General features: G+C 69.3%; 58 protein-coding genes and 1 pseudogene. 30 read left to right on the forward strand and 29 right to left on the reverse strand.

Features of this window, described 5'->3' with window-relative positions; translation table 11 throughout:
• The 3 genes and pseudogenes from AB0J64_RS44380 to AB0J64_RS44390 form a co-directional block, all read right to left on the reverse strand.
• A pseudogene (locus AB0J64_RS44380) lies at nucleotides 1-248 on the reverse strand (hypothetical protein); the annotation flags it as partial.
• Entirely contained in the window at nucleotides 238-1359 is a 1122-nt protein-coding gene (locus AB0J64_RS44385) for a hypothetical protein (RefSeq protein ID WP_364041709.1), read from the reverse strand. The gene AB0J64_RS44385 and the pseudogene AB0J64_RS44380, both read right to left, overlap by 11 nt.
• Nucleotides 1360-1885: 526 nt before the next feature.
• Complete coding sequence (locus AB0J64_RS44390; protein WP_364041711.1) at nucleotides 1886-2395, reverse strand: RNA polymerase sigma factor; 510 nt, start codon at nucleotides 2393-2395, stop codon at nucleotides 1886-1888.
• 261 nt (nucleotides 2396-2656) lie between these two features.
• On the opposite strand from AB0J64_RS44390, the gene AB0J64_RS44395 reads away from it, so the two are divergent.
• The 14 genes from AB0J64_RS44395 to AB0J64_RS44460 all read left to right on the forward strand — a co-directional run bounded on the left by AB0J64_RS44395 (nucleotide 2657) and on the right by AB0J64_RS44460 (nucleotide 15454).
• Complete coding sequence (locus AB0J64_RS44395; RefSeq protein ID WP_364041713.1) at nucleotides 2657-2845, forward strand: hypothetical protein; 189 nt, start codon at nucleotides 2657-2659, stop codon at nucleotides 2843-2845.
• A 64-nt stretch (nucleotides 2846-2909) separates the two neighbouring features.
• Entirely contained in the window at nucleotides 2910-4175 is a 1266-nt protein-coding gene (locus AB0J64_RS44400) for a hypothetical protein (RefSeq protein ID WP_364041715.1), read from the forward strand.
• The gene (locus AB0J64_RS44405) at nucleotides 4159-5001 is read left to right on the forward strand and encodes a sugar phosphate isomerase/epimerase (RefSeq protein WP_364041717.1); all 843 of its coding nucleotides are present in this window, start codon (nucleotides 4159-4161) and stop codon (nucleotides 4999-5001) included. Before AB0J64_RS44400 ends, AB0J64_RS44405 begins: the two co-directional genes overlap by 17 nt.
• A 77-nt stretch (nucleotides 5002-5078) precedes the next feature.
• On the forward strand, nucleotides 5079-5750 hold the full coding sequence (locus AB0J64_RS44410) for a class I SAM-dependent methyltransferase (RefSeq protein WP_364041719.1): 672 nt from the start codon (nucleotides 5079-5081) through the stop codon (nucleotides 5748-5750).
• Nucleotides 5751-6269: 519 nt separating this feature from the next.
• Complete coding sequence (locus AB0J64_RS44415; RefSeq protein WP_364041721.1) at nucleotides 6270-6830, forward strand: GNAT family N-acetyltransferase; 561 nt, start codon at nucleotides 6270-6272, stop codon at nucleotides 6828-6830.
• Nucleotides 6831-6845: 15 nt separating this feature from the next.
• Complete coding sequence (locus tag AB0J64_RS44420) at nucleotides 6846-7688, forward strand: nucleoside-diphosphate kinase (RefSeq protein ID WP_364041723.1); 843 nt, start codon at nucleotides 6846-6848, stop codon at nucleotides 7686-7688.
• Nucleotides 7689-7695: 7 nt separating this feature from the next.
• Nucleotides 7696-9024, forward strand: a complete 1329-nt coding sequence (locus AB0J64_RS44425) for a nucleotidyltransferase family protein (RefSeq protein ID WP_364041725.1) — start codon at nucleotides 7696-7698, stop codon at nucleotides 9022-9024.
• Entirely contained in the window at nucleotides 9021-10004 is a 984-nt protein-coding gene (locus tag AB0J64_RS44430; protein WP_364041727.1) for an aminotransferase class I/II-fold pyridoxal phosphate-dependent enzyme, read from the forward strand. Before AB0J64_RS44425 ends, AB0J64_RS44430 begins: the two co-directional genes overlap by 4 nt.
• The gene (locus AB0J64_RS44435) at nucleotides 10001-11527 is read left to right on the forward strand and encodes an FAD-dependent monooxygenase (protein ID WP_364041729.1); all 1527 of its coding nucleotides are present in this window, start codon (nucleotides 10001-10003) and stop codon (nucleotides 11525-11527) included. The genes AB0J64_RS44430 and AB0J64_RS44435 overlap by 4 nt, the downstream gene beginning before the upstream one ends.
• 24 nt (nucleotides 11528-11551) lie before the next feature.
• A complete protein-coding gene (locus tag AB0J64_RS44440) occupies nucleotides 11552-12352 on the forward strand; it encodes a DUF6065 family protein (RefSeq protein WP_364041731.1) in 801 nt (266 codons plus the stop codon).
• A 526-nt stretch (nucleotides 12353-12878) separates the two neighbouring features.
• Nucleotides 12879-13100, forward strand: a complete 222-nt coding sequence (locus AB0J64_RS44445) for a hypothetical protein (RefSeq protein WP_364041733.1) — start codon at nucleotides 12879-12881, stop codon at nucleotides 13098-13100.
• A 38-nt stretch (nucleotides 13101-13138) separates the two neighbouring features.
• The gene (locus AB0J64_RS44450; protein WP_364041735.1) at nucleotides 13139-13681 is read left to right on the forward strand and encodes a LuxR C-terminal-related transcriptional regulator; all 543 of its coding nucleotides are present in this window, start codon (nucleotides 13139-13141) and stop codon (nucleotides 13679-13681) included.
• Between the two features lie 154 nt (nucleotides 13682-13835).
• The gene (locus tag AB0J64_RS44455) at nucleotides 13836-14558 is read left to right on the forward strand and encodes a hypothetical protein (protein ID WP_364041737.1); all 723 of its coding nucleotides are present in this window, start codon (nucleotides 13836-13838) and stop codon (nucleotides 14556-14558) included.
• Nucleotides 14559-14572: 14 nt separating this feature from the next.
• Complete coding sequence (locus AB0J64_RS44460) at nucleotides 14573-15454, forward strand: hypothetical protein (RefSeq protein WP_364041738.1); 882 nt, start codon at nucleotides 14573-14575, stop codon at nucleotides 15452-15454.
• Nucleotides 15455-15512: 58 nt separating this feature from the next.
• Here AB0J64_RS44460 and AB0J64_RS44465 read toward each other — a convergent pair whose 3' ends face one another.
• The 10 genes from AB0J64_RS44465 to AB0J64_RS44510 form a co-directional block, all read right to left on the reverse strand.
• Complete coding sequence (locus AB0J64_RS44465; RefSeq protein WP_364041740.1) at nucleotides 15513-15710, reverse strand: hypothetical protein; 198 nt, start codon at nucleotides 15708-15710, stop codon at nucleotides 15513-15515.
• A complete protein-coding gene (locus AB0J64_RS44470) occupies nucleotides 15689-15949 on the reverse strand; it encodes a hypothetical protein (RefSeq protein ID WP_364041742.1) in 261 nt (86 codons plus the stop codon). The genes AB0J64_RS44465 and AB0J64_RS44470 overlap by 22 nt, the downstream gene beginning before the upstream one ends.
• A 69-nt stretch (nucleotides 15950-16018) precedes the next feature.
• On the reverse strand, nucleotides 16019-16534 hold the full coding sequence (locus AB0J64_RS44475; protein WP_364041744.1) for an ABC transporter substrate-binding protein: 516 nt from the start codon (nucleotides 16532-16534) through the stop codon (nucleotides 16019-16021).
• An 11-nt stretch (nucleotides 16535-16545) separates the two neighbouring features.
• Nucleotides 16546-16860 carry a hypothetical protein gene (locus AB0J64_RS44480; protein ID WP_364041746.1) on the reverse strand — a complete coding sequence of 105 codons (315 nt, stop codon included), beginning with the start codon at nucleotides 16858-16860 and terminating at the stop codon, nucleotides 16546-16548.
• Nucleotides 16861-16905: 45 nt separating this feature from the next.
• The gene (locus AB0J64_RS44485; protein WP_364041748.1) at nucleotides 16906-18213 is read right to left on the reverse strand and encodes an MFS transporter; all 1308 of its coding nucleotides are present in this window, start codon (nucleotides 18211-18213) and stop codon (nucleotides 16906-16908) included.
• A gap of 31 nt (nucleotides 18214-18244) precedes the next feature.
• Nucleotides 18245-19132 carry a fumarylacetoacetate hydrolase family protein gene (locus AB0J64_RS44490; protein ID WP_364041750.1) on the reverse strand — a complete coding sequence of 296 codons (888 nt, stop codon included), beginning with the start codon at nucleotides 19130-19132 and terminating at the stop codon, nucleotides 18245-18247.
• 2 nt (nucleotides 19133-19134) lie between these two features.
• Nucleotides 19135-20214 carry a mandelate racemase/muconate lactonizing enzyme family protein gene (locus AB0J64_RS44495; protein WP_364041752.1) on the reverse strand — a complete coding sequence of 360 codons (1080 nt, stop codon included), beginning with the start codon at nucleotides 20212-20214 and terminating at the stop codon, nucleotides 19135-19137.
• Between the two features lie 6 nt (nucleotides 20215-20220).
• Nucleotides 20221-20544 carry a Rieske 2Fe-2S domain-containing protein gene (locus AB0J64_RS44500; RefSeq protein ID WP_364041754.1) on the reverse strand — a complete coding sequence of 108 codons (324 nt, stop codon included), beginning with the start codon at nucleotides 20542-20544 and terminating at the stop codon, nucleotides 20221-20223.
• Complete coding sequence (locus tag AB0J64_RS44505) at nucleotides 20541-21269, reverse strand: dienelactone hydrolase family protein (protein WP_364041756.1); 729 nt, start codon at nucleotides 21267-21269, stop codon at nucleotides 20541-20543. Before AB0J64_RS44505 ends, AB0J64_RS44500 begins: the two co-directional genes overlap by 4 nt.
• Nucleotides 21262-21921, reverse strand: coding sequence for a cupin domain-containing protein (locus AB0J64_RS44510; protein ID WP_364041758.1), 660 nt, complete (start codon nucleotides 21919-21921; stop codon nucleotides 21262-21264). Before AB0J64_RS44510 ends, AB0J64_RS44505 begins: the two co-directional genes overlap by 8 nt.
• Nucleotides 21922-22121: 200 nt before the next feature.
• Between AB0J64_RS44510 and AB0J64_RS44515 the strand changes: the two genes are divergently transcribed.
• A complete protein-coding gene (locus AB0J64_RS44515; RefSeq protein WP_364041760.1) occupies nucleotides 22122-22658 on the forward strand; it encodes a hypothetical protein in 537 nt (178 codons plus the stop codon).
• A 15-nt stretch (nucleotides 22659-22673) separates the two neighbouring features.
• Here the strand turns inward: AB0J64_RS44515 and AB0J64_RS44520 are convergent, their stop codons facing one another.
• From AB0J64_RS44520 to AB0J64_RS44550, 7 genes are all read right to left on the reverse strand, one after another.
• On the reverse strand, nucleotides 22674-23222 hold the full coding sequence (locus tag AB0J64_RS44520; RefSeq protein ID WP_364041762.1) for a sigma factor: 549 nt from the start codon (nucleotides 23220-23222) through the stop codon (nucleotides 22674-22676).
• Nucleotides 23223-23271: 49 nt separating this feature from the next.
• Nucleotides 23272-23847: a TetR/AcrR family transcriptional regulator gene (locus AB0J64_RS44525; RefSeq protein WP_364041764.1), complete on the reverse strand. Its 576-nt coding sequence runs from the start codon at nucleotides 23845-23847 to the stop codon at nucleotides 23272-23274.
• A 58-nt stretch (nucleotides 23848-23905) separates the two neighbouring features.
• Nucleotides 23906-24265, reverse strand: coding sequence for a DoxX family protein (locus AB0J64_RS44530; protein WP_364041766.1), 360 nt, complete (start codon nucleotides 24263-24265; stop codon nucleotides 23906-23908).
• Between the two features lie 33 nt (nucleotides 24266-24298).
• Entirely contained in the window at nucleotides 24299-24610 is a 312-nt protein-coding gene (locus AB0J64_RS44535) for a hypothetical protein (RefSeq protein WP_364041768.1), read from the reverse strand.
• 28 nt (nucleotides 24611-24638) lie between these two features.
• Nucleotides 24639-25418, reverse strand: a complete 780-nt coding sequence (locus AB0J64_RS44540) for a hypothetical protein (protein ID WP_364041770.1) — start codon at nucleotides 25416-25418, stop codon at nucleotides 24639-24641.
• On the reverse strand, nucleotides 25409-25672 hold the full coding sequence (locus AB0J64_RS44545) for a hypothetical protein (RefSeq protein WP_364041772.1): 264 nt from the start codon (nucleotides 25670-25672) through the stop codon (nucleotides 25409-25411). Before AB0J64_RS44545 ends, AB0J64_RS44540 begins: the two co-directional genes overlap by 10 nt.
• 174 nt (nucleotides 25673-25846) lie before the next feature.
• A complete protein-coding gene (locus AB0J64_RS44550) occupies nucleotides 25847-26080 on the reverse strand; it encodes a hypothetical protein (RefSeq protein WP_364041774.1) in 234 nt (77 codons plus the stop codon).
• Nucleotides 26081-26140: 60 nt separating this feature from the next.
• Here AB0J64_RS44550 and AB0J64_RS44555 point away from each other — a divergent pair, with 60 nt between their 5' ends.
• Nucleotides 26141-26563, forward strand: coding sequence for a hypothetical protein (locus AB0J64_RS44555; RefSeq protein WP_364041776.1), 423 nt, complete (start codon nucleotides 26141-26143; stop codon nucleotides 26561-26563).
• A 16-nt stretch (nucleotides 26564-26579) separates the two neighbouring features.
• On the opposite strand, the gene AB0J64_RS44560 is transcribed toward AB0J64_RS44555, so the two are convergent.
• Nucleotides 26580-27539 (reverse strand): NADP-dependent oxidoreductase, encoded by a 960-nt coding sequence (locus tag AB0J64_RS44560; protein ID WP_364041778.1) that lies wholly within the window; start codon nucleotides 27537-27539, stop codon nucleotides 26580-26582.
• Nucleotides 27540-27639: 100 nt separating this feature from the next.
• Here AB0J64_RS44560 and AB0J64_RS44565 point away from each other — a divergent pair, with 100 nt between their 5' ends.
• On the forward strand, nucleotides 27640-28620 hold the full coding sequence (locus tag AB0J64_RS44565; RefSeq protein ID WP_364041780.1) for a helix-turn-helix domain-containing protein: 981 nt from the start codon (nucleotides 27640-27642) through the stop codon (nucleotides 28618-28620).
• Between the two features lie 15 nt (nucleotides 28621-28635).
• Here AB0J64_RS44565 and AB0J64_RS44570 read toward each other — a convergent pair whose 3' ends face one another.
• Together AB0J64_RS44570 and AB0J64_RS44575 are read right to left on the reverse strand one after the other, a co-directional pair.
• A complete protein-coding gene (locus tag AB0J64_RS44570) occupies nucleotides 28636-28962 on the reverse strand; it encodes a hypothetical protein (protein WP_364041782.1) in 327 nt (108 codons plus the stop codon).
• A gap of 689 nt (nucleotides 28963-29651) precedes the next feature.
• The gene (locus AB0J64_RS44575) at nucleotides 29652-30221 is read right to left on the reverse strand and encodes a TetR/AcrR family transcriptional regulator (protein ID WP_364041784.1); all 570 of its coding nucleotides are present in this window, start codon (nucleotides 30219-30221) and stop codon (nucleotides 29652-29654) included.
• An 85-nt stretch (nucleotides 30222-30306) separates the two neighbouring features.
• Here AB0J64_RS44575 and AB0J64_RS44580 point away from each other — a divergent pair, with 85 nt between their 5' ends.
• The gene (locus tag AB0J64_RS44580) at nucleotides 30307-30912 is read left to right on the forward strand and encodes a TetR family transcriptional regulator (RefSeq protein WP_364041786.1); all 606 of its coding nucleotides are present in this window, start codon (nucleotides 30307-30309) and stop codon (nucleotides 30910-30912) included.
• A 54-nt stretch (nucleotides 30913-30966) separates the two neighbouring features.
• Here AB0J64_RS44580 and AB0J64_RS44585 read toward each other — a convergent pair whose 3' ends face one another.
• Nucleotides 30967-31650 carry a hypothetical protein gene (locus AB0J64_RS44585; protein WP_364041788.1) on the reverse strand — a complete coding sequence of 228 codons (684 nt, stop codon included), beginning with the start codon at nucleotides 31648-31650 and terminating at the stop codon, nucleotides 30967-30969.
• Nucleotides 31651-31752: 102 nt separating this feature from the next.
• Here AB0J64_RS44585 and AB0J64_RS44590 point away from each other — a divergent pair, with 102 nt between their 5' ends.
• Nucleotides 31753-32361, forward strand: a complete 609-nt coding sequence (locus tag AB0J64_RS44590) for a PadR family transcriptional regulator (RefSeq protein WP_364041790.1) — start codon at nucleotides 31753-31755, stop codon at nucleotides 32359-32361.
• Here AB0J64_RS44590 and AB0J64_RS44595 read toward each other — a convergent pair whose 3' ends face one another.
• On the reverse strand, nucleotides 32362-32955 hold the full coding sequence (locus AB0J64_RS44595; RefSeq protein WP_364041792.1) for a TetR family transcriptional regulator: 594 nt from the start codon (nucleotides 32953-32955) through the stop codon (nucleotides 32362-32364).
• Between the two features lie 71 nt (nucleotides 32956-33026).
• Between AB0J64_RS44595 and AB0J64_RS44600 the strand changes: the two genes are divergently transcribed.
• The 3 genes from AB0J64_RS44600 (at nucleotide 33027) to AB0J64_RS44610 (ending at nucleotide 36089) form a co-directional block, all read left to right on the forward strand.
• Nucleotides 33027-34409 (forward strand): amidohydrolase family protein, encoded by a 1383-nt coding sequence (locus AB0J64_RS44600; RefSeq protein WP_364041794.1) that lies wholly within the window; start codon nucleotides 33027-33029, stop codon nucleotides 34407-34409.
• Nucleotides 34409-34783, forward strand: a complete 375-nt coding sequence (locus AB0J64_RS44605) for an FAD-dependent monooxygenase (RefSeq protein WP_364041796.1) — start codon at nucleotides 34409-34411, stop codon at nucleotides 34781-34783. The genes AB0J64_RS44600 and AB0J64_RS44605 overlap by 1 nt, the downstream gene beginning before the upstream one ends.
• A 100-nt stretch (nucleotides 34784-34883) precedes the next feature.
• On the forward strand, nucleotides 34884-36089 hold the full coding sequence (locus tag AB0J64_RS44610) for an FAD-dependent monooxygenase (RefSeq protein WP_364041798.1): 1206 nt from the start codon (nucleotides 34884-34886) through the stop codon (nucleotides 36087-36089).
• A gap of 5 nt (nucleotides 36090-36094) precedes the next feature.
• On the opposite strand, the gene AB0J64_RS44615 is transcribed toward AB0J64_RS44610, so the two are convergent.
• On the reverse strand, nucleotides 36095-37276 hold the full coding sequence (locus AB0J64_RS44615; protein ID WP_364041800.1) for a cytochrome P450: 1182 nt from the start codon (nucleotides 37274-37276) through the stop codon (nucleotides 36095-36097).
• A 168-nt stretch (nucleotides 37277-37444) separates the two neighbouring features.
• Between AB0J64_RS44615 and AB0J64_RS44620 the strand changes: the two genes are divergently transcribed.
• Nucleotides 37445-38476: a hypothetical protein gene (locus AB0J64_RS44620; RefSeq protein ID WP_364041802.1), complete on the forward strand. Its 1032-nt coding sequence runs from the start codon at nucleotides 37445-37447 to the stop codon at nucleotides 38474-38476.
• 82 nt (nucleotides 38477-38558) lie between these two features.
• Here the strand turns inward: AB0J64_RS44620 and AB0J64_RS44625 are convergent, their stop codons facing one another.
• The 3 genes from AB0J64_RS44625 to AB0J64_RS44635 form a co-directional block, all read right to left on the reverse strand.
• Nucleotides 38559-38834, reverse strand: coding sequence for a hypothetical protein (locus tag AB0J64_RS44625; RefSeq protein WP_364041804.1), 276 nt, complete (start codon nucleotides 38832-38834; stop codon nucleotides 38559-38561).
• The gene (locus AB0J64_RS44630) at nucleotides 38834-39211 is read right to left on the reverse strand and encodes a hypothetical protein (RefSeq protein ID WP_364041806.1); all 378 of its coding nucleotides are present in this window, start codon (nucleotides 39209-39211) and stop codon (nucleotides 38834-38836) included. The genes AB0J64_RS44625 and AB0J64_RS44630 overlap by 1 nt, the downstream gene beginning before the upstream one ends.
• 178 nt (nucleotides 39212-39389) lie before the next feature.
• Nucleotides 39390-39584, reverse strand: a complete 195-nt coding sequence (locus tag AB0J64_RS44635) for a hypothetical protein (RefSeq protein ID WP_364041808.1) — start codon at nucleotides 39582-39584, stop codon at nucleotides 39390-39392.
• Nucleotides 39585-39913: 329 nt separating this feature from the next.
• On the opposite strand from AB0J64_RS44635, the gene AB0J64_RS44640 reads away from it, so the two are divergent.
• The 7 genes from AB0J64_RS44640 to AB0J64_RS44670 all read left to right on the forward strand — a co-directional run bounded on the left by AB0J64_RS44640 (nucleotide 39914) and on the right by AB0J64_RS44670 (nucleotide 45938).
• Nucleotides 39914-41491, forward strand: coding sequence for an alpha/beta hydrolase (locus AB0J64_RS44640; protein WP_364041810.1), 1578 nt, complete (start codon nucleotides 39914-39916; stop codon nucleotides 41489-41491).
• Nucleotides 41492-41597: 106 nt separating this feature from the next.
• Nucleotides 41598-42749 carry a pyridoxal phosphate-dependent aminotransferase gene (locus tag AB0J64_RS44645; protein WP_364041811.1) on the forward strand — a complete coding sequence of 384 codons (1152 nt, stop codon included), beginning with the start codon at nucleotides 41598-41600 and terminating at the stop codon, nucleotides 42747-42749.
• 70 nt (nucleotides 42750-42819) lie between these two features.
• Nucleotides 42820-43671 (forward strand): SAM-dependent methyltransferase, encoded by an 852-nt coding sequence (locus tag AB0J64_RS44650; protein ID WP_364041812.1) that lies wholly within the window; start codon nucleotides 42820-42822, stop codon nucleotides 43669-43671.
• A gap of 62 nt (nucleotides 43672-43733) precedes the next feature.
• On the forward strand, nucleotides 43734-44774 hold the full coding sequence (locus AB0J64_RS44655) for a hypothetical protein (protein WP_364041813.1): 1041 nt from the start codon (nucleotides 43734-43736) through the stop codon (nucleotides 44772-44774).
• Nucleotides 44775-44992: 218 nt separating this feature from the next.
• Nucleotides 44993-45331 carry a hypothetical protein gene (locus tag AB0J64_RS44660; RefSeq protein ID WP_364041814.1) on the forward strand — a complete coding sequence of 113 codons (339 nt, stop codon included), beginning with the start codon at nucleotides 44993-44995 and terminating at the stop codon, nucleotides 45329-45331.
• A 6-nt stretch (nucleotides 45332-45337) separates the two neighbouring features.
• Nucleotides 45338-45640: a hypothetical protein gene (locus AB0J64_RS44665; protein ID WP_364041816.1), complete on the forward strand. Its 303-nt coding sequence runs from the start codon at nucleotides 45338-45340 to the stop codon at nucleotides 45638-45640.
• Nucleotides 45630-45938, forward strand: a complete 309-nt coding sequence (locus AB0J64_RS44670) for a hypothetical protein (RefSeq protein WP_364041818.1) — start codon at nucleotides 45630-45632, stop codon at nucleotides 45936-45938. The genes AB0J64_RS44665 and AB0J64_RS44670 overlap by 11 nt, the downstream gene beginning before the upstream one ends.
• Nucleotides 45939-46019: the final 81 nt, after the last annotated feature.

Genomic DNA, 46019 nt, shown 5'->3' on the forward strand with positions numbered 1-46019 from the left:
GTGCCGTACATGCGGATGTAGTGGCGTGCCAGGCGATTGGCCTGACGCTCCACGCTGCCGGGGAACAGCGGCGACAGCAGGGGGTCGTCGGCCACCAGCTGATGGAACGCAGTGGCAAGCCGGTAAAAGAAGTCCGCACCGCCCACCCCCTCATAAAATTCGCGAGCGACGCGTTCGGTGTCCGCAGGTGAGACGTTCTCTATGAGCAGGACCTGCCCATTCTCCGTCAGTACGTGCTTACTCAGCATGAGACTCTCCTTGTGTCGAGTGCGTGCTGCCCTCGCCGGATCTCGGGCCGGTGGGATGGCCGCAGGTGACGGCGGCGTACAGAGGTACGGCGTGGCAGCCTCGGTGCCGCTTGGCTTCCGAGGCGCCAAGACCGTAGTTGATGCGGCGGATGCGCAGTTGAGGGGCCAGGGCGGCCGGGCTGTAGAAGGCGGTCGCGAAGTATGCAAGCCGGGAGGCGCCATGTGCGTAGTCCGTCCCGGTCAGCAACGGGGTCCACACGGCTCCGTCCTGAACGAAGAGCGTGAACTGGATCGGAGATGCGGCGTGTTCGGCGACGAAGACGGTCGCGTCGTCGCCGAACAGCTCCCAGACTCGGGCGAACCAGTGCCGCTCACGCTGTTCGTCGGCGACGCTGGCGTACTTGTACATGAGCTGAGAGCGGAGGCGGACCAGCCCGGGCTCTTCTGGGGCGAGCGGTCGTGGCCGGACCCGAACTCCGGCGGCTTCCAGGGCGCGTAGCTCACGGCGCACCTCACCGCGCCTCTTGCGAGGGAGTTGTGCGAGGTACTCAGGGATGTCTGACCAGGTCACCGTCATGTTCGAGCGTGCTGCCAGGGGAAACACGTCGTAACCCTTGTCGCGCAGAACGGCCCTGAGCGCGTCTGCCTCCGGCGTCAGGTAGAGGTAGGTCACACTTCGGAAGCCTTGCCGGCGCGCCCAATCCCCTACCTGGTCAGCGAATGAGGCGAGCGCGCCGCTGTCGGCCGCCAGCGGGCCGACGGGAAAGGCGTCATAGTTGGGATACATCATCACGAGGCTCGGAAAGACCTCCTGAGCGCGCCGAGTCTGCCAGGGATGAGGTCCTGTCACGGCCAGGCCATCCTGAGTGGCCTGGCCCGATGCGATCAGATAGGGGTCGTTGAAGGGGCGTGACCCCGGCTCCTGTTGAATTAGGCCGCGCATCGCCAGGTCGGTCCCGCCGGGCGACACCAGCCGGAAGGTCAAGGACTCCGGTACCCGGCTCTGACCGAAGGACAGCCAGCGCTGGCTGGCCGTATGGGGAGCGCGCCCGATGAGTTGGGCCCAATCGTCACCGAGTTCCCTGGAGACATGCAGCACCTTGTTCTCCACATCAGGTGTACGTTCCGGCTCGGTTGAATGTGTGAGTCCGGCAAGAAGGCGACCTCGCTATCAGTCCTCACGCGCCGAGGGGCTTCCCCCAAGACCAGGTAGTTAAGGGTTTTTGAGCTGTTGGCAAGAGTGCTGTGGAGCACGGCTCGGCGGTGTAGACGCCTGGCTTGATCTTGCGGACGAGTTGGCTGGCGGGCCAGCGCGATAGTTGCCGATACATCGTGTTCAGGGTGAAATCGCCGAGGTGGCGGGCGTCAGCAGGTGCAGCAGGCGTCGGGCATAGCCCCTCTCGCCTCCGCTGGTGTGGCCGAAGACGGTCACGTCCAAGGACGTGGTGTATGAATCGATCTTCGAGTGATCCTGTTTCTGCAGGTTAAGCGGTAAGTGTCTGCGGGAGCGCGTTCGGGGCCGGTGTGTCGCTGGCGACAAGCCGGAGACGGGTCTTGGCCAGCACATCAATCACCGTTCTACTGGATCTCGTCCTCATATCCTGAGAACTCACGTACGTGACGGCACCGCGAAAGCCCTAACTATCTGCCCTCGGGGGGTATCCGAGGTTGCCCAGCAGGGCACGCAGGCGCCTCAGTCCCCGTTGCCGGTTGCGGTGCACGGTGCCGCGGTGCAGTCCCAGCATCTGTGCCGATTGATCGATCGTCTGTCCGCAGAGGTCGATCAGCACCACGGCTGCCGCCTCGGACCTGGTCAGCTCGCCAAGCGCGGCGCTGACCAGCAGGGCGTCCTCGCGATTTGCCAGGCCGCCATCCCATGCGTCCTCAGCGCCGGCAAAGAAGGCATTCGCAAGCCGCTGGCGCCGATTCGCCTTCCGCAGGTTGTCGTACATCTGGTTCAGGGCCGCGCGAATGAGATAGGCGCGGGGGTTCGGATGGAGCAGTGCGGCCTCATGTGCCGCGCTGGATCGCAACTTCAAATAAAGATCATGGATGACGTCGTCGATGTCGGTTGCGTGATGTGCGGTTCCCATGATTCGGCGTTTGAGGTCGGGTATGACGCGAACAAACAGCAGATCGAAAGCCATGGAATGGTCCAAGGATTTCCCCCATTGCATGTGTCGGAGCGTCGCTTGTGCGTGCGCACCGTCGCGATCGCCTCGACCGTACATAGGAGGATTTTGGCGCGAATCCGTCGCCTGACTGGTCGTCTTCACTTCCGACGCCCACCTAGTCAACATCACGGCCACCCGAGGTGCGAGTCTTCCGGACGCCTGGCACCCAGGCATACATTCGCGGGTTGGCAGGCGTACCCATAGCGGAAGATCTCCCAACCAAGAGGAGGAGAGATGGACAAGCTGCACTCCCAGTCAGCGCACGATCTGCAGGAAGTCGGTGCCTCCGGCATCGTCCGGGACGCCCGGTTCCTGCCCGCCAGTGCCCTCGCCCTCGGCGTGATGGGGCAGTACCCCGCGCAGGTGACAACGAGCGGTATCGAATCCGTCATCTGCTGCCACTCGGCGCTCGCCTGGGCCTGATCACCGCACCAACCGGGGAGGCGGGCCGCCGCCTTCCCGGCCAATCGTCGAGGGGGTATGGAGCATGTCGGTTGACATTCGGCTCGAGACCAACCATGGAACTTTTGCGCTCGAAAGCTCACCGGGTGAAACGGTCGAGTCAGTGCTGCGCCGCCACGGGGTTCCGCTGAGCGCCGTCTTCTCCTATGTGACCGAACCTGTGCAGCACGGGCCATCCACGCGCCAAGTGCGATTCGTGCCCACCGCCACCAGGGTCGATGACGAGGCATTCGACGGCCGCACCGTGATTCTGCGCGTGACCCGGAACATCGACCTGCCAGGGCTCATGCGGTTTGGGCCGCGCAGAGAGCATCGGACGGCGTCCGCCTCCACCGAATGGCTGTTCCCCAGCCCAGAGCGCGGGGCCTTCGAACCCGTACAGACCTATCTGGGCCCGGAGGAGTGCATGGACCTTGTCCGGACGGCGGTGTGCGAGGTCCTTGACGCATGGCCGGCAGGCCTCAACCGTCGCGTCGTCGTGGGTACGTCCGGAGGCGGCGACTCCAACGTCCTCCTCGCCTCTCTCATCGACTCGGGTCGCTTGGAAGTCGCTGACATTCACCCCGTGATGATGCTCGGCATTCCCGACTGGGACACGCAATTGGAGAACGCCAGACAACTGTGTGCGAGCCTCGGCCTGACACTGGAGGTGGTGGACGCCGACCACGCCGCCATGCTGGCGGGCGTGCGTTCCCTGGATGCCTTGCGAGCCGACTTCGCCGCCACGTTCCCCGACGCCGATCTGGAGTTCCTCGGCACCTGGCTGCTGCGCAAGGTTCTCTCGGCCTACGCCGCGAAAGCCGGAGCCGACACGGTGGCGATCGGCGCGAATCGGGAGGACGTGGTTGCTGAGGCGCTCGCCCGGGTGTCCATCGGAGAATTGCCGCTACCCGTGCCGTTCCGGCCCATCGGTGAGACTACATTCGTCTATCCCATGCATCGCATCCCCAAGAAGATCGGCGATGGAGCTTTCCCGACCTTCTCCGTGGAGAATTACGAGGCGCGTGCTCCCAGCCACAGCGGAGGCCGGACGATCTTCTACTACGCGGCTTATCTGCTGGCCGACTCGCTGCCCGGAATGGACGTCACCCTCTTCGACGGGCTCCGCCGCATCGGGAATCGCCACCGCGTCGAAAGTCCCTTCGAGCATGACGCGGATCTCGACGACCTCGTCCTGAGGGGCGCGGCCGGCAGCCAGATCGCCCATCGCTGGCGTGATTTCCTGGCAAGACATCTGGTCACCCCGCAGGAGACGCCCCGATCGCATCATTCCGATGACGCAATTCGGTAATCCAGAATCCCGGGCCGCCCCGGTGGTCATCCAGCCCAGAGATCCGTACTTCGAAGACGTGATCCGACTGGCTGAGCAGGAGCATCTGGGTATCGAGCTCGTTCATCTCGCTCACCCTGGCGTCCTGTCGACTCTGACCCATGACGAACTCGACGCCCTGGCAGTCTCTATGAGGAAGGTGCCGGGCCCCGTCCATGTCCACGGCGCCTTCTTCGACCTCTATGTTCACAGCCCCGACCCCGATGTGGCGGCGATCGCCCGTCTCCGGGTCCAGCAGAGCGTCGCGGCCGCCGAACGTGTCGGCGCCGAGCTGGTGGTGTTTCATACCAACTTCCTGCCGTGTACGACCTTGCCGGAATACACGGAGTGGTGGCTGGAGGCGAACATCCCCTTTTGGGAGGCTGTCGCCGCTGGCACGGATGTACCGATCCTCATCGAGAACATGTGGGACCCCGATCCCCATCTGCTCCTCGCCTTGACCGACGCCGTGCCGGAGATCGGGATCTGCCTCGATATCGGTCACGCGCACGTCTTCGGCGACGTTCCCCTCGCTGAATGGTTCTCCGAGCTGAGCGGCCGCATCCGCTACCTCCATGTCTCCGACAACGACGGCACCACAGACTCCGGCGGACCGCCGGGTGACGGCGACGTGGACTGGCGAGCGTTCACGGCCTTGGCAGCGGCCCACACTCCGAAGGTGCCCGTGATGGTGGGCGTCGACGGTGGGTATGCCGGGGTCACAGAGGCGTTACGCCGCATGAACGAGCGTGGCATCCATCCCTTCCCCGTTCCTGAAGCCCCGACAGGGAAGGAGATGCCGCGTTGAGCGGCGGCGGGGCGGCATCGGCCTACGACCGGGTTGCGGAGTCCTATGATCGTCTGCGCCCAGGCTACAGTGGGCCCTTGCTGCGCCGGGTCCTGAGAGAGACGGGCACCGGCCGGGGCGGCCTCGCCGTCGACATCGGCAGCGGAACCGGCCATTTGGCCGTTCAGCTGGCCAGCGAGGGCCTGCACATCATCGCGATCGAACCGCTGAGCAGCATGCGAGCTCATATTCCCATAGGTCCCAAGCTGCACGCGATCGGCGGGGCAGCCGAACAGCTCCCCCTACAAGATCATGTGGCCGACCTCCTCGCGGCCGGCCAGGCGTGGCACTGGTTCCAGGCGCGCCTGGCCGCAGAGGAAGCGCATCGTGTCCTGCGTCCCGGGGGGACGGTGCTGATGTTGTGGAACATCTTTGACAACACCGTCCCGTGGCTCGACCGCATCGAGCAGATCAGCCGCGCTCGCGATCCACGTCGCGCCAGAGGTTTCGATCCAGGTGATATGTCGCACCTGTTCCCTGCCGCTCGATGGACGCCGATACGTAGGGCGCGCGCGGTTCACCACCACGTCATCGAACGGGATGGGCTTGCCGAACTCGTACTGACCTCCAGCGTCTTTGCCGGTCTCGCCGAGCACGACCGCTCGATGGTGCGGGAGAAGATCTCAGCCATTGTTTCGGAGCAGGCAGCGAAGGGCGACACCGTCAGCGTGCCGTACCAGACCTGGGCCTACTGGACGCGGAGGCGATGACTCGTGCTCACGAATGGCGTCACTTCGCTTGAGGTGATCGATGGGGTGATGCCCGGCTGGGACGCGTACACCACCACGAGAGCGAGCCGGAGTGAGCGCTGGATCCGGTTGACCGACGACCGCATTGGAGCGCCGTTGCGGACGTTCGCGCTTCGCCGCTCGGCCGAGACCCTCTTCGCCATGTGCGGAGCCGTCCTGGCCGAGCCACGCTTGCACGGACGTCTCGAACCGTATGCCATACTCAGCGGCGCCTCACGCGCGGAAGGCCTCCTGACCGATGGCCCTGCCCCGTGGCATGACGTGCCGGTTGAAGCGGTCTACCCGTGTCTGCTGCTGATGACTCCGACGTACGACACCGCTCCTGTCGGGACATCCACGTCCGATGTCACGACAGCCACTCGATATCTGGACGCCGTGCATGCGTGGGCGGAAGAGGCATGCTTGCGGTCGATCGTGATGACGTACCTGCACCCGGACTATGCCGCTCTCCGTTCCGCGATGCGTGCACGAGGATGGTGGGTGGCCCCGCTCACGCATCGCTGCGACCTCAACGTCACCTGGCACGACCTCACCGGTTACCTCGAGAGGATGCCGCGCAAGCGCCGCGGAGAAGTCCGCAGGGAACTGCGCGCGCTGTCCAGCCGCGGGGTACGCGTCATTCGGCGAGCTCTGACGGACGACGAATCCGCCCTGGCCCGCATGAGGTCCCAGCTCGTCGGCAAGTACGGCCGGACGCCGAGCCCCGAGCGGGAGCAAGCTTTCCTGACCGGCGTGCGTGCCGTGTTCGACCCGGCGGAACTGCTGGTGTTCGAGGCGTACGAGGACACCCACCCGCTCGGTTTCGCGCTGTTCGCCCGTGACGGCCCGGAATGGACGGCGCTGCTCACCGGAACCGACTACACCCGCTCGCAAGCGGGACTGACGTACTTCGCCACGTGCTTCTACGAACCGGCCGCGGCAGCACCCGAACTCGGCATCACTTCCATCGCTTACGGCTTGGGCGCGGTCCGGGCCAAGACGTCGCGTGGAGCTCGAGCCCGGCCGGTGTACGCAGCCATGACCAGACTGCCCCGCGCATAAGGGAGGTACAAGACCATGCCTGCATGCTGGGACCGACATGTCTTCTGTCTCATCGGCCCCGATGCCGTACGACGCCACCTCGTCGGCCCCATTCTCGAACGCTTCGCGACCGCGGGACTGCGGCCCGACGGCTGGCGTTGTCTGCAACTGACATCGCACCAGATCGACACCATGCACGAGCTGGCGATGGTGCGCAGCAGCCAGGCGTACCGCTTTCGATGCCTGGACCTGTTGTTCGCCTTGGGCCCGAGCATCCTTCTGCGCCTGGCCGACGTACGCCCGGATCTTGGCGACATCTACGCCAGAGCCACCGCGGCCAAAGGCGCATCAGATCCTAAGGACGCCGCGCCGGGAACCATCCGGCATGACCTCCGCGCGATCAACGTCGTGATGAGCCTGTTGCACACCTCCGACAGCCCAGCCGACGCCGCTCGTGAATCGGACCTCCTGCTCACCGGGGACGACGCGCACCATGTGTGGAATGATCCGCGCGAGTTGCCCGACCTGATCGCGGTGACATCCCGGCGGCGCGTGGAGAACCGCCTTTTCGGTGACGTCCTGGCGGACATACGCACCAGGGTGCTGCTGGCACTGTGGCCACAGCTCGGCTCGGCCGCGCGATCCGAAGCCGGCCGCCTGGCGGCCATGGGGCACCTCGGCGACCCGGCCACCGGCCGGAAGCTCGCGAGCATGATCCATCCTACGGCCTCGCCGCTTCTCGACGTGCTCGAAGCCGACTTCGACCGACCCATCGACCTGCGCAGCGTCAGAGGGACGCTCACAGGCTCGGGGATCGACCTGGATGACTGGGAGACGGCCGTGCTGGGCACCTCCATGTACTTCCCGCCTGCGTGGTGATGTCGTGATGACCTCCCCATGGCATGCTCTTAGCCTCCTGTCTCACGTCGATCTCGACCCCGACACGGCCAAGCAAGCGGTCGACCACCTCAGTGGGCACGATCCGACCGTTCTGGCCGACATCGCCATCCGCTGGCGAGTAGTGAACCTCCTGCTGGCGAATCTGGAGAACGCCGAACTCACCGCAAGCCTGGCCACACTTGTCCAGCTGCTCGACGAAGATCGACGACAGGACAGCCTGCGTATCGCCGAGGCGTTGCCGGTGACCATGTCCGTGCTCGAACAAGCCGAAGCATGCGGCTGCCGGGTCATCAAGGGGCTGGCCTATCGCGATCTGTACCCGCGCCCTGACCTGCGCCACATGGGCGACATCGACTTGCAGGCGCCCACGTGGCCCATCGCCCTCGCCATGGTGGGCTGGCTGCGCGATCGCGGGTGGCAGTGGGACACCAGCGAATATCCATGGCTTAAGTGGGACGACGCTGGAATGCTCTACGGTCAGCTCCCCCTTGTCCTGCCGGACAACGCCACGCCCGTCGCTCGAGTGGATATGCACATAGGACCATTCTCAGTCGGTCACGCCGGCTTGCTGCCCCTGATCGGATGGCGCCGCGGTGAAGCACTGGGAGTCCCGGTCACGGTCCCGGACAGGGAGACCTCGATAGCGCTCCTGACGGCGCATGCCGTCGGGGACGGGCTGTTGTCGATGAAGGACGTCAATGACCTCCATCTCTTGCTCCAGACCGGCACACCGGACTGGACCTCGACCGTAGAACTCTGCCGAGCCGCCCACGTCAGCGAAGCGCTCAGCCTGCTGCTCAGTGCGTTGGAAGATGCCTACCCAGGCCATGACCTGCCTCAAGGCGTTCTGGCGGCAGCCGGATCCTCACCGCTGGCCGGGTCAGCGCAGGGCCATCTCCAGGTGCTGGCCGAGGATCGCGCTCGCCGGGCGGAACGCATCGCCGAGTTGTGCCTGCGCGACGAACTGGCCCGCGGAAACTCCCCTGACCAAGCGATACGCGAAGCGGCCGTGGCACGCAGGTACTACAGCGCGGATCTGCGCCCCCGCTCCGGGACGCCGACCTCGGACGGCGCCGCACCCGGTCACACCGGAAGAGGCAGATGCTGGCGCTTGGTACCCGAACAACGCTGGGACAGGCTCGCCTCCACCGGTGGCGAGGCTGCTCGCCGGCACAGGGAGCTGGCGCCGGGTCTCACCCTTGTCACCGCAGGTCCTGCCATGGCGATCCAGCTCGGAACCGACATCATGACGCCGACCGTCTGGGGCGAGGTGGACCCGCGCAGTGTATGGCTGGCGAGGGAACTGCGAAAATGATCGACTTCGGCGGAGCCCAACCGGTGTGGCCGGTCAAAACCCGAGAGCTGTGGGGCTGCTGCGCGGCGGAGGCGGCGAGGGCGCATGAGCCCTGGCGCAGGCAGCCCCCTCAAGGCGACGACATGTTACGCGCAGAGCTGGGCCGTGAGCTACGGCTGGAACCCGACCACCTCACCATTGTGGCGGGAGTACGCGCGGCCGCCCTCACCTACGGCCGCACGGCCGCACGCCTGCTCGTGGAGAGACCCACCTTCATGGGCATGATGCCGATGCTCGAGAGCGCAGGTCGGCCAGTGCACCATGTCGGATGGGACGACTTGCCGGCTCCTCAAACAGGGACGACGCTCATCGTCACTTCTCCCTGTCGTAATCCCGACGGGGCGACGCTGTCCCCTCGACTACACGCTGCCATGGAACGGCGTTGCGACGCCGGAGAACGCGTCGTGATCAACTCCACCTATCAATGGTTCGGCCCCGGCACCCCACCCGTACGTGGTGCCGACCTCCTGCTGTCCTTGCACAAACTCGCCGGCGTCGGCGCACGGATAGGCGTGGTTCACAGCTCCACTTTCTTCGCCGACGCCGTCCCTGAGATCGCCAGCGCCGCTCCGCCACCGACCTGGCAACGTGCGTGGGCCCTGTTTCTCGCACGCGGTGGGCTGGCCGAGCTCAAAGCGGCCAACGTTGTCCCGGCGCAAAAGGCGGCAGCGGCCTTCCACGCGTCCCTGTGCGAACTGACCGGATCACCTCGCGTACGTGTACAGGCACCGCACACCCTGCTCACACTGACAGCCGACGTCACCGAACAGGCAGCTCTGGCCGCTTTGGCCGCGCGCGGCTATCGCCTCGCGGGCGGCAGCCATTTCCTGGCCGGTGAATCGTTGCGCGTCTCATTCTACGGAGTGTCTCCCGAGCAGGCATCCGAACTCGCCAGCACACTCGTGGCCGACAAATTGCTCGATCTGAAAGGCGGGTCATGAGACGCGTGGCCGTAGCCGGTGCCGGGCCGGCAGGCGCCTACTTCGCCTACCTTCTCGCAGGTCTCCGGCCGGAGTTGATCATCGACCTGTATGAGCCGCGCACGTCGGTGCCCGGGGCCGGCGTCGTGCTGGAGCAACGCGTGCTCGACGTTCATCGGCAGCTCTTCGCTGGGCTGGACTCCCAGATGCGCCGGTGGAACAAGGTGCGGGTACAGGTAGGCGTCAGCCATATCGTCTCTGGGGGACACGATATCGTCGGGCTCGGCCGCAGTGTTCTGCTCAACCGGCTTATGCGGCTGATAGGGCAGCGTCCCAACATCCACATCGTTCCCGAGCGTCTGGCGAGGACCCCTCCGGAGTACGACCTCGTCGTCGCGGCCGACGGCGCCTACAGCACGATGCGTTCCCTGGGCGATTTCGGCACGCAACTGCACCTGGGACGTAGCCACTACCTGTGGCTGAGCACACCGGCTCGGCTTCCCGCCATGTTCGCGCTGTTCTCCCTCCAGCAGGGAACCCTGGTCGTGCACGCCTACCCGCACAGCACCGGACATAGCACCCTGGTGCTCGAGGCCGACCCCGCGGCTCTCGCCGTGGAAGGCCTGGACCGGGCGGACCTGCCATCGCTGGAACACCAGCTGGCGCATCTGCTGCACGACCTGCTGGATGGCGAGTCGGTCCGTCTGCACACGTACCCGTGGCGACCCTTCACCTCGATCCACAATCGCCGGTGGCGGGACGGCAAGATAATCCTCATCGGTGACGCCGCGCACAGCATGCACTTCTCCGCGGGTATGGGCACGGAGCTCGCGCTGGCCGACGCGAGCTGCCTCGCCAACGCCATCGCCACAGGTAAACCAGGACAGTACGAAATCCGAAGACGTGAGCTGACCTGGCAGGCCGAGCTCGACGCACGTGCGAGTCGCACCTGGTTCGAACAACTGGCACAGTACCAGGGCCCCATCGGGCACCACACAGTCTTCGCGCTACGTACCCGTCGTAACGTCAACAGCTTCGCCTCCCTACGGCTGCGTGATCCGGCGTTCGTGGCCGCCGTCATGGCCGAGCTGGTCACAGATTCAGGGCTTCCGCCGGCATCGCCAGGTGCCGAACCCTCACACCTGCCGATCTCGATAGGCCCTCTGCTCGTCCATCGGCGCGTCGTTTCCACGGATATGGAGAAGAGGACTGTGCCCCGCCGGCCGATCTTGCGCTTCTGCCGCAAGGCCGGTCATGTCGTCCTCACAGACACCCAGGCCGCCGCGGAAACCGTCGCTCGCGGAGCGTTGGTCACTGACATCGCCGCCCCGGCGCAGGAGTGGCAGGGTGCCGACTTTATCGCCGTTCCGAGCCAGCCGTTTTCGTCCCGCGTGCTCCGGACCGAACTCGCCGCAGCGGTGCGGCGTCGCACCGGCCTTCCCGTTCTGCTCCTGGACCCGTGCCCCCCGGATCTCGACGAAGTCAACACGCTGATCGCCGCTCGCCGCATCGACCTATATGCGCATCTTGACGCGCTCCCCTGACCTCTCCCACGCGAAAGGCAAGCCATGACCAACCTCGATGTGAAGGTCGAGTTTTTCAACCTCTATCCAGATGTGCGTCCGCCCATGCTCGCCTCCCCCGACTTGCGCGGCTCGATGGAGGCCAAGGCGGCACGAGTTTGCTCACCGATGACAACAGCGTCCGGCTTCGGGTGGTACGTGTACCCGCCGGCGGACTTCGCTGTGCGATGGGATGGATACACCAGCGAGTGGTCTCTTCTGGAGAACAACGAGCCGGTGGGCTGGCGCTCGTTGGCGGGCGCCCATGATGGCACGCTGCCGGCAAGCCAGGAGATCCTGCAGAAGATTCCGAAGGATCGCAGTGCCGACATGGATATTTTCGACAAATACCATGGCCTGCCTTTTATTGAAGCGGATCCACGTAACCCTCATATGCTTGAGATCGTCACAGGAATCATCGCTCGCACGCCACCGGATTGGTGGTTGCAGGTACGGGCTGTGCCCAACTGGCCCCAGCCCGGCGACCATCAGATCCTCGAAGGCATCATTGAAACCGACTGGTATCGCTCGTACCTGCCGACCATGGTCCGGCTCACCCAGCAGAACCGTGTCGTGCGTTTCTACCGGCATCTCCCCATCATGTCGTTGCAACCCGTCTCACGACGCGCGGTTGAGGCCGGGCGGCGCCCGCCAGGAGATTATCGCGGCATCGAGCACATTCCCGATGATGTCTGGCGTGAATTTGTGGCATGGCGGCGCCGCAAACAGGATCCGAACTCGGCCGCGTTCTATGTGCGGGAGCAACGGGAGCGAGCCAAGCTACGCAACCGGGTCACCAGACACTGATCCGCGTAAATTCGGCGTCCTACACAGTCGCTTCTCTTCATGCACCCCACACACCGAAGGCCAGCCCGGCCTGGATCCCGCGACCGGCGGACAGGAGGAGCAACCGGACGGTCCTCCACGGGGTTGAGTTGGCGAGCGAAGAGGAGAAAGGAACTGTGTGAGGCGCGGCCGGTCGGCGTCGTTGGCCACCGCTCCCGCACGAGGCTCTGAAGATTACTTACTGCCACCACCGATTACGGGCCAGAGCCAGTGAGGCTCTGGCACAAAGTCCGCGAGTTGGCGTGAAGCGGCCCCATTGATGATCATGATGAAGGTGCAGGATCATGATCTCGATGTTCTCCTTCCACACCTGTCCGACCTCCGTATTGAGCAGATTGCCCGGCAGGGGTGGTGCGTTAGGATCTCCGCCTCGTGCGCGCAGGCCATGACGTGCTGCCCGGGGTGCGGCGAGCTGTCGGGTTGGGTTCACAGCCGCTATGAGCGTTCAGCATTCGCTGGCTGATACCGCGCTTGGGGACGCGAGACGGTGATCCGCGCACGGGTACGCCGTTTCTTCTGCGACAACCCGCTGTGCTCCCGCAGGACCTTCGCCGAGCAAGTCGCCGGTCTGACGGTGCCGCATGGGCACCGCACGCTGCTGCTGCGCCGAACGCTGGAGGCCATCGGGCTGGCGCTGGGTGGCCGGCCCGGCTCCAGACTCACTCAGGAACTGGTCGCGGAGGCATCCCGGACGACCTGCTGCGCTTGATCATGGCGATGCCCCTGCCCCACCCTGCAGCATGCGCGGTGCTGGGCGTTGACGACTTCGCTTTCCGCAAGGGGCACCGCTGCGGCGGCGTCGTGGTCGGCATGGACAGCCGCCGTCCCATCGACCTGCTGCCCAATCGCCTGAGCGACACCTTCGCCGCCTGGCTGCGGGCCCACTCCGGCATCGAGGTCATCTGCCGTGATCGCGCCGGCGGGTTGGGCGGACGCCTGGGCGCTCCCGACGCCCGCCACCAGCTTCGCTCGGCTCTCGACATCTTCGAACGGCTCGGCTCCCGCCCCTGGGCCGACCGGGCCCGCGCGGAGCTGCGCGCGGCGGGGGAGCGCCAGACCGGCGAGGGACGCCCGTCCGAGGGCGTGCTGGACCGGCTCACCCCGCAGGAGCTGCAGATCATCCGCATGGCGGCCACGGGGCTGAGCAACAGGGACATCGCGGCGCAGCTCTTCCTGAGCCCGCGCACGATCGGCTACCACCTGTACAAGGCTTATCCGAAGCTGGGCGTGGCCTCCCGGGCGGAGCTGGCCAGGCTCGACCTCGACGAAGGCGGCCGCCTCACCGGCTGACGCCGGTCGATTTCCGCGCCATTCACCGTAATAACTCAGCGTAAGTCGTTCGTTTTTTCCGGCCAGTCATCCGACGGATTCGATCTTCCGGATGCCGGGAGATCGTTTCTCGTGTCGCCTGCGACCGCACGGCGATGAAGCTGGAAGGAAAAACATGCCGAACAGCGACGGGGGAATTTTCCGGGGTGCCCGCTGGGCGCCGGTCGTGGGGACACTGTGCCTGGTGGCGCTGGGGATCACCGGCGCGGGCTCGACCTCCACGGCGCTCGCCGACGCACAGAACCCGCCCTCGATGTGCTTCGACGGCCCTGCCGGCTGCGAGCCGCAGGACTTCGACAACATGTTCCCCACGAAGAACACGCCGTGGGACTGCCACGGCAAAACGATCAAGCCGAGGAGGTTCTGTCAGACCGACAACAAGGTTCTCACGGTCTGGCACGACAAAGACGAGATCGAGGCCTCGGGATGGAACCGGCTCAAGGCGGTTCTCAAGAAAGACTTCGACGGCACGACGGACCTGAGGCTCAAGTTCCACAAGAAGCCGATTCTTTCGGGCCCTGCGGAAACGGACATCATTTACACCTCGCCCAAGAAATTCCCGGCCGGCATTCATGGGCTGACCTGGTGCGAGAACAGGGTCGACAAAGTCAAGTGCGACCAGCACTACGTCATGTTCAAATCGGCCACTCCCGGCAAGGTATACGCCTGCCACGAGACCGGGCACGCCGTCGGCCTCACCCACGGCAACAGGGCCTACCCCGAGGTCGACAACCAGGACCCCCGGCTGGGATGCATGATCACCCCTCCAAGGGCGGGAGTGCCGGGAGCGGAAACGCTCGGCCCTCACAACCGCAAAATGATCAACAAGACCTACTGAGCCGGGAGCATCGAATGAGAACTCGTACAAGTGTCATGGCCGGTGTGCTCCTGCTCGCGCTGGCCGGGACGATAGGGGCGGCCTCCGCCGCCACCGGCGACCTCCCTGCGACCGGCCACCTCGACCCCGCCGCCGGAGCGAGTGCCGCAGCCGACGACACCGACGAGCCCGAGCCCGACCTGATCGTCGCCGAAGGGTCGCCCCGCCTGCCGTTCGCCAGGCTCGCGGACTGGGCGGGATACGCGGACCATGTGGTGGTGGCCACAGCGTCGAACGAGACGGAGGGCACACCGTCCGCAGTGGCCGCCGCCGCCGGAGAAGGCTACATCGGGCGAAGCGTACGCATGACGGTGAGCAAGACCCTCTGGACCCAGAAGTCAGACGGTTCGTGGTCCCGTCCTCCGACCAGCTTCACGCTTGACGTGGCAGGCTGGTCGTTCAGCGGTGCGACCCGGAGGGAGATCGTCATCGACGGTGCGCCGCGGGTCGAGACCGGTCACACCTACCTCATTCCGATCACGCGCAAGGCGGACAGCCTTTCGTGGGAGCCGATCGCCGCCCAGGCGATCCTGCCCTACGACCGCGGGGTGATCGGCAGCGGGGAGGCCAAGGGCGTCACCGCCGGGGAGGAGATCCCCGCCCAGCGCGCTCTGGAGTCCAAGGACGAGACCGCGCTGTCGGCGACGCTCGCCTCCGCCCAGCCCGACGCCCTGGTGGCGAAATACGCCTCCCTGGACCCGGACGCCCGATGGGAGAAGGTCGCCGCCGAGCTGACGGCGCTCGATCCCATCCCCGAGGAGGACACGGCCGATCACGGCGAGGACGAGGTCAACGTGGACCCGTGGAACGGCGCGGAGGACAACGTCGAGGAGGACCCTGACGACGTGAACGACTGACGCGCGGGGAAAGCTCGTGGTGCCGCCGGGGGACGACCTCGGCGGCACCTCTGCCTAATCACACGACGGGATACTCGGCCACCTGGCGGAAGCCGCCGTCGTCCACCACATGGAGCGCGGTGACGGTCGCGAAATTGTCCCCGAAGGGGTCCCATGCCGACGGCGCACGGTAGGCGATGCCGTCGAACCGCTGCTCCCGCAGCGCCGCCGTCGTTCCTTCCCGGTCGCCGCCGGTCATGACCGCGCGCAGGAGCATGCGGGCGGCGTCGTAGGCGTTGAGCGCGTAGCCGGCGACGGGCCCGTACCGGCGCTCGACAGGGCCGCGAACTCCCGCGATCCCCGCACCTCGCCGATCTGCGGGGTGGCCGACGACACCAGCGTGCCCTCCCCCTCGGTGGCGGCCGCTCCGGCGGCGCGGACGAAGCCGTCCAGGTCCCAGCAGCCGTCGCCCGTGGCCAGCAGGACGTTCGAGCCCTGCTCGCGCAGGTGGCGCACCAGCCGCGCCCCCTCGGACGAGCCGCCGTAGAAGACGACGTCGGCTTGCGGCGGCGGAAGCTTGAACGCTTAAACGTCGTAGCGGTCCTCGATCCGGCCGCCCAGGGCGGTGAAGGCGCGCTCGAACTCGGCGGCCATGCTGGTGCCGTACGCCGTCCGCGCGGCCACCACCGCCGCCGACCGCTTGCCGAGCCGATGGTGCAGGTGGAGGGCGATCGCCCGGGCGGTACGGTCGTCGCGGTTGGTGAAGCGGAAGACGTGCCGCATCCCGCGCCCGGTCAGCGCGGGATGGGACGCGACCGGAGCGATCACCGGCAGTCCGGCCGCGTCGTAGACCTCCGCCGCCGCCAGCGTGACGTCGCTGTGGTAGTGGCCGATCACGCCGACACACGAGGCGTCCCCGGCCAGGGCGCGCGCCACCCGCTCGCCCTCGCCCACGTCTCCCTTGTCGTCGAACACCTTCAGCCGTACGTCCTGCGCTGCGTGCTCCCGCACCGCCATGCCCACGGCCCGGCCCATCTCCCGGGCGAGCGGCCAGTACGGGCCCGACAGCGGCCCTGCCACAGCGATAGATCGTTCTGCCATCGCGGTCGTCGTCACTCTGCGGGGCAGTCCTTGGCGTAGTCGCCCCGGACGAGGCCGTCCCAGAAGAAGCCCCTGCTGACGTGTGGCGGGATCCACTGGCAAGGCATGGTGGTGCCGTCCGTCAGGACGACGGTCCCCTGGATGGCGACCTCGCAGTCGTTGCCCACCTTGGCGAAGCCGTAGATGGTCGCCTCCAGCTCCGCGCAGGCGCCGAACGTCCTGTCCTGCACGGACGCCGCGGAGGTCGGGCCGGCCATGAGCGCGCCCGTCGTTGAGATGGCCGCGACCGTGACGAGGGCGGCGGTGAAACGCTTGATCATCGACATGAGGTGTTCTCCTCGGGGGGATTTCGGATCTTGCGACGGGTCACACTATTGAGCACGCGATGATCGCCGTGCATCAGTCACACGACCGGTGCCGTCCCCCAGTGCTCGCGGTACGAGCAGCGCGGCGACGGCGCCGAGCGTGGCGCAGGCCGCGAAGAGGTAGAAGTTCCACGTGTAGGACGCCTGCGCGTCCATGAGGACGCCCACCGCCAGCGGCCCCGCGATGGCGCCGGTACGCCCGATGCCGAGGGACCAGCCGAGCGCCGCGGCCGGGCGGGCGGGGAAGTACGCCGCGACGAAGCTGTTCACCAGCACCTGGCTGGAGACGGCTCCCGCGCCCGCCAGGGCGAGCAGCGCGTACAACATCAGCGGTTCCAGCGGGACGCTGAGCGCCAGCAGGGACACCGCGACCAGCAGGAAGGAGGCGACGACCGTGACGCGGTGCCCGAACCGGTCACCGGCCGCGGCGGTGGCCCACGACCCGAGCGTTCCTCCGATGCTCAGCGCCAGCAGGGCGCCGATCGCCGGCCCGAGCGGATATCCGGCGGACAGCATGATGCGGGGCAGCCACGTGCCGAGCCCGTACCAGGTGAGCAGGGCCAGGAAGGTGGCCGCCCAGAAGCACAGCGTGGCCGCCAGGTCGCGGCCGCGGAAGAGGGACCGGGCGTCCGGTTCCGATGACGTCCTCTGCTCCGGGACGGTCAGGCCGTACCGGTGCGCGAGCGTGGCGGCCCGCTCGTGCTGGCCCGTCCGGACCAGGTGGTTCAGCGATTCGGGAAGGTAGCGCCACGCCAGTGGCACGATGAGCACGATCGGGCAGGCGCCGATCCAGAACAGGGCCCGCCAGCCGGGGGAGGGCAGCAGCGCCGCCGACAGCATGGCCGCCAGCACCCCGCCGAGAGAGATGCCCGACAGCGCGAGCGCGTAGGTGAGGGTGCGGTGGCGGGGCGGCGCGTACTCCATCAGCAGCGCCGAGGCGGTCGGGATCAGCCCGCCGAGGCCGATGCCGGTCAGCAGCCGGCTCGTGGCGAGCGCGGCGGGCGAGCCCGCCAGCGCGCAGCCCATCATGCACAGGGAGAACAGCGTGATGGAGGCCAGCATGCAGGCGCGGGGGCCGAACCGCTCGCTCAGCGCGCCGGCCGTGATAGCGCCCACCAGCATGCCGAGAAAGGTCAGCGATCCAATGACGCCCAGCGTCGTGCCGTCCAGCGCCCAGCCGGGCTCGGATTCGAGCACCGGCAGGACGCTGCCGTAGACGATGAGGTCGTAGCCGTCGAAGACGATGGCCGACCAGCACAGCAGCGTGATGAGGAGGGCTGGGCGGCGTGAGACCGCAGGGAGGACGACGCTCATCCGGACATCCCCTTTCCGGGGCCGTGCGCGTTCAGGTGGGTGAGCCGGCCCCGCGGACAGGGACGGTCATGTGTCCCAGCCGGCTGATGGAGACCGAGATGAGGTCGCCGGCGACGATGGGGCCGACCCCTGGCGGCGCTCCGGTCATGATCACGTCGCCCGGGTCCAGCGTCATGATCGCCGACGCGTGCGAGACGATGCGCGCGACCGGCGTGACCATGTCCCTGGCCGACACCTTCTGGCGTACGGCGTCGCCGACGCGCAGCTCGATGTCCAGCGCCTGGGGGTCGCCGACCTCGTCGGCGGTGGTGAGCCACGGGCCGAGCGGGGTGAAGGTGTCGTGGCTCTTGCGGCGGGACCGGTCGCCGTCGCCGCGCTCGGTGATGTCGAGGCCGATGAGATAGCCCAGGACGTGGGAGAGCGCCGCGTCCTCCCCGATGTTCTTGCCGCCGCGCCCGATGACGACGGTCAGCTCGCTCTCGTGGTGGATCTCCCGGCCGGCGGCCAGCGCGGGCAGGACGATCGGGTCGGCCGGGCCGCTGACGGAGCTGGGCGCCTTGAGGAAGACGTCGAAGTCGAGCAGCCACGAGGGCGGCGCGCTCGCGTGACGGGGGAGCACGACGTCGCGCATCTCGGCGACGTGGGCGGCGTAGTTCGACGCGCACGCGATGATCTTGCCGGGGTTGAGCACGGGGGCGCGCAGCCGTACCTCGCTCAGGGGGCGGGCGGGTGCCTGCCGCGCGGCCTCGTCCAGGGCGGGCCTGAGCGCGGGGAGGTCCCGGCACAGCCGCAGCCACCAGCCGGCGCCGTGGGGGTCGGCGTCCCGCCGCTCGGGGACGGCGGCGGTGACGTCCCTGATCGTGTCGCCGCCCGCGCCGACGAGGCCGAGCCGCCAGTCGTCGAAGATCGCCAGTCTCATGGTCAGCCCTTCACCGTGTAGCGGTCCAGCGCGTCCGCGTCCCAGCGCATGCCGTGGCCGGGCCGGTCCGGTGGCACGGCCACGCCGCCGCGCACGGTGAGCGTCTCGGCGAGCAGGTCGTCGATCAGCGGGAAGTGCTCGACGTACGTGGCGGACCTGGCGGCGGCGGCGAGGTGGACGTGCAGCTCGGGCAGGAAGTGCGGGCTGATCGCGACGCTGGACGCCTCGGCGAGCGTGGCGATGCGCAGGCACTCGCTGATCCCGCCGGCGAGCGGCGCGTCCGGCATGAGGACGGCGCAGGCGCCCTCGTCCAGGTACTGCTTGGCCTCGTACCTGCCGAGCAGGTGCTCGCCGACGGCGATCGGCACCGGGCAGCGCGCCGCCAGCAGGGCGTGGCCTCTGACGTCGTCGGACGGCAGCGGCTCCTCCATCCAGGCGACGTCGTACTCGCAGAGGCGGTGGCCCAGCCGCTGGGCGTCGGCGGCGGTGAGCCGCTCGTTGCAGTCCACCATGATGACGATCTCGGGGCCGACCGCCTCACGGACCTTCGCCACCCGCCGTACGTCCGCCTCGACGCCGTGCGCGCCGGCGCGCAGCTTGACCGCCCGATAGCCCTCCTCGACGTACGACAGCGCGCCGGCCACGAGGTCGTCGTCGCTCATCTGGTGGGTGGCGCGCCCGCTGCCGTAGATCGGGACGGTGTCGCGGTGCGCCCCCAGCAGCCGGAACAGGGGCAGCCCCGCGCGGCGGGCGCGCAGGTCCCACATGGCGATGTCCAGCGCCGACAGGGCGGGCAGCGCGACCCCCCGGCCGACGCGGTGCGTGGCCGCCCAGAGCCGGTGCCAGGTGCGCTCCCAGTCGAGGGGGTCGAGGCCGGTCACGGCCGGGGTGTAGAGGGAGGTGACGATGGCGTGGGCGCCTTCGATGCCGCCGGTGAGGGCGTAGGTGAAGCCGGTTCCGCTCGCTCCGTCCGTGTCGTGGACGGTGACGTGCAGCACCTGGACGCTGGTCGCGCCCGATCCGCCCCTGGCAGCGCCCAGAGGCACGACGACCAGCCTCGCGGCCACGTTGTCGATCTTCAAAGGGGTTCAGCTCCTGTCTTGCGCGGGCAGTCCGAGGCAGAGCCAGCCCTGCCGGACCTCGACGGGGTAGGTGGGGACGGGCTGGCCCCGGCGGTCCAGCCGCTCTCCGGTGGTCAGGTCGTAACGCCATCCGTGCAGGGGGCAGGTGACGGCGCCGTCGCCGACGTCTCCCTCGCTGAGCGGGCCGCCCATGTGCGGGCACGACCCGCCCAGCGCGCGAAAGCCGTGCTCGGTGTGGAAGAGGGCGATCCGGTCACCGTCGACCTCGACGGTGACCGACTCGTGCGGGGGCAGCGCGCCCGCGGGGGCCAGGCGCACCCAGTCGATCACGTACGCGGGGGCAGGTAGTACGAGAGGTACGCCCCGGTACGGGCCCATGCGGTGGTCGCGGCCACCGGCCGGTACACCTCCGGCCGGAAGTCCTCATGGAAGGCGTGACCGGCGCCCGGATAGGTGTAGATCTCGGCCGGTTTGCCGCGCAGCCGCTCGGCCAGCTCGGCGGCATCGGCCGGCGGGACGAGATGGTCGGTCTCGCCGAAGTGGCCGAGCACCGGGCAGGCCGCCTTGGCGGCGGTCTCCAGGGGGGAGACGGGCTTGTTCTCGGTGAGCTCGGTGTAACGCAACATGCCGTAGAACGTGATCGCGCAGCTCAGGTCGGGGATCTGGGAGGCGGCCAGCAGCGCGTATGTGCCGCCGATGCAGAAGCCGAGCACGCCGACGCCGCCGTACCAGCGGTCCTTGAGCCAGGTCACCGCGTCGCTCATGTCGGCGAGCACCTGAGGGTCGGACAGCGACGCGACCGCCCGCATGACCTTGTCCAGGCCGCTGAGGTCGGGAGCCTTGCCGCCCTGCCGGGCGTAGTAGTCGAGCACCAGGCAGGCGTAGCCGTCGGCGGCCAGCCGGTCCGCCTGCCGCAGGACGTAGTCGTTGACGCCGGCGATCGCGGTGGTGAGCACCAGCGCGGGCCGCTCCCCGCCGCCGCTGCCGTCACTGACGAGGAACCCTCCGGCGCCCTGCTCACCGAGAACGACCGGCTGCCGCACGATCTCAGGCATCGGCGTCGTCCTGCTTACGGGTGACACTCCACGAGGGGCTCGTGCCGGTGACCATGTGCCGGATGTTCTCCTGCCCGAGCGGCTCCTCCCAGAACAGGGTGCGGCTCGCGGCCATCATCGGCATGTCCTGGACGACGTACATGAGGGTGTCGGCGTCGCCCTCGGCGTAGTGCGCGTGGTACGCCCACGCGGGACAGGCCAGGGTGTCGCCCTTCTCCCAGTGGTACTTCGCCCACGTCGAGCCCCCCTCCTGGACGGCGGTGTAGCCGCTGCCCTCCAGGATGTGGTAGATCGCGACCGAGTTGTGCCGGTGCGGAGGAACCTCCTCGCCGGGGTGGATGAGCTGCCAGCCGATGAAGATGAAGGGCGTCGCGCCGACGAGCTCGCCGGTGTCGGCGTTCACCGTCGTGCAGAAGCGCCGCTCGGCCTCGCGCAGCGGCTCCTCGGCGAGCCGGTCGAGCGTGGCGCGGACGTCTGCGAACTTCCAGAAGGCCGGACGGGTGTCCGGCTTGTTGACGACCTTGAAGTAGTCGTCGGCGGTGAGGACGGAGGCCACCTCGTTGGACTCCGTCACGGAGCGCATGTTCGGGAGCAGCTCGCGGTACTCCTGGATGCTGATCGCTCTGCCGTGGGCTGGTCGGGACTCTGTCATCGCCGGGCACCTGCTTATTGATTTAGGTATGTCTTTACCTAAAGAAGCACCTATCGGCCGGACACGTCAAGAGGGCGCCGGGCACGGATGGGCGCGTTTGGGCGCGTATGGGCGCAGGCCAGTCGCGCGGCAGATTCGATCGCCCGTACGCCGGTGCCAGGCTTGCCATGAACTCTTATGTGCTCGAAGGAGACCCTTTGATGGCCACTCATCGCTTCGTGGCGCCGGCGAGGCCGGCCTACCCCGGACATCGGACGGACGCGGCGCGGCCGGCGCGCTCCAGGCATCGGGCGGACACGGCGCGGCCGGTGACGATCGCCGCGAGCGGGCTCCTCGCCGCGCTGGCCGCCCTGTCCGGCGTGGCCGCCCTGGCCGGCACGATCATCGGCGGCCCGGACGAGGTGCCCGACGCCGGCGCGCCCGGACTGCTGGCCGCCGACCTCTACAGAAGCGCCGTCCACGCCGAACTCGTCATGCGCGGCCACGTCGTCGCCAGCGCCGGCCTGCTCGTACTGGCGCTGAGCCTGCTGCTGGCCACCCGGCAGCGCAGGGCGCACGTGGCGCTCGCCCTGGTCACGCTGCCGGTTCTTGGCTTGTGGGTGTACGACGCGGTCGACAGCGTCGTCGTCCTCCGCTCGGCCCTGTCGTTGGCGGCCGCGGGGTGCGCGGCATGCATGCTCGTTCTCGTATGGCTCCCGTCGTCCCGCGGCTGGCTGGCGTCACGGCCCGGCCAGTAGGGGCTCTCACAGGCGTCAATTGCCGTCAGGGCGCTCGCCCAGGCCATCGACCCAGCCCATGTCCTCATAGGTGACCCGCAAGGCCGGTTCCGACTTCCCTTGGGGACGGAACTCGTAGCAGAGCAGCTCCGCCGTGCCGCGGTCCACGACCAGTCGTGACTCGCCCGCACCGTCCCCCCTGTCCGCCGTGGTCAGCGCCAGAGCTGTCCCCGGGCGGCCCAGCGAATCGGTGACATCTCCTATCGACTTGATCGCGGGTTGCCCGGCGAGCAGCCGGAAGAGGGCGGCCCGGGTCCCGGGGCTGAAGGTGGTCCGCCGGGGCTGTTCCCGCTGGCGCCGCCGCCATCCGCTGACGTTCCCGTTGACCAGCATGCGTCGCAGGTAGGCGTGCGGGTCGGCGGAGCCCACGCGCCGCCACTGTACGTACAGCCGGACCAGGCAGTCCTGGAGCAGTTCCTCGGCCCGGTGACGGTCGCCGGTGAGCAGGACGGCGACTGCCATGTGCCTGCTCCAGGCCGCCTCGACGAAGGCGGCGTACGCGGCGTCTTCGGTTGGATCACTCACATGGCGTCAACGCGGCGGTGCCGGAAAAGGTTGGCAGAAATGCCTTCCTTTACCGGCTCGCCGCCTCCGAGGTGTCCGGGACGAGGGGCAGCAGCAGCTCGTAGAGGCCGCGGAGCCGGTCGGCGTCGATGGGCGGGAAGACGACGGTCGCGCCGACCGCCAGCAGGTAGGGCAGCAGGGCCGCGGTGCGGGCGGCGTCGTCGCTGGTCACGGCCGGTCGCCACACTCTCTGGAGCGCGGCCAGCCGGGCCTCGTCGAGGCGGGTCTGCACAGCGCGGACGTCCGCGTCCCAGGTGGCCCAGGCCCGCAGGGCGATCTCGAGCTCGGGCCGGTAGAGGCCGGTGCCGTCGGGGCGGACGAGCCGCGTCAGGTGCGCGAGCACGGTGCGGGCGTCGGTCGGGCCGGCCGCTTCGGTGATGGCACGGTCGAGCGTCTCGAGCGAGAGGCGCTCGAAGTGCGCGAGCAGCTCCTTCTTGTATCCCTCGGCGCCGTCGAAGTGGTGGTGGAAGGAGCCCTTCGACAGCTTCAGCCGGGCGGCGATCCGGTCGATGCGGATTCCCGCCGCACCCTCCTCCGCGAGAACCTTCAACCCCTCGTCCAGCCACCGGTCACGTGCCGTGCTCATCCGGCGAAAATAGCACAGGCGACGGGCCGGTACGGGTGCGCCTGAGCGCCGGCCTGCCTCATGGCAGGAAGCTGTAGACGCCGGTCGCAATGCAGATCAGGAGCATGCAGGTGGCGTTGAGGAAGAGGTTGCGGCCGAAGTCGCGGGCGATGATGTGCATCGTGATCGCGACGATGAAGTAGAGCACGAGCGCGGCGCAGGTGATGGCGGCGAGGTACGGCAGCCAGATGCCGATGATCAGGCCGGCCGCGGCGGCGAACTTCAGTGGCGGCATCATCCACCAGTAGCGCCGTGGCCAGTTCACGTCCTCGAAGCACTGGGCGATGAACGGCATGGGCTTGATGCACATGATGCCGTCGCCGGCCTGGATGAAGGCCAGGACGGCGACCGGCCAGATGGGGTCGGGCAAGGCGTACATGTCTCTCCTCGGATTCGCGGGACGACGCATAACCTAGCCATACCATACCATACGGTACGGTATGGCGTAGAGGCCGGTGGCCAGACAGGCGACCGGGATGACGGGCAGCACGTAGCGGTGGTCGAAGTCGAGGACCGCGACCGGGCCGACGAGCAGGCCGATGGCTACGGTCCAGGGCAGCAGGGCCAGGCGGGGGCGGCGGATCGCGGCGGCGGCGCCGAGCAGCAGGATCGCGGCCAGGAGGGGGCCGTGCAGGTAGGCGGCGTACTGGTAGGCGATGAGGAGGTCGGCGTACGGGGAGACGGAGGTCTGGCCGCGGATGGCGGGGTCGTATTCGCGTTTCACCTTGTCGATGAGTGGCTGGGTGGGCAGGTCATGGTGGCCGTGGGTGAAGCCGAAGGCGGGGGTGACGCGGGCGGGGTGGGCGATGGGTCCAGGAGAAGGCGACGGCGGTGTCGGTGGCGACGTCGGCGAGGTAGTCGAGGGGTCGGGTGAGGATGGCGCGGAGGGCGAAGGAGCGGGCCAGGTCGTTGTGGGTGAAGCGGTCGCCGGGCAGGCGGTTGAGGGAGGCGCCTGGGGCCCAGACGTATTCGGAGGCGGCGTCCATCTTGGTGTCGTTGGGGCACAGGCGGGCTTGGTCGGATGGGGGCTGGATGCGGGTGTAGTCGGCGAAGGTCATGGTGCGGGCCCAGAGGGCGACGCCGTCGGCGCCGCTGAGGGCGAAGCGGCCGTGCCAGGCGGCGTACCAGGTGGCGTAGCCGGTCAGGGGCAGGGCGGCGGCCAGGGTGAGCGCGGTCAGGCGGCGCCATCCGATGCGCTGGGCGGCCAGGACGAGGACGACGAGCAGGAGCAGCGGCAGGGCGATGGTGCGGGTGAGGGTGGCGGCGGCGAACAGCAGGCCCGCTCCGGCGGTGGCACGCAGGGACGGTTTCGGGTTCCACAGCAGCACGGTCAGGGCGGCGGTGATGAGGAAGATGAACTGGGTGTCGGACAGGACCGCGTGTTCCAGGCGCAGGAAGGAGGCGTCCAACAGGAGAGGTGCGGTGGCGGTGGTGGCTACCCAGGCGGGTGCCGACCTGCGGCGTAGTACGGCGTACAGCAGGATCGCAGTGGCCAGGCCCAGCGCGTGCTGGACGGCGGCGATCAGGTCCACGTTGTGGAAGGGCAGCAGGGCGCGCAGCAGGAGGGGTAGCCGATGGGGTGGAAGGTGGCAGAGGGGGCGGGGTGGACGGCGGTGTCGAGGTAGGTGAAGGAGTCGTACCAGTAGAGGGTGGCGGGGCGGTAGCCGAGCATCGTCACCAGCCGCAGTACGGCGGCCAGGGTCAGCAGGACGGTGAAGGCGCGGTGGTCGGCGAGGGCCGTGGCGCGGCGCTGCGCGGGCAGGGCCGTGCGGAGGTCGGCGAGCACGTGGTATCCGATCGTCGGCGGGAAGCCCGCGCGGGCACCCGGCGATGAGAGCGGCCCGGCCAGGGCCTGACAGGCAGCCAGACGCTAATCGCCCCGGGCGCCTGCGCACATCTGTCACGTGACTGGCCCTGCGAAGGGGGTACCGTGCGTACGTTCGGTTGCGATGGCGGGCGGTCAGCCCCGTTCGCGGCGGAGCGAGCATCGACCGATCTGGCAGGGCTCCAGGCCGCTGCCCTCCAGCGCTTTGCGGGTCTCCTCCAGGAGACGGGCAGGTACTCGACCGTACGGCCCGGCGCCGTGCGTGCGTTCGGCCAGGTCCTGCGTGAGCCGGCGGCGGGCGCGGCGCGCCGCGATGATCTCCCGCATCGCCCGGCGTACAGCGTGGACGGCCGATCGTCCGCCGCTCATGAGCGGGAACGCGGGGGCACTGAACCAGGCGATGACGTTGATGGACGCGAGGGTGACGTCATGATCGAGTACGCGTTGGGCGAGGTACAGGACCCCGAGACGCCCACCATGCGCCATGCGGTGGTGGAGGCGACGCCCGGCGAGTGGGCTCGCGCCGCCTGTCCAGCGGCACCTCGCGTCTGGGTTCACGCGGTGGCCGGCGACATCTTCCCGTTCCCCGGCCCCTTGGGTGAGGAATCGGCCTGTTGCCCCGCGTGTGTGAAGCTCGCGTTCTCTGCCATGTGGCCCGCGCCATGCCGGAACCAGCCGCCCGGCACGGAGCGGCGGCACCACCGGACCGCGCTCGACCCGAGGGCGCTCGACCGGCTCGGCGCCGGCGCGGACCTGGCCATCGGTGCCCTGACCGGCCTGCGCTCGCACACCACCGAAGGGACCGACGACGGCGGCGTGTACGTGCGCGTGTTCGTCGTCGCGCCGCCGTGAAGGTCCTGCCGGCGAGTTATCCCAGGACCCGCAGCACGATCTTGCCGGTGGTGCGGCCGGTCTCGCCCAGTCTGTGCGCCGTGGCCGCCTCCGACAGAGGGAAGACGTGCTCGACCGCCGCACGCAGCCGTCCCGTGGCGGCCAGGTCCGCGACGGTGGCCAGGGCGGCGTTGTCGGGCTCCACCAGCATGAAACCGGCACGAACGCCGAGGGCCGCCGCGTGCGGTTTCAGCGCGTCGTCGGCCGGTGAGGCGAGCGACACCAGCGTTCCCCCCTCGCGCAGCACGCCCAGGGAACGGGGTCCGTAGTCGCCGCCGACGGGGTCGAGCACGATGTCCACGTCCCGGACGGCGGTGGTGAAGTCGGTCGTGGTGTAGTCGATGAGGTGATCGGCGCCGAGTTCGCGCAGGAACGCGTGCTTCCGCAGGCGCGCGGTCGCGATGACGTGGGCGCCGTACGCCTTGGCGAGCTGGACGGCGACGTGCCCGAAACCGCCGGCGGCGGCGTGGATCAGGACCCGCTGTCCCGGCTGGAGCCGTCCGGTGTCGAAGAGCGCCTGCCAGGCCGTCAGCGAGACGAGAGGCAGGGCCGCCGCGTGGATGTGGTCGATCTGCGGTGGTTTGCGGGCGAAGTGCCGTGCGGGAGCCGTCACGTACTCGGCGTACGCCCCGGCCTGGTGGGGGAAGCGGGGCATGCCGAACACCTCGTCGCCCTCCCGGAACAGCGTCACGCCCAGGCCCGCGGCCTCGACCGTCCCGGAGACGTCCCAGCCGACGACGGGCGGGTCGGCCCACAACCCGAGGCCGCCGCCGGCGCGCTGTTTCCAGTCGGTCGCGTTGACTCCGGCCGCGTGCACCCGCACCAGGATCTCGCCGGGCCCCGGCGCGGGCCGGGGAAGCCAGGTCTCGCGCAGGCCGTCCGCGTTCCCCCAGGCGGCCACGACGATGGCCCGCATCCGCGCGGTCGTGTCGTTCATGCTCGATGTGCCCCTCTCGGTGTGCTGGACGCCGCCAGCCTGCCGCCGGAGGGAAGCGGGCACCATTGGCCGGAAGGCCACTTTGTGCCAGGATCTGGCCATGCATCGTGTGGTCGTCCTCGCGCTCGACGGCGTCATCCCGTTCGAGCTGGGCATTCCGTCCCGCATCTTCGGCGAGGCCACAGGGGCGAGCGGGGAGCCGCTCTACGAGGTGATCGTCTGCACGGTGGACGGAAAGCCGGTGGCCAGCAGCGAGGGCTTCACCATCGGCGCCGCGTACGACGCGGGAGCCCTCGCCGGCGCCGGCACCGTGGTGATTCCGCCGTCCACCGCTCTGGGGCCGGTGCGCGAGCACGGCCGGCTGTCCGGGCCCGTGACCGGCGCGCTGTCGCGCATCCGGCCGGGCAGCCGCGTCGTGTCGATCTGCACGGGCGCGTACGTGCTGGCCGCCGCCGGTCTGCTGGACGGCCGTCCGGCGACCACGCACTGGCGCGAAGCGGAGAGCTTCCAGCGTACGTTTCCCCAGGTCAGGGTCGATCCGAGCGTGCTGTTCGTCGATGACGGCGACGTGCTCACCTCCGCGGGCGCCGCCGCAGGGGTGGACTTGTGCTTGCACCTGGTCCGGCTGGACCACGGGAGCGAGACCGCCAACCGGGTGGCCCGCGGCTGCGTCGTGCCGCCCTGGCGGGACGGCGGGCAGGCGCAGTACATCGAGCGGCCGATCCCCGAAGCGGCGCAGGCCACCACCGCCGCCACCCGCGCCTGGGCGCTGGAGCGGCTCGAACAGCCCCTGACCCTGGCCCGGCTCGCCGCCCACGCGCGGACGAGCGTGCGCACCTTCACCCGCCGCTTCAGGGACGAGGCCGGCATGACCGCCGGTCAGTGGCTGACCAGGCAGCGGGTGGAGCGGGCCCGTCTCCTGCTGGAGACCACCGACCTCACGGTCGACCAGGTCGGCGACAGGAGCGGATTCGGCGGCTCATCGTCCTTCCGGCACCATTTCCGTACGATCGTCGGCATCTCGCCCGCCGCTTACCGCCGCGGCTTCCACTCTCCGCGGCCCGATGGCGGCGGGCGGTGAGGTACGGCCGGCGGCTCAGTCCGCGAGGTTCGTGCACTTCTCCGCTTCGGCCTCGGCCGCCTTGTCGTCCTTGCCCAGGCCCTTGACCTGCTCCAGCGTGATCTTCCCCGCCATGTACGACTTCAGGTCGTCCTGGTCGCCGAGCTTGAGCGCGACCTCGGCCATGCAGTCGGTCACGTCCCCCGGCACCCCCTTGAAGTTCTCATCGGCGGCCAGCTTGCCCACGAGCCCGGCCTTGTCGGGAGCACTGCCGGCACCACTGCCGCACGCCGCGACGGCCAGGGCCAGGGCGGCCGTCGTGATGCCCAGCGTCAGAGCGCGGACGGTGGTGGAGAGGATCATGTGGGTGCCTTCCGGATCAGGCGCCGAAGATCATTTGGCTTCGGACGTGGAAGCAATGATGCAGACGGCCGCACCCCCGGTCCATCGGATGCGCTCCTGGTTCCGAAGACCAGTCAGGTGACGGATACGGCCGGTTTCCGAAGGTCGGCGAGCTCCGCCTCGATACGGGCGTGGGTGTGCCGCAGATGCCGGAGCGTGCCGGTCGAACTCCGCCGTCGTGACGCCCGCCAGGTGGATCGAGTTACCGACGCGCCGGCTCAGCCGGACCATGTGCGGCGCGGCGATCCGGCGCAGGTCGCGGCTCCAGCTCAGGCCGGCCGCTCCGGCGGACATGGCGGGCCCGGGGACGTAGGCGTGCGTCTCGTCCTGGACCAGGAAGTCGCGGTACACCAGCGCCTGGAGCAGGCTGGCCCGTCACCACGGACCGCGCGAAGAGGTTCGCGGCGAGCGCTCGCAGGAGCGTCCTGCCCATGAGCGCCGTTGTACGGGCCGGCGCCTCCGTCGTGCTGGTCCGGTCGAACACTTCGGCAGGCGGAGGACGCACGTCACGCTCCCATCATGATGGGGAAGGCGAGGGAGTGGCCGATACCCGGCCCGTACGCCGGCATCGATTCGGCCCATCGGCTTCTCACGGTAGAGGCCGGAGGTGGCGGGCCGAATCAGTCACCCGACCGGAAACCGCCTCCGCCCTATGAGGCGGCGAAGCCGTAGAGCAGGCCGTCGACCAGGGCCGGAATCTCCTCGGCGGTGGGCAGGGGGCTGCCGTCGGCGACGCGGATGGAGATGACTCCCGAGATCAGGTCGGCGATCAGCCTGGCGTCGGTGCCCGGCGGGAACGTGCCGCGTTCGACCCCCCGATCCACCAGCGAGGAGATCAGCTCCAGGCGGCGGTTCATGACGTCCCGGAACAACCCCGTGACGTCCGAGTCGCGGCACGCCTCGCCCAGCCCCTGCCTGAGCAGCCTGCGCAGCTCCGGCCTGCCGAACTCCCGCATGATGACGGTCAGCAACTCGCACAGGTCGTCACGGACCGAGCCGGTGTCGGGCAGGTGGAAGCGCTTGAGGCTGACCTGGGAGAACGCCTCGACCAGCAGCTCGCGTTTCGTCGGGAAGCGGCGGAAGACCGTGGTGCGCCCCACCGCGGCACGCGCCGCCACGTCGTCGAACGTCATGTCCAGCCCGCGCTCGAAGAGCAGCTCGGCCATGGCCGCCCTGATGGCCTCGTCCAGCTCGGGATCGGGCCTGCGTCCTCCCGGCATCGGTACCCCCATACTGATCGACCGGTACTGACAGTACCGGAACCTTTGCGACGGAAACTCAACAGCGATGAGTTATTCTGCTGGGATGAGCGAGACCAGCCGGAGACGGACCCCCGGACGTCGCCCGGGGACCTCGGGGACCCGCGAGGCCATCGTACGGGCGGCGCAGCAACACTTCGCCGAGCGCGGCTACACGGCGACCACCATCCGGGGCGTCGCGTCGGCGGCCGACGTGGACCCCGCGCTGGTCCTGCAGTTCTTCGGCAGCAAGGACGGCCTGTTCGACGCCGCCCTGCGGGTCGATCCGCCGACTCGGTCCCTGCTCCCACTGGTGTACGAGGGCGACGTCGAGGCGCTGGGGGAGCGGCTGCTGCGCCGGTACCTGGAGCTGTGGGAGACGCCGGACACGGGAGCACGCCTTCTGGCGGTGGTGCGCGGATCGGCGGCGTCGCCCAGTGCGTCGGCGATGGTGTCGGCGTTCATGTCCGAGGAGGTGATGCTGCCCCTGGCGCACGCCATCGGGGCGGACCACGCCGAGCTGCGGGCCAACCTCACGGGCGCCCACCTGCTCGGGCTCGCCACCGCCAGGTACGTGCTGCGCGTGGAACCGCTCGCCTCGCTCGGCCGCGACCGGGTGGTCAGCATCCAGGCGCCTGTCGTGCAACGCCATCTCACCGGAGACCTCGGCTGACAGCGCCCCGGTCGCGGCACGGTCCCGCCGCCCGCCGCCAGGCAACGGGTATGCTCAGCCGCCCTGCTCGCGGCACGGGTCTCCCTCCCCGGGCGCGGAGGACGGGCAGTCCCCGTCCTGACCCTCGGCGGCCGGGCGCACGTCGAAGACGCGCCAGTCCCCGCCGGCCCGGCTCACCGTGACCGCCAGCTCCTCCGTCTCCCGCTCGTTCCCGCGCTTGGTGGTGAGCCGGCGGGTCTCGGTCACGACGAAGACGACGGCCTGCCCCGAGATCCGCCTGACCTGCTTCAGCTTGCCGGTGGCCGTGGAGACGACCTGGCCGTCGCGGTTCCGCCCGACCCTGCTCGGCGCGGTGAGCTCCGTGGCCAGCACGTCGCCGAGTTCGGGGGTCGTGTACGCCCTGACCCGGCCCACGTGCGCCGCCGGGTCCTCGTCGTAGCGGAAGGTGCCGTACACGGCGGTGAACCGCTCGGCCAGGTCGGCAGTGGCGGCGAGCTGCTCCGCACGGAGCGGCAGGTAGTCGTAGACGTCGAACGGCCCCGTGCTCGATGGAGAAGGGGCCGGCGGCGCGCTCGGTGGGGCTGCCGGCGGCGTGCTCGAAGAAGCGGTGGCGCGCGGCGCACGCTCCGGCCGGTCAGGGGAGTCCGGCCACGCCGCCAGCCAGACGCCGACCGCCGCGAGGACCACGACGACGGCGGCGAAGACCGCCCCTCGCCCGCTACCGTTCCGCGCGCGCACGAGCGACCCGGCGGCACGGCACCGCGGCTAAGGCGCCAGGACGAGAGGTACGTTCATTGATACTGTTCTTCATACCTGTCACGCTACCGATAGTAGATGTCCATGTCGCTTCGTCACGCCCTGCTCGCCATGCTGACCGCCGAGCCCATGACCGGCTACGAGCTGGTCAAGTACTTCGACGGCAGCGTGGCCTACGTCTGGAGTGCGCCGCACAGCCAGATCTACCCGGAGCTGCGCAGGATGGAGCGGGACGGCCTCGTGGACGTCGAGACCGTCCCCCGGGGGGAGCACGCGAAGAAGCGCGTCTACTCCATCAACGAGGCCGGCCTGGAGGAGTTTCAGCGGTGGATCCGCGAGCTCACCCCCTACCAGCCTGAGCGGGATGTGTACCGGCTCAAGGCCGCCCATTTCGAGCAGTCCACGTACGAGGCGGCCCGCCGCCAGATGCAGGAGCATCTCAACTACTACACCCGCGCCCTGCAGATCTGGAAGCAGGTGCTGGACGATGTGGACAACCGGCGGGTCTCGCTGCTGCGCGAGCGTCTGGCGCAGCGGCCGGAGGAGGAGCACGAGGCCATCGTCGCCTTCCGCAAGCTGACCTTCAGGGGCCAGATCGCCAAGGCGCGCATGGAGATCCAGTGGGCCAAGGACGGGCTGGCCCTGCTGGACGAGCTGGAGAGCAAGGGTGTGCCGCTCCGGGGCGAGCCGTAGTCAGGTGTCCAGATAGCGTTGCACGCTGTCGCCCAGCCAGGCGACGAGGGCCTCGAAGTCCATGGAGGCCAGCGGCTCCAGCCGCAGCAGGTAGCGGCCGACGATGACGCCGAGTCCCTGCGCGTGCACCAGGCCGGCCTTCGTCTCGATGTCGGGATCGTCGGGGAACACCGCCTTCAGTACGGGCAGGACCTGGTGGGTGAGCAGCCCCTGCACGGCTTTCGCCGAATCCTCGTGCGTCATGGCGGAGCGGTGCAGCGCGGCCATCGCCTCGTCGTCGCCGCGCTCCCACGGTTCGAGCGCGGCCCGGACGAACCGGCGCCCCATCTCCTGGGCGGGTACGTGGGCCAGGTCCAGTGACAGGAAGCCGGCCTTGGTGGTCTGCGCGAACAGGTCGGCCTTGCTGCCGAAGTAGCGCACCACCATCGCCGCGCTGACCCCGGCGTCGGCGGCGATCGCCCGAATGGTGGCCCGGTCGTAGCCGTCCTTGGCGAACCTGGCCCGTGCGGCCTCCAGGATCGCCCGCCGCGTCGGCGCCGAACGCTCGCTGAAGCGCATGACCGGCGCCCACTCCTCCGCGCTCTTTTCCTCCATGTCGGTTGACAATATCAGCACCCGTATGCATACGATTGTGTGCAAACACTTGTTTACAGTACGGAGTGATCGTGAAAATCCTCCTGCGCCGGCTCTCGTACGTCGCCACGTTCGACACCGAGAACAGAGAGCTGACCGATGCCGACCTCCTCATCGACGGGCCGCGCATCGCCGCCATCGGCCACGACCTGCCCGCCGACGGCGTCGACCGGGTCATCGACGGCACCGGCCTGCTCGCCCTGCCCGGGCTCATCAACGCCCATCAGCACCTGTTCCAGGCCTCGATGCGCACCCTGCCGCCGCTGGAGCGCTCCGGCATGCCGGACTTCCTCCGCCTGCAGGACGAGCTGGTGCTGCGGCGCTGGCAGGAGGGCCGGTTCGGCGCCGCCGACATCAGGGCCACCGCCCGCGCCGTCCTGGCCGAATCCGTGCTCGGTGGCGTCACCACCGTCGCCGACCAGCACACCGTCTTCCCAGGCGACGAGCCGGAGCCGTACGTCGAGGCCGTCATCGAGGCCGCCGCCGAGGTCGGCGTGCGCCTGCACGCGGGCCGCGGCAGCGTGACCTTCTCCCACGCCCGCGGCGGCATGGTCGGCGACATCTTCGCCGAACCGGTCGAGGCCGTCATCCGGCACGCCGAGAAACTGATCGCGGCCCACCACGACCCCGAGCCGTACGCGATGACCCGCATCGTGCTCGCCCCCACCGGCGTGGTCTCCGACGTGCCGGAGATGTTCCGCGCCTTCGCCGACCTGGCCGCCGCCCATCCGGGCGTACGACTGCACACCCACCTGCACCACCACGAGGACACCCGGTTCGCCCAGGCCAGGTTCGGCACCTCGCCGTGGCGGATCCTCACCGAGCACGGCTTCGCCGGCGACCGGCTGTGGGTGGCCCACGGGGTCACGCCGCCGCCGGAGGAGATCGCCGAGTACGCGGCGGCAGGCATCGGCATCGCCCACATCCCGGCCGCCGACCTCAAGCTCGGCTGGGGCCTGGCCCCCGTACGCCGCTACCTCGACGCCGGAATCACGCTCGGCTTCGGCACCACCGGCTCCCTCACCAACGACGGCGCCAACCTCCTGGGAGACCTGCGGATCGCCGCGTTCGCGCACCGGGCCCACCGCACCGACCCGGGGGAGTGGCCCACCGTCAGGGAGCTGCTGGCGATGGCCACCCGCGGCTCCGCCGCCTGCCTCGGCCGGCCCGACCTCGGCTCGCTGGCCGTGGGGCAGGCGGCCGACATCGCGTGCTGGGACCTGAACACCGTCGACCGGGCCGGCATGCACGACCCTCTCGCCGGCCTGCTGTTCACCGGGCTCAGCGACATCGCCTCCCTGGTGCTGGTCAACGGCGTGCCCGTCGTCGAGGGTGGCAAGCTCACCCGCATCGACACCGCCGCCGCCGCGCGCGACGTACGCGAACTCGCCGCCGCCGATGGACCGAGCGCGTGATGACCGATCACGAGACCTTCGCCTGCGTCGTCGGCGCGGGACCGGCCGGGCTGGTCACGGCACTCGGGCCGGCCCGCGCGGGCGTGCCGTTCGTCCTGCTCGACGAGAACCACGGACCGGTCGCCGACTCACGCGCCGTGACCGTGCGCGCCCGGCTGGCCGAGCGGGGCCACAGCGTCCTGTCCGGCCACCGTGTGAGCGGCGTGGACGGTTACACGATCAACGGCAAGGACGCGGAAGGCCGGCCGTTCACCATGCGCGCCCGGCACGTCGTCGGCGCGGACAGCCTGCACAGCACTGTGCGGGAGGCGTCCGCACGGCGGCGTTCGCACTGGCCGGACGGGTGCCGCCGATCGGGCGGCGGGCGGCCCTGATGGCGTCCTGCGTCACTCGTACCCCCGCCAGGACGGGTGCGCCCCGGCTGCCGTCACCGTGTTGGAGCGGTGCGGCCATCACTGACAAGGAGAGGACACAATGACCGATCACGAAACCTTCGCCTGCGTCGTCGGCGCGGGACCGGCCGGGCTGGTCACGGCACTCGGGCTGGCCCGCGCGGGTGTGCCGTTCGTCCTGCTCGACGAGGGCCACGGCCCCGTCAAGGAGTCGCGCGGCCTGGTCGTGCAAGCGGGCGCCCTGGAGGTGCTTGACGAGCTCGGCGTCGCCACGGAGCTGCTGGAAAGGGGCACGCGGGTCGGCGCCTTCCGCGTCGAGGTGCGCGGGCGCACGCTCATGCACATCCCCCTCGGCACCGTGCCTACGACCTTTCCATACTTTCTCACCGTTCCGCAGGCCGTCACGGAGTCCGTCCTGCGCGACCGCCTCGCCGCACAGGGGCACACCATCCTGTCCGGCCACCGCGTGACCGGCGTGCGCCAGGACCGGAACGGTTGCGAGGTCACCGGCAAGGACGCGCAGGGCCGGCCGTTCACCGTGCGCGCCCGATGCGTCGCCGGGGCGGACGGCCTGCACAGCACCGTACGCGAGGAGCTCGGCATCGGCTTCCCGCAGCACACCTACGACACCGCGTTCCTGTCCGCCGACGTGGACCTGACCGGCGGGCCCACCCGTGCCCTGGCCCACACCATGCCCAGCCGTCACGGGCTGCTCTTCATGGCCCCGATGCCGGGCGGCGGGTGGCGGGTGATCATCTCCGTACGCTCTCCCGGTGGCCGACGCCCCGAACCGCCCGCACTCGCCGACGTGCAGGCACACCTGCGCCGCCGCGGCCTGCCGCACGCCACGGTCACCACCGTGCATAAGAGCGCCGGCGTCCTCCTGTACCACGGTTTCGCCGATGATTTCGGCCGCGGCCTGGCTGGCCTGGCAGGCGACGCCGCGCACGTGCACAGCCCGGCGGGCGGGATGGGCATGAACACCGGCATCCAGGACGCCTACGACCTGGCCGCCACGCTCGCCGCTGTCCACGGCGGCGCGGACGCGTACACCATGCTGGCCGGCTACCGGCGCCGCCGGATGGCCGCCGCCCGGCAGGTCGTCCGCTTCACCGATCGTCTGATGCGGCTGGCCACCTTCGACACGCCGGTCACGCACCTGGTCCGCACGGCGGGGTTCGCGCTGGCCGGGCTGGTCCCGGCGCTCGGGCGGCGGGCGGCGCTGATGATGTCGTGCGTCACCCGCACGCCTGCCAGGACGGGAGCGCCCCGGCTGCCGTCACCGTGACACTCTCACCACGTCACGGGTAGGCTGTGGAGCCCGTACACGTTCGCGTCGTGCTTGAACGGCAGCTCCTCGAAGGGCACGGCCAGCCTCAGCCCGGGCAGCCGGCGGAACAGCGTCGTGTAGACGATCTCCAGCTCCAGCCTCGCCAGGTTCTGTCCCAGGCACTGGTGGAGGCCGTAGCCGAAGGCCAGGTGACCCCGTGCCGAGCGGTGGATGTCCAGCGTGTCCGGGTCCTCGAAGACGCGGGGATCGCGGTTGGCCGAGGCCCCGGACGCGATGAACCCTTCGCCCGCGCGGATGAGCACGCCGTCCACCTCGATGTCCTGGGTCGCCACCCGGGAGGTCGCCGACTCTACGATGGTGAAGTAGCGCAGCAGCTCCTCCACCGCGCCCGGCATCAACGACGGATCCTCCCGCAGCTCGGCGAGCTGGTCCGGGTTCTCGAGCAGCGCGACCGTGCCGAGCGAGATCATGTTGGCGGTGGTCTCGTGCCCGGCGATGAGCAGGGTGAGCGCCATGGCGGACATCACCTGGTGGTCGAACAGGCCGGCCTCCTGATATTTCACCACCAGGCGGCTCAGCAGGTCCTCTCCCGGATTGCCCACTTTGTGCGTGACGAGTTCGTGCAGGAACTTCCGCACCTCGCCCATGGCCGCCGTACGCCGCTCGGCCGTGGTGCCCTTGCTGAGAATCTCGGCGGTCCGGGCGTGAAAGAAGCCCCGCTCGGAGTACGGGACGCCGAGCAGCTCACAGATCACGAGCGAGGGGACCGGCAGTGACAGCGCCTCCACCAGGTCGGCGGGGCGCGGGCCGGCCAGGAGCTCGTCGATCTGCCCGTCCACGATCTCCTGGATGCGCGGCCGCAGGCCCTGCACCCGCCGGACCGTGAACTCGGGGGTGACCATGCGCCGGTGCCTGTTGTGCTCCGGCGGGTCCATGGTCAGGATCGACCCCTTGAGGTTCTCCCCGAACCCGGGCATGACCAGCGGAAATCCTGGATGCGTGCGATCGGAACTGACATGCGGGTTCGCCAGCGTCTCCCGTACGTTCGCGTGCCCTGTGACCAGCCATGCCGATCTGCCTCCGGGAATCGAGACCGCGCTGACCGGAGTGTGCTCCCGTAGTTCGGCATATCGCGGCGGCGGGTCGAACGGACAAGCTCGCGGCATCGGGAATTCTTCGCTCATGAATGCCACCTTTCGCACAGCCGTAAACGGCGAAGGAAACAAGGGTATTTCGGGGTTCGGAGAGGGCGATATCGGTCATTCGACTGTTATTCTCTGGCGCGCCGTGGCGAAGGGCCGCGTCGGCATAGGAGTAAGCCGCTCCGCGTACGGACCGGTCATGTGACGGATTTGTCGCGGCGCGCTTCTATAGCGTCTGCCGTGACAAGTTTCTCCTGCGAAAGCGAAGGTGTGACAGTGATAAGAGCCGGAGTCGTATGGTGGGCGGGTTTTCTGGCGCTGGCGACATTCGCCGGCGGTCCCGTGTCCGCCTCGAACGGCCGATCGACCTTCTTGTATCAGGTTCCCGGCGATCTGGTGTTTCCCGAAAGCGTGGCCGTGGACGCCACGCGTGAGGTCTTCTACGTCAGCAGCGCGTACGACGGAACCATTTACCGCGGGCGGAAAGGCCGGCGCGAGCTGGAGACCTTTCTGCCGGCCGGTGCCGACGGCCGGACCACGGCCCAGGGACTCCGGCTCGAGCCCAGCGGTCACCTGTACGTGGCCGGGGGAGTCACCGGGCAGATGTGGGTGTACGACACCCTCACCCGCTCCCTGGTGCGCCGTTTCGACACCGGCATCACCGACGGCGTCTTCATCAATGACGTGGCGCTGGACCGGGAGGGGAACGCCTACTTCACCGACTCCTTCACGCCGGTGCTCTGGAGGATTCCGGCCGCCGAGGTCAAGTCTTCCGCCGTGGCGGGCGGTGCCGAGCGTTTCATCGACCTGTCCCACACTGTCGTGCGGTATCAGGACGGCTACAACTTCAACGGGATCGCGCTGGAGCGCGACGGCCGCTCGCTGCTCACCGTCCAGACCAACACGGGCAAACTGTTCAGGGTCGGCCTCGCCGATCGTCAGGTGAGCGAGCTTGCGGTCGGGCACGGGCCGCTCTTCGGTGGAGACGGGATAACGTTCCTCGGCGATCGGCTGCTCGTCACCCGTCACAGCCCTGACCAGCTCGACCTGCTGGACGTGACGGGGAACAGCGCGATCGTCGTCCGCTCGTACACCGATCCGACCTTCCATCATGTCGCCAGTTCCGCGGCGTTCGGGGACCGGCTTCTCGTGGTCAACGCCCAGTTCGACCGTTACTACTCCGCGAATCCGGATCTGCCGTTCACCGTCAGTGCTGTTCCGCTGGAAAACGTCGACCGGTGACTCCGGCCGTGCGCTGTCCCAGGCGATCGGTAGGAGGTGGGGTCCGATCCCCTGGGACAGCCGGGCGCCAGCGGCGAGTGGTTTATTCGGCCGGGAGCAGGATGGTCATCTGGCTGCTGCCCTCGATGACGCCGCCCCGGCGATGAGCTTCGCGCAATGCCTCGGACCCGGCATGCCGGGCTGTTTCATCGGCGTTGGTGCTTTCGAACAGAACGACGATCTCGTTCTGGTTGGCCGCGTTTCTGGCGACCAGGACCAGGCGAAGTCCGGCGGCCTCACGTCGTTCGGTGAAGTCGTCGAAAGCCTTGCGCCAGGTGTCGTAGTCGGCGAACTCCTGCCTGACGAGGACGTACTGCATTATGCGGCCTGCCTTTCGTTGATGCGGTAGGTGGTCAGGATGCACAGACGGTGGAGCTGCCGGCACAAGGCCAGGAAGTCGGCCTTGGCCGTCGTGGGCTGAGGGTAGGCGTCCAGCCTGGCGGTGAAGTCACCGTCGAGCCCGCCCGCCCAGGGATCGCTGCACAGGTCATAGGTTTCCTCCAGGGACCGGCCGGCGCGGAAGGCGGTGTCGACCTCCTCCTGCAGCCGCTCCAGGTAGCCGATCAGCGTGATGATGCCCTGGCGGCCGTCGCCCATGGGCCCGTGGCCGGGGACGATCGTCTCCAGGTCCGGCAGCGCGTCCTGCATGGCACGCAGGCTGGCGAGGTAGGGGACGGGGCCGCCCTGCAGCATCATGTGGGCCGACCCGGACGCGCACAGGTAGCTGCCCGTCCAGGTCCCGGGAACGCGAGGTTCCCGAAGGTGTGATCGCCGTGGTAGGTCGTGTCGGCGAGGTAACGCAGGGGGACGTCGGCGAGTTCGGCGGCGAGGTCGCGGATCCGGCCGCCGATGGCGGGCGTCACGCTGGCGGCGATCACGAGGCAGCCCGGCTGCCGATGACGACGCCGTTGTTGTCCTTCTGCGGGGTGTTCGCCATCAGGGCGTGGACTCCGTCGCCGAGCTCGTGCGGCGTGAGCTCCAGGCCGACAGGGCTGAGGTTCGGGACGAAGTATCCTCCGGGCCGCTCCTGGATCTCCCGATCCAGGAGGTGCCGTGCCAGGTCCGTCATGGGTTCTCCAAAGCTCTATAGGCCTTCGATGAGGCATCGGGCGCCCGGGCCGCAAGGCATCTCCTAGTGTAAACAGGTGATTGCAAACGAGTGTAGGCAGCAGCGGATGATGACGTCAACAGCGGCATTTCGGGGGCCGGGAAGCGTACCTGTATCCCTGACGTGCCGTTATGCGCACGTCAGCCGAACGATGACTGGTCGCCTGACTGATCCACACCGGTCCGAAGTCAGCCGCCGGTCATGTGTCCCTCCGTCACGCGACCGATGTGCTCGCGCTCACGCCGCTCTACCTTCAGGCCGTCAACTCTGATCCGTACGCAAGGGACTCAATGCGTAAGCTCATCTCTCTCAGCGTGGCCGCCTTGGCCGTCGCGGCATCCAGCGGAACGGCGGTGGCGCAGGCGGCGACGCCCGAGAGGTCGTCCGCGCTCGTCTTCGGAGCCTGCCCGGCGGACCTCGCCACCCCGTACCCCCACCTGACCTGCGCCAACGTCAAGGTGCCCATCGACTACGCCAACCCCGGCGCGGGCACGACGACGCTGCTGATCTCCAAGTCGGCGGCGACCGACCCGGCGAAGCGGCGCGGCGTCATGCTCGTGGACCCGGGCGGCCCGGGCGGGGGCGGAGCCGAGTACATCGGCCGGCTGACCCGGGCGGACGCCTCCGGCAGGACCCGGCTGCCCGCCAAGGTGCTGGCCGCGTACGACGTCATCGGCCTGGACCCGCGCGGCGTCGCGCACAGCTCGCCGATCAGCTGCGTCGACCCGTCCACCTGGGCCGGACCGCAGCCGGACCCGGACGCGGGCGCCAACCGGACCAAGCTGTGGAAGTTCTGGGACAACTTCTCCGCCGCCTGCGCCAAGAACGCCGGCCCGCTCCTGGGTCACATGGGCACCCGCGACGTGGCCCAGGACATGGACCAGATCCGGGCTCAGCTCGGCGAATCCAAGATCAGCTACCTGGGGTTCTCCTACGGGACCTACCTCGGCGCCGTCTACGGCACGCTCTTCCCCAGCCGCGTCGACCGCATGATCCTCGACGGCAACGTCGACCCGACCCCCGAGCGCCTGTGGTACAAGGCGACCCTCGCCCAGAACGAGAAGATGGAGAAGCGGCACGACGCCTGGCTGAGCTGGGTCGCCAAGTACGACGACGTCTTCCACCTCGGCACCACGCTCGACCAGACGCGCGCCGCCTGGAAGGCGACCCTGACCGAGTTCCGCACCACCCCGCACGGCCAGGTCGGTGGCAGTGAGCTGCTCTCGCTGGCCTACGGCTCGGCGATGAGCGAGTCGTTGTGGATCCCGCTGGCCCAGGCGCTCAGCGACTACGTCGTCAACCACGACGACAGCATGCTGGTCGCCTTCGCCGCCCCCTCCGCCGACGCGGCCAACGAGAACTACAACGCCAGCTACAACGCCGTCATCTGCCGCGACGCCCCCTTCCCTGCCGAGACCATCGAGTACGAGCGCGACGCCGGCAGGTCGGCCCAGACCTCCCAGTTCGCCTACCTCAACATGTGGACCAGCGGCGCCGCGTGCGCGAGCTGGGCGGTCCCGAGCCAGCAGCGGGTGCTGCCCACCGGTGCGGGCCTGCCGCCGATCCTCATGTTCAACTCGGTCGACGACGCCGCCACCCCGTACGAGGGCGCGCTGAAGATGCACCAGGCGCTGCCCAGCTCGGTGCTCGTCACGGAGCTGGACTCGGGCAAGCACACGGTGTTCTCCGGTCCGTTCATCTCCACCAACCCAGCGGCGCAGCAGATCGGCGCCGACTACCTGGTGGACGGCAAGCTGCCGGCCGGCGACATCAGCATCCCCGGCCACGCCCTGCCGGTGCCGACGGCCGCCCCGGCGAGCGGCACGCCCTCCGCGCTGCCGAGGACCGCGCTGCTCGGCGCCGAGTAGGCGGGAACCACCGACGACCAGTCGTGTGACGGATGCACGCGGCCCCGGCCGCCTCCTACCATCGACGTCCGTCAGGAGCGTCGTGGACTGCCGAGGTGAGGGCTGCGTGCGTCCGAACTCCCGCTTTACCGAGGTACAGCCGATCGGCCTGGACCAGGTGGCCGCCGCGGCCCGCGACGACCCGGACGTGCTCCGGCTGGAGAACCTCGACACCGATATCGCCCCGCCCGCCGTAGCGGCGCGGGCGACCGCCGACGCGGTGCTCGGCGGTCAGGGCAACAGCTGGCTGCCGCTCACCGGCCTTCCCGTGCTTCGCGAGGCGGTGGCGGCCGACCTGTGCACGCGTACCGGCGTCGGCTACGGCCCGGACCGGCAGATCGTCATCACCTCCGGCGGCACGGCGGCGGTCATGCCCGTGCTGCTCGCGGCCACCGAGCCGGGGGACCCGGTGCTGCTGACCGACCCGACCTACGCGGGCCTGCTCCAGCGGGTACGGCTGGCGGGCGCGTACCCGTCGCTGGTCCCCCTGCGGGTCGAAGGCGGCTACTGGCGGCTCGACCGGGAGGCGCTCGCCCAGGTGGACCGGGCCGCGGCGCTGCTGCTGATGAGCCCGTCGATGCCCTCGGGGGTGGTCTTCGACCAGGGCGACTGGGAGGCGATCGCCGAGGTGTGCGCCAGGACCGACGCGTACCTCATCTACGACGCGGCCATGGAGCGCATCGTCTTCGACGGCCATCCCCGGATCAACCCGTGCCGCGTGGACGGCCTGGCCGGGCGGACCATCGTCATCGGGTCGGTGTCCAAGGAGTACCGGATGATCGGCTGGCGGATCGGCTGGATCGCCGGGCCCGCCGGCATCATGGAGCGGGTCCGGCTGGCGGCCGTCTACAACACGACGGTGGCCAGCGGCTTCGCCCAGCTCGGCGCCGCCGCCGCGCTGAGCGACCCGTCGGGGGCGGGCGTGCGCGAGGCGGTCGCGGAATACCAGGCCCGCCACGACATGGTGATCGAGCAACTGGCGGGGCTGCCCGTGGTGCGCGCCGCCGGCGGCTGGTCCTGCCTGCTGGACGCCCAGGCCCTGAACCTGACGGCGCAGGAGCTGTCGGACCGCCTTCTGGCACGGGGCCGCGTCGCCGCCACACCCATGACCGCCTGGGGCGGCGCCGTCGCCACCCGCCACGTCCGCCTGGTGTTCAGCAACGAACCGGTCGCCCGCCTGTCCAGCCTGCGGGCCCGCGTCGAAGCGGCGCTGGGCTGACGAGCGCCGCGCCCGGCGCATGAACAAACCCGGCGCATACAGAAGAATGTCCGATCGCATTGGAGAAGAAATGAGCACACCTTCGCCGTCCCTGGCGGGAGTCGCCGAAACGAGCCTCGGTGTGGCCGCGCTTCGTGCGCTGGAGAGCAGCCGTGAGGATCGGCTCTTCGACGACCCGTACGCCGAGCGCATCAAGCAGGCGGCCGACGGCAACGGTTACTGGGACACCGCGCCCACCGGCTGGCCCGGCTTCGCCGCCCTCCTGACCGAGCAGGTGGCGGCACGCACCCGCTACTTCGACGAGGTGCTGCTGAAGGCCGCGAACGAGGGCTGCGAGCAGGTCGTGCTGCTGGCCTCCGGCATGGACGCGCGCGCGTACCGGCTGGACTGGCCCGATTGGACGCGTGTGTTCGAGATCGACGTCGCCGAGGTGCTGGCGTTCAAGTCCGCCGTCCTGAAGGACGCCGAGCCGACGTGCGAGCTGGTGGAGGTGGCGACCGACCTGCGCCTGGACTGGCCGCGGGCGCTGCGCGAGGCCGGATTCGAGCCCGGCGTCCCGACCGCCTGGCTCATGGAGGGCATCCTGTACGCCCTGACCCCCGAGGCCGCGGACGGCCTGCTCGGCCGCGTGACCAGCGTGTCCGCGCCCGGCAGCGTCGTGACCTTCGACCACCTCCCGGACAATCCGGCGCTGCGGGCGGCCAGGGCGGGGATCTCCGCCGAGCTGGTGAACATGTGGGTCGGCGGCCCCGAGGGCGAACCGGAGCCCTGGCTGGCCAAGCACGGGTGGACGACGCAGGCCCGGGACGTCTGCGAGGTGGCCGCGGAGTACGGGCGCCCCGCGCCGGCCGCGTTCGACCCCGCCAGGGAGGGCACCGGCCCCGGCTGGCTGGGCACCGCCCGGCTCGAGAAAGCCGAATGATCACGGCCTGACGGCGAACAGGACCACGGACGTCGAGACGGCCAACGAGGTGATCGCCCGCCGTGGCGGCTGATACATACGGGTTCGAGCTGCTTGGTGTGCCGCGGCCGCCGCAGACCGGTGGACTGGAGCACCACGCCGGGGTGCTGGAGGCCGTGGCCGCGAGGAAAGGCGCGCTGGGTGGCGAGGGTGCTCGCGCCTATCGGCTCGGAGGTGCGAACACCGGGCCGGCCAGCGATGCGCTGGCCGCGTATGTGATGGGCAAGGACGGCGTGCTGCCGCGTACCGAGGCGCACGCCCATCACGTCTCGGTGGCGGCGAGCATCACGCGGGTGGCGGTGACCACGCTCACATGGGCCGGCGGAGTCCTCGTCGCTCTGGCCGGGCTGGCGGTGGCCTTCGCGGCGACCCCCCAGGGCAGGGTTCTGCTGGCACGCCTGAGGTCCTTCGGCCAGCGGGTGCAGCGGTGGATCCGCTCGGCCATGCACGCCGCCGGCCGCATCCTCACCCGTCTGGCCGAACTGGTACGGGCCCAGGCCAGGAAACGTGCCGGCAAGCAACCTGGGGCCGAGCCGCGAGCTGTGCCGACGCAGGGAGCCCTCCGCGCCAAGGTGGTGCACGCCAGGATGGCGGCACATCAGAGCAGGGCGGGCATGGATCGTGCCGAGGTGACGATACGAGACGCCGCCGAAGAACTCCGGCACGCGAAGTCGGCCGTCCGTGCCAAAGTCGACAACTGGTACGAGAACGGGATGATCAACGCGGAGGAACGTGAGCGCCTCCGGGAAAATGCCCCTGCCGGATGGGTGAATCACCCCGGGGCACAGGGCATGGACGGTGTCGTCGGCAAGTATGCCCTGGAGGAAAAGGCCGAGATGTTGCGAAAGGTCGAAGCACAACTTGAGGGGCACGTCACCAGGCATCTGGACGACGCGGCCCGCCGGGTGGACGAAGGGCTGAAATCGGCCAGGTCTTCGGGGGCGGACGCGACCGACCTGCGGAGTTTGCAGCATGAGGTGGCCGCACTGCGCAGCCGCAGATCGGAGCTCCTGGAGGAAGCGAAAGCCACGCGGTCGGCCATAAGCGGAAGCCGGGACGCCTGATACGGGCAGTGCGCCCTTGAAGGCCAGTCGGTTGACTGATTCAGCCGCCACCCGACCTGGGTAACGTCGTCGCACCGTCGAGTCGGCCACGATGTGCGGCCGAGTCACATCCGGCGGTGAGGTGGACGGCTTGGGCTGTGGCGGGGCTGGGGCGAATCGCGGCGGTGCCGCCGTCACCGGTTTCCGGCGCGGCCCCGAACGGAACTGGGGTGATACGCGTGGCGGCGGCGTCCGGCGACGAAGGGCTCATGGGCCATGGGCAGGCGGCCAAGGGGTTGATACGCGCCGTGGTGGGCGAGGACGGCCTGCTGGCCAGGCTGAGGCTGGACGCACGGGCGATGCGCCTCGGCTCCGAGGATCTCGCCGGCCACGTCCTCTCCGCCGTACGGGCGGCGCAGCAGGACAGGCTGAGCCGGGCCGAACCGTCGCCGGAGGAGAACCCCGGCATGGACGAGTTCATGCGCCGGCTGGACGAGATGGAAGCCCAGACGGCCCAGGACTTCGCCTTCGTGACATCGAGTCTGGACGAGGCGCTTCGCCGTCTCAAAGAAGGGTGACGCAGCGTGAGCGATGGCGAGATCGTGTGGGACGCGGCCGGCCTGCAGAGGTCCGGCCGCGGTTTCCGCATGCTGAGCGACGAGCAGTCCCAGGTGCACGAAGACCTGCGTGCGCAGGGGGGCGGTGCCGCCCCGGTGCCCTATCCGGAGTTCGCCGGCCCGCTCCAGGACTTCCTGACCGCCGTGTTCGACGGCTCGGCGGAACTGGTGGCCGACTACGGCGCGACGGGCGACGGTCAGAATCTGATGGCGAGCCGGAGCACGGACGTCGAGGCGGCCAACGAGGTGATCGCGAGCCATGGCGTCTGATACGTATGGGTACGAGCTGCTCGGCGTGCCGCCGCCGCAGCGAAACGGTTCCTTGGAGCACCACGCGGGGGTGCTGGAGGCGGTGGCCGCCGCGAAGGGTTCGCTGGGTGGCGAGGGCGCTCGCGCTTACCGGCTCGGTGGTGCGAACGCCGGTCCGGGCAGCGATGCGCTTGCGGCGTATGTGACGGGCAAGGATGGCGTGCTGCCGCGTACCGAGGCTAACGCTCATCATGTCTCGGGGGCGGCGGGTGTCATCACACTGGCGGCGGGTGTGTCCAGTCAATGGCGTGCGCCGTGAGGCGCTGTGATTTGAGCGGAGGTGGGAGACCTTCGCCTTCGGCCTGTCGCAGCAGGTCGGTGAAGCTGAGGGCAGCCTGAT

It is taken from the genome of Nonomuraea sp. NPDC049695 (assembly GCF_040674955.1).
Taxonomy (GTDB): Bacteria; Actinomycetota; Actinomycetes; order Streptosporangiales; family Streptosporangiaceae; genus Nonomuraea; species Nonomuraea helvata.

Bases quoted from the DNA above. Each gene is read 5' to 3' on its own strand.
- AB0J64_RS44390 (WP_364041711.1), bottom strand. From the start codon at position 2,395: ATGGCTTTCGATCTGCTGTTTGTTCGCGTCATACCCGACCTCAAACGC.
- AB0J64_RS44395 (WP_364041713.1), top strand. From the start codon at position 2,657: ATGGACAAGCTGCACTCCCAGTCAGCGCACGATCTGCAGGAAGTCGGT.
- AB0J64_RS44400 (WP_364041715.1), top strand. From the start codon at position 2,910: ATGTCGGTTGACATTCGGCTCGAGACCAACCATGGAACTTTTGCGCTC.
- AB0J64_RS44405 (WP_364041717.1), top strand. From the start codon at position 4,159: ATGACGCAATTCGGTAATCCAGAATCCCGGGCCGCCCCGGTGGTCATC.
- AB0J64_RS44420 (WP_364041723.1), top strand. From the start codon at position 6,846: ATGCCTGCATGCTGGGACCGACATGTCTTCTGTCTCATCGGCCCCGAT.
- AB0J64_RS44425 (WP_364041725.1), top strand. From the start codon at position 7,696: ATGACCTCCCCATGGCATGCTCTTAGCCTCCTGTCTCACGTCGATCTC.
- AB0J64_RS44430 (WP_364041727.1), top strand. From the start codon at position 9,021: ATGATCGACTTCGGCGGAGCCCAACCGGTGTGGCCGGTCAAAACCCGA.
- AB0J64_RS44435 (WP_364041729.1), top strand. From the start codon at position 10,001: ATGAGACGCGTGGCCGTAGCCGGTGCCGGGCCGGCAGGCGCCTACTTC.
- AB0J64_RS44440 (WP_364041731.1), top strand. From the start codon at position 11,552: ATGACCAACCTCGATGTGAAGGTCGAGTTTTTCAACCTCTATCCAGAT.
- AB0J64_RS44455 (WP_364041737.1), top strand. From the start codon at position 13,836: ATGCCGAACAGCGACGGGGGAATTTTCCGGGGTGCCCGCTGGGCGCCG.
- AB0J64_RS44460 (WP_364041738.1), top strand. From the start codon at position 14,573: ATGAGAACTCGTACAAGTGTCATGGCCGGTGTGCTCCTGCTCGCGCTG.
- AB0J64_RS44465 (WP_364041740.1), bottom strand. From the start codon at position 15,710: ATGCTCCTGCGCGCGGTCATGACCGGCGGCGACCGGGAAGGAACGACG.
- AB0J64_RS44475 (WP_364041744.1), bottom strand. From the start codon at position 16,534: ATGGCAGAACGATCTATCGCTGTGGCAGGGCCGCTGTCGGGCCCGTAC.
- AB0J64_RS44480 (WP_364041746.1), bottom strand. From the start codon at position 16,860: ATGTCGATGATCAAGCGTTTCACCGCCGCCCTCGTCACGGTCGCGGCC.
- AB0J64_RS44485 (WP_364041748.1), bottom strand. From the start codon at position 18,213: ATGAGCGTCGTCCTCCCTGCGGTCTCACGCCGCCCAGCCCTCCTCATC.
- AB0J64_RS44490 (WP_364041750.1), bottom strand. From the start codon at position 19,132: ATGAGACTGGCGATCTTCGACGACTGGCGGCTCGGCCTCGTCGGCGCG.
- AB0J64_RS44505 (WP_364041756.1), bottom strand. From the start codon at position 21,269: ATGCCTGAGATCGTGCGGCAGCCGGTCGTTCTCGGTGAGCAGGGCGCC.
- AB0J64_RS44510 (WP_364041758.1), bottom strand. From the start codon at position 21,921: ATGACAGAGTCCCGACCAGCCCACGGCAGAGCGATCAGCATCCAGGAG.
- AB0J64_RS44515 (WP_364041760.1), top strand. From the start codon at position 22,122: ATGGCCACTCATCGCTTCGTGGCGCCGGCGAGGCCGGCCTACCCCGGA.
- AB0J64_RS44525 (WP_364041764.1), bottom strand. From the start codon at position 23,847: ATGAGCACGGCACGTGACCGGTGGCTGGACGAGGGGTTGAAGGTTCTC.
- AB0J64_RS44530 (WP_364041766.1), bottom strand. From the start codon at position 24,265: ATGTACGCCTTGCCCGACCCCATCTGGCCGGTCGCCGTCCTGGCCTTC.
- AB0J64_RS44550 (WP_364041774.1), bottom strand. From the start codon at position 26,080: ATGAGCGGCGGACGATCGGCCGTCCACGCTGTACGCCGGGCGATGCGG.
- AB0J64_RS44555 (WP_364041776.1), top strand. From the start codon at position 26,141: ATGATCGAGTACGCGTTGGGCGAGGTACAGGACCCCGAGACGCCCACC.
- AB0J64_RS44560 (WP_364041778.1), bottom strand. From the start codon at position 27,539: ATGAACGACACGACCGCGCGGATGCGGGCCATCGTCGTGGCCGCCTGG.
- AB0J64_RS44565 (WP_364041780.1), top strand. From the start codon at position 27,640: ATGCATCGTGTGGTCGTCCTCGCGCTCGACGGCGTCATCCCGTTCGAG.
- AB0J64_RS44570 (WP_364041782.1), bottom strand. From the start codon at position 28,962: ATGATCCTCTCCACCACCGTCCGCGCTCTGACGCTGGGCATCACGACG.
- AB0J64_RS44575 (WP_364041784.1), bottom strand. From the start codon at position 30,221: ATGCCGGGAGGACGCAGGCCCGATCCCGAGCTGGACGAGGCCATCAGG.
- AB0J64_RS44580 (WP_364041786.1), top strand. From the start codon at position 30,307: ATGAGCGAGACCAGCCGGAGACGGACCCCCGGACGTCGCCCGGGGACC.
- AB0J64_RS44590 (WP_364041790.1), top strand. From the start codon at position 31,753: ATGTCGCTTCGTCACGCCCTGCTCGCCATGCTGACCGCCGAGCCCATG.
- AB0J64_RS44595 (WP_364041792.1), bottom strand. From the start codon at position 32,955: ATGGAGGAAAAGAGCGCGGAGGAGTGGGCGCCGGTCATGCGCTTCAGC.
- AB0J64_RS44605 (WP_364041796.1), top strand. From the start codon at position 34,409: ATGACCGATCACGAGACCTTCGCCTGCGTCGTCGGCGCGGGACCGGCC.
- AB0J64_RS44610 (WP_364041798.1), top strand. From the start codon at position 34,884: ATGACCGATCACGAAACCTTCGCCTGCGTCGTCGGCGCGGGACCGGCC.
- AB0J64_RS44615 (WP_364041800.1), bottom strand. From the start codon at position 37,276: ATGAGCGAAGAATTCCCGATGCCGCGAGCTTGTCCGTTCGACCCGCCG.
- AB0J64_RS44625 (WP_364041804.1), bottom strand. From the start codon at position 38,834: ATGCAGTACGTCCTCGTCAGGCAGGAGTTCGCCGACTACGACACCTGG.
- AB0J64_RS44630 (WP_364041806.1), bottom strand. From the start codon at position 39,211: ATGATGCTGCAGGGCGGCCCCGTCCCCTACCTCGCCAGCCTGCGTGCC.
- AB0J64_RS44635 (WP_364041808.1), bottom strand. From the start codon at position 39,584: ATGACGGACCTGGCACGGCACCTCCTGGATCGGGAGATCCAGGAGCGG.
- AB0J64_RS44640 (WP_364041810.1), top strand. From the start codon at position 39,914: ATGCGTAAGCTCATCTCTCTCAGCGTGGCCGCCTTGGCCGTCGCGGCA.
- AB0J64_RS44650 (WP_364041812.1), top strand. From the start codon at position 42,820: ATGAGCACACCTTCGCCGTCCCTGGCGGGAGTCGCCGAAACGAGCCTC.
- AB0J64_RS44670 (WP_364041818.1), top strand. From the start codon at position 45,630: ATGGCGTCTGATACGTATGGGTACGAGCTGCTCGGCGTGCCGCCGCCG.